At 66.6% G+C, this 57,296-nt stretch carries 53 protein-coding genes and 3 tRNA genes (2 of these 56 only partly in view); 29 read left to right on the forward strand and 27 right to left on the reverse strand.

All coding sequences use genetic code 11. The annotated features are described in order from the left end of the window. A protein-coding gene (locus HBE63_RS25590; RefSeq protein ID WP_166910205.1) for an LpqN/LpqT family lipoprotein crosses the window boundary here: on the forward strand, positions 1–829 show its 3' portion. Its footprint begins 83 nt before the window's first position; 829 of the gene's 912 nt are visible here — the last part of the coding sequence; the start codon falls outside the window, past its left edge; the stop codon is at positions 827–829. A 58-nt stretch (positions 830–887) separates the two neighbouring features. Then, a complete protein-coding gene (locus tag HBE63_RS25595) occupies positions 888–1,238 on the forward strand; it encodes a hypothetical protein (protein ID WP_166907370.1) in 351 nt (116 codons plus the stop codon). An 18-nt stretch (positions 1,239–1,256) separates the two neighbouring features. Here the strand turns inward: HBE63_RS25595 and HBE63_RS25600 are convergent, their stop codons facing one another. Further along, positions 1,257–1,862, reverse strand: coding sequence for a YqgE/AlgH family protein (locus HBE63_RS25600; RefSeq protein ID WP_166907372.1), 606 nt, complete (start codon positions 1,860–1,862; stop codon positions 1,257–1,259). A 136-nt stretch (positions 1,863–1,998) separates the two neighbouring features. On the opposite strand from HBE63_RS25600, the gene HBE63_RS25605 reads away from it, so the two are divergent. Next, on the forward strand, positions 1,999–3,234 hold the full coding sequence (locus tag HBE63_RS25605) for an MFS transporter (protein WP_371814817.1): 1,236 nt from the start codon (positions 1,999–2,001) through the stop codon (positions 3,232–3,234). Between the two features lie 22 nt (positions 3,235–3,256). Continuing rightward, a complete protein-coding gene (locus HBE63_RS25610; RefSeq protein ID WP_166907376.1) occupies positions 3,257–4,033 on the forward strand; it encodes a TIGR03084 family metal-binding protein in 777 nt (258 codons plus the stop codon). An 80-nt stretch (positions 4,034–4,113) separates the two neighbouring features. Here the strand turns inward: HBE63_RS25610 and HBE63_RS25615 are convergent, their stop codons facing one another. Together HBE63_RS25615 and HBE63_RS25620 are read right to left on the reverse strand one after the other, a co-directional pair. Next, positions 4,114–4,599 carry a pullulanase gene (locus HBE63_RS25615; RefSeq protein ID WP_166907378.1) on the reverse strand — a complete coding sequence of 162 codons (486 nt, stop codon included), beginning with the start codon at positions 4,597–4,599 and terminating at the stop codon, positions 4,114–4,116. 18 nt (positions 4,600–4,617) lie between these two features. Next, positions 4,618–6,087, reverse strand: coding sequence for a CCA tRNA nucleotidyltransferase (locus HBE63_RS25620; protein ID WP_166907380.1), 1,470 nt, complete (start codon positions 6,085–6,087; stop codon positions 4,618–4,620). Positions 6,088–6,171: 84 nt separating this feature from the next. Here HBE63_RS25620 and HBE63_RS25625 point away from each other — a divergent pair, with 84 nt between their 5' ends. The 8 genes from HBE63_RS25625 (at position 6,172) to HBE63_RS25660 (ending at position 17,327) form a co-directional block, all read left to right on the forward strand. Then, positions 6,172–6,987, forward strand: coding sequence for an NUDIX hydrolase (locus HBE63_RS25625; protein WP_166907382.1), 816 nt, complete (start codon positions 6,172–6,174; stop codon positions 6,985–6,987). After that, positions 6,984–9,473 carry a DUF6049 family protein gene (locus HBE63_RS25630; protein ID WP_166907384.1) on the forward strand — a complete coding sequence of 830 codons (2,490 nt, stop codon included), beginning with the start codon at positions 6,984–6,986 and terminating at the stop codon, positions 9,471–9,473. Before HBE63_RS25625 ends, HBE63_RS25630 begins: the two co-directional genes overlap by 4 nt. Beyond that, the gene (gene murJ / locus HBE63_RS25635) at positions 9,473–13,165 is read left to right on the forward strand and encodes a murein biosynthesis integral membrane protein MurJ (protein WP_166907386.1); all 3,693 of its coding nucleotides are present in this window, start codon (positions 9,473–9,475) and stop codon (positions 13,163–13,165) included. Before HBE63_RS25630 ends, murJ begins: the two co-directional genes overlap by 1 nt. Positions 13,166–13,300: 135 nt before the next feature. Further along, a complete protein-coding gene (sigM, locus tag HBE63_RS25640) occupies positions 13,301–13,927 on the forward strand; it encodes an RNA polymerase sigma factor SigM (RefSeq protein ID WP_166910207.1) in 627 nt (208 codons plus the stop codon). Continuing rightward, on the forward strand, positions 13,878–14,630 hold the full coding sequence (locus tag HBE63_RS25645) for a hypothetical protein (protein ID WP_166907388.1): 753 nt from the start codon (positions 13,878–13,880) through the stop codon (positions 14,628–14,630). Before sigM ends, HBE63_RS25645 begins: the two co-directional genes overlap by 50 nt. 80 nt (positions 14,631–14,710) lie before the next feature. Then, a complete protein-coding gene (trxB, locus tag HBE63_RS25650) occupies positions 14,711–15,646 on the forward strand; it encodes a thioredoxin-disulfide reductase (protein WP_166907389.1) in 936 nt (311 codons plus the stop codon). Positions 15,647–15,680: 34 nt separating this feature from the next. Beyond that, entirely contained in the window at positions 15,681–16,013 is a 333-nt protein-coding gene (trxA, locus tag HBE63_RS25655) for a thioredoxin (protein ID WP_003883337.1), read from the forward strand. Positions 16,014–16,133: 120 nt separating this feature from the next. Beyond that, entirely contained in the window at positions 16,134–17,327 is a 1,194-nt protein-coding gene (locus tag HBE63_RS25660; RefSeq protein ID WP_166907390.1) for an N-acetylmuramoyl-L-alanine amidase, read from the forward strand. A 422-nt stretch (positions 17,328–17,749) separates the two neighbouring features. Here HBE63_RS25660 and HBE63_RS25665 read toward each other — a convergent pair whose 3' ends face one another. The 9 genes from HBE63_RS25665 to rpmH form a co-directional block, all read right to left on the reverse strand. Next, positions 17,750–18,610, reverse strand: coding sequence for an acetyltransferase (locus tag HBE63_RS25665; protein WP_166907391.1), 861 nt, complete (start codon positions 18,608–18,610; stop codon positions 17,750–17,752). Between the two features lie 222 nt (positions 18,611–18,832). After that, positions 18,833–19,858, reverse strand: a complete 1,026-nt coding sequence (locus tag HBE63_RS25670; protein ID WP_166907392.1) for a ParB/RepB/Spo0J family partition protein — start codon at positions 19,856–19,858, stop codon at positions 18,833–18,835. 61 nt (positions 19,859–19,919) lie between these two features. Further along, the gene (locus HBE63_RS25675; RefSeq protein ID WP_243858284.1) at positions 19,920–20,786 is read right to left on the reverse strand and encodes a ParA family protein; all 867 of its coding nucleotides are present in this window, start codon (positions 20,784–20,786) and stop codon (positions 19,920–19,922) included. Between the two features lie 125 nt (positions 20,787–20,911). Next, the gene (gene rsmG / locus HBE63_RS25680; protein WP_166907395.1) at positions 20,912–21,628 is read right to left on the reverse strand and encodes a 16S rRNA (guanine(527)-N(7))-methyltransferase RsmG; all 717 of its coding nucleotides are present in this window, start codon (positions 21,626–21,628) and stop codon (positions 20,912–20,914) included. Between the two features lie 58 nt (positions 21,629–21,686). Continuing rightward, on the reverse strand, positions 21,687–22,229 hold the full coding sequence (locus HBE63_RS25685; RefSeq protein WP_166907396.1) for a R3H domain-containing nucleic acid-binding protein: 543 nt from the start codon (positions 22,227–22,229) through the stop codon (positions 21,687–21,689). 39 nt (positions 22,230–22,268) lie between these two features. Further along, positions 22,269–23,291, reverse strand: a complete 1,023-nt coding sequence (gene yidC / locus HBE63_RS25690; RefSeq protein ID WP_243858785.1) for a membrane protein insertase YidC — start codon at positions 23,289–23,291, stop codon at positions 22,269–22,271. 43 nt (positions 23,292–23,334) lie between these two features. Continuing rightward, positions 23,335–23,691, reverse strand: coding sequence for a membrane protein insertion efficiency factor YidD (gene yidD, locus HBE63_RS25695; protein ID WP_166907398.1), 357 nt, complete (start codon positions 23,689–23,691; stop codon positions 23,335–23,337). Next, positions 23,688–24,044: a ribonuclease P protein component gene (rnpA, locus tag HBE63_RS25700; protein WP_166907399.1), complete on the reverse strand. Its 357-nt coding sequence runs from the start codon at positions 24,042–24,044 to the stop codon at positions 23,688–23,690. Before rnpA ends, yidD begins: the two co-directional genes overlap by 4 nt. Before the next feature lie 21 nt (positions 24,045–24,065). After that, positions 24,066–24,209: a 50S ribosomal protein L34 gene (gene rpmH, locus HBE63_RS25705; protein WP_055119217.1), complete on the reverse strand. Its 144-nt coding sequence runs from the start codon at positions 24,207–24,209 to the stop codon at positions 24,066–24,068. A gap of 510 nt (positions 24,210–24,719) precedes the next feature. Here rpmH and dnaA point away from each other — a divergent pair. The 11 genes from dnaA to HBE63_RS25760 all read left to right on the forward strand — a co-directional run bounded on the left by dnaA (position 24,720) and on the right by HBE63_RS25760 (position 37,740). Beyond that, positions 24,720–26,246, forward strand: a complete 1,527-nt coding sequence (gene dnaA / locus HBE63_RS25710) for a chromosomal replication initiator protein DnaA (protein ID WP_166907401.1) — start codon at positions 24,720–24,722, stop codon at positions 26,244–26,246. Positions 26,247–26,868: 622 nt separating this feature from the next. Next, positions 26,869–28,062, forward strand: a complete 1,194-nt coding sequence (dnaN, locus tag HBE63_RS25715; RefSeq protein WP_166907402.1) for a DNA polymerase III subunit beta — start codon at positions 26,869–26,871, stop codon at positions 28,060–28,062. A gap of 25 nt (positions 28,063–28,087) precedes the next feature. Beyond that, positions 28,088–28,981 (forward strand): phosphogluconate dehydrogenase (NAD(+)-dependent, decarboxylating), encoded by an 894-nt coding sequence (gene gnd / locus HBE63_RS25720; RefSeq protein ID WP_166907403.1) that lies wholly within the window; start codon positions 28,088–28,090, stop codon positions 28,979–28,981. A gap of 11 nt (positions 28,982–28,992) precedes the next feature. Further along, on the forward strand, positions 28,993–30,147 hold the full coding sequence (gene recF / locus HBE63_RS25725; protein ID WP_166907405.1) for a DNA replication/repair protein RecF: 1,155 nt from the start codon (positions 28,993–28,995) through the stop codon (positions 30,145–30,147). 77 nt (positions 30,148–30,224) lie between these two features. Next, positions 30,225–30,737: a DUF721 family protein gene (locus HBE63_RS25730; protein ID WP_305848724.1), complete on the forward strand. Its 513-nt coding sequence runs from the start codon at positions 30,225–30,227 to the stop codon at positions 30,735–30,737. Positions 30,738–30,948: 211 nt separating this feature from the next. Then, positions 30,949–32,961, forward strand: coding sequence for a DNA topoisomerase (ATP-hydrolyzing) subunit B (gene gyrB / locus HBE63_RS25735; protein ID WP_166907409.1), 2,013 nt, complete (start codon positions 30,949–30,951; stop codon positions 32,959–32,961). A 34-nt stretch (positions 32,962–32,995) separates the two neighbouring features. After that, a complete protein-coding gene (gene gyrA, locus HBE63_RS25740) occupies positions 32,996–35,500 on the forward strand; it encodes a DNA gyrase subunit A (protein ID WP_166907411.1) in 2,505 nt (834 codons plus the stop codon). A gap of 52 nt (positions 35,501–35,552) precedes the next feature. Then, positions 35,553–36,455 carry a DUF3566 domain-containing protein gene (locus tag HBE63_RS25745; RefSeq protein WP_166907413.1) on the forward strand — a complete coding sequence of 301 codons (903 nt, stop codon included), beginning with the start codon at positions 35,553–35,555 and terminating at the stop codon, positions 36,453–36,455. A gap of 57 nt (positions 36,456–36,512) precedes the next feature. Continuing rightward, a tRNA-Ile gene (locus tag HBE63_RS25750) sits at positions 36,513–36,586 on the forward strand. 153 nt (positions 36,587–36,739) lie between these two features. Next, a tRNA-Ala gene (locus HBE63_RS25755) sits at positions 36,740–36,812 on the forward strand. A gap of 313 nt (positions 36,813–37,125) precedes the next feature. Continuing rightward, positions 37,126–37,740, forward strand: coding sequence for a hypothetical protein (locus HBE63_RS25760; RefSeq protein WP_166907415.1), 615 nt, complete (start codon positions 37,126–37,128; stop codon positions 37,738–37,740). Between the two features lie 10 nt (positions 37,741–37,750). On the opposite strand, the gene cwsA is transcribed toward HBE63_RS25760, so the two are convergent. Then, positions 37,751–38,149, reverse strand: a complete 399-nt coding sequence (cwsA, locus tag HBE63_RS25765; protein ID WP_166907417.1) for a cell wall synthesis protein CwsA — start codon at positions 38,147–38,149, stop codon at positions 37,751–37,753. A gap of 135 nt (positions 38,150–38,284) precedes the next feature. Here cwsA and HBE63_RS25770 point away from each other — a divergent pair, with 135 nt between their 5' ends. Further along, positions 38,285–38,830, forward strand: coding sequence for a peptidylprolyl isomerase (locus HBE63_RS25770; RefSeq protein ID WP_166907419.1), 546 nt, complete (start codon positions 38,285–38,287; stop codon positions 38,828–38,830). Between the two features lie 86 nt (positions 38,831–38,916). Here the strand turns inward: HBE63_RS25770 and HBE63_RS25775 are convergent, their stop codons facing one another. Together HBE63_RS25775 and crgA are read right to left on the reverse strand one after the other, a co-directional pair. Further along, positions 38,917–39,333, reverse strand: coding sequence for a PH domain-containing protein (locus tag HBE63_RS25775; protein ID WP_166907421.1), 417 nt, complete (start codon positions 39,331–39,333; stop codon positions 38,917–38,919). 155 nt (positions 39,334–39,488) lie between these two features. Further along, a complete protein-coding gene (gene crgA / locus HBE63_RS25780; protein WP_036443688.1) occupies positions 39,489–39,773 on the reverse strand; it encodes a cell division protein CrgA in 285 nt (94 codons plus the stop codon). Positions 39,774–39,867: 94 nt separating this feature from the next. On the opposite strand from crgA, the gene HBE63_RS25785 reads away from it, so the two are divergent. Together HBE63_RS25785 and HBE63_RS25790 are read left to right on the forward strand one after the other, a co-directional pair. After that, entirely contained in the window at positions 39,868–40,617 is a 750-nt protein-coding gene (locus tag HBE63_RS25785; RefSeq protein ID WP_166907423.1) for a DUF881 domain-containing protein, read from the forward strand. Between the two features lie 32 nt (positions 40,618–40,649). Next, complete coding sequence (locus HBE63_RS25790) at positions 40,650–41,324, forward strand: aminodeoxychorismate/anthranilate synthase component II (RefSeq protein ID WP_166907426.1); 675 nt, start codon at positions 40,650–40,652, stop codon at positions 41,322–41,324. Here the strand turns inward: HBE63_RS25790 and pknB are convergent. The 7 genes from pknB to HBE63_RS25825 all read right to left on the reverse strand — a co-directional run bounded on the left by pknB (position 41,302) and on the right by HBE63_RS25825 (position 50,963). Further along, positions 41,302–43,173 carry a Stk1 family PASTA domain-containing Ser/Thr kinase gene (gene pknB / locus HBE63_RS25795; RefSeq protein WP_166907428.1) on the reverse strand — a complete coding sequence of 624 codons (1,872 nt, stop codon included), beginning with the start codon at positions 43,171–43,173 and terminating at the stop codon, positions 41,302–41,304. The genes HBE63_RS25790 and pknB overlap by 23 nt on opposite strands. Then, a complete protein-coding gene (locus HBE63_RS25800) occupies positions 43,170–44,441 on the reverse strand; it encodes a protein kinase (RefSeq protein ID WP_166907430.1) in 1,272 nt (423 codons plus the stop codon). Before HBE63_RS25800 ends, pknB begins: the two co-directional genes overlap by 4 nt. Positions 44,442–44,463: 22 nt before the next feature. After that, positions 44,464–45,942 (reverse strand): D,D-transpeptidase PbpA, encoded by a 1,479-nt coding sequence (gene pbpA / locus HBE63_RS25805; RefSeq protein ID WP_166907432.1) that lies wholly within the window; start codon positions 45,940–45,942, stop codon positions 44,464–44,466. After that, a complete protein-coding gene (locus HBE63_RS25810; RefSeq protein ID WP_166907434.1) occupies positions 45,939–47,354 on the reverse strand; it encodes an FtsW/RodA/SpoVE family cell cycle protein in 1,416 nt (471 codons plus the stop codon). The genes pbpA and HBE63_RS25810 overlap by 4 nt, the downstream gene beginning before the upstream one ends. Beyond that, on the reverse strand, positions 47,351–48,874 hold the full coding sequence (locus HBE63_RS25815) for a protein phosphatase 2C domain-containing protein (protein WP_166907436.1): 1,524 nt from the start codon (positions 48,872–48,874) through the stop codon (positions 47,351–47,353). The genes HBE63_RS25810 and HBE63_RS25815 overlap by 4 nt, the downstream gene beginning before the upstream one ends. A gap of 31 nt (positions 48,875–48,905) precedes the next feature. After that, positions 48,906–49,373: an FHA domain-containing protein gene (locus HBE63_RS25820; protein WP_029110475.1), complete on the reverse strand. Its 468-nt coding sequence runs from the start codon at positions 49,371–49,373 to the stop codon at positions 48,906–48,908. 132 nt (positions 49,374–49,505) lie between these two features. After that, positions 49,506–50,963: a DUF3662 and FHA domain-containing protein gene (locus HBE63_RS25825; protein WP_166907439.1), complete on the reverse strand. Its 1,458-nt coding sequence runs from the start codon at positions 50,961–50,963 to the stop codon at positions 49,506–49,508. A 273-nt stretch (positions 50,964–51,236) separates the two neighbouring features. Here HBE63_RS25825 and HBE63_RS25830 point away from each other — a divergent pair. Beyond that, a tRNA-Leu gene (locus HBE63_RS25830) sits at positions 51,237–51,319 on the forward strand. Positions 51,320–51,361: 42 nt separating this feature from the next. On the opposite strand, the gene HBE63_RS25835 is transcribed toward HBE63_RS25830, so the two are convergent. The 5 genes from HBE63_RS25835 to ygiD all read right to left on the reverse strand — a co-directional run bounded on the left by HBE63_RS25835 (position 51,362) and on the right by ygiD (position 54,530). Next, entirely contained in the window at positions 51,362–51,526 is a 165-nt protein-coding gene (locus HBE63_RS25835; protein WP_166902207.1) for a hypothetical protein, read from the reverse strand. Further along, the gene (locus HBE63_RS25840) at positions 51,523–51,972 is read right to left on the reverse strand and encodes a hypothetical protein (protein WP_166902209.1); all 450 of its coding nucleotides are present in this window, start codon (positions 51,970–51,972) and stop codon (positions 51,523–51,525) included. The genes HBE63_RS25835 and HBE63_RS25840 overlap by 4 nt, the downstream gene beginning before the upstream one ends. Next, the gene (locus HBE63_RS25845) at positions 51,932–52,717 is read right to left on the reverse strand and encodes a maleylpyruvate isomerase family mycothiol-dependent enzyme (protein ID WP_166907441.1); all 786 of its coding nucleotides are present in this window, start codon (positions 52,715–52,717) and stop codon (positions 51,932–51,934) included. Before HBE63_RS25845 ends, HBE63_RS25840 begins: the two co-directional genes overlap by 41 nt. 73 nt (positions 52,718–52,790) lie before the next feature. Next, positions 52,791–53,657 (reverse strand): glucose-1-phosphate thymidylyltransferase RfbA, encoded by an 867-nt coding sequence (gene rfbA, locus HBE63_RS25850; RefSeq protein ID WP_166907443.1) that lies wholly within the window; start codon positions 53,655–53,657, stop codon positions 52,791–52,793. Between the two features lie 99 nt (positions 53,658–53,756). Further along, positions 53,757–54,530: a 4,5-DOPA dioxygenase extradiol gene (gene ygiD, locus HBE63_RS25855; protein WP_166910209.1), complete on the reverse strand. Its 774-nt coding sequence runs from the start codon at positions 54,528–54,530 to the stop codon at positions 53,757–53,759. Positions 54,531–54,793: 263 nt separating this feature from the next. On the opposite strand from ygiD, the gene HBE63_RS25860 reads away from it, so the two are divergent. Both HBE63_RS25860 and HBE63_RS31205 read left to right on the forward strand, forming a co-directional pair. After that, the gene (locus HBE63_RS25860; protein WP_166910211.1) at positions 54,794–56,719 is read left to right on the forward strand and encodes a hypothetical protein; all 1,926 of its coding nucleotides are present in this window, start codon (positions 54,794–54,796) and stop codon (positions 56,717–56,719) included. Beyond that, on the forward strand, positions 56,716–57,296 hold the 5' end (the start) of the coding sequence (locus HBE63_RS31205; RefSeq protein ID WP_208301212.1) for a hypothetical protein. It continues 1,885 nt past the right edge of the window; 581 of the gene's 2,466 nt are visible here — the first part of the coding sequence; its start codon is at positions 56,716–56,718; the stop codon falls past the right edge of the window. Before HBE63_RS25860 ends, HBE63_RS31205 begins: the two co-directional genes overlap by 4 nt.

Consider the following 57,296-nt stretch of genomic DNA (forward strand, 5'->3'; position numbering starts at 1 on the left):
AACCGCCTCGGCCGAACCCCTGCTTCCGGTTCCCAGCGTCCCCGGCCCGGTGACAGTGACCCAGACCGTCACGGCCGCCCCCGCCGCGGCACCGGCGGCTCCCCTGGCTCCGGCCGTGCCCGGCGCCCCCGCCGCCGCTGCCCCCGCCGCTCCGGTCAATGCGGTACCAGCGGTCGCCGCGACCGCCCCGCCGGCCCAGACCATCAACCCGGCCTCCTCGGGCACCCTTGCCGATTTCTTCAAGAGCAAGGGCGTGAAGATGGAGCCTCAGGTCAGCCACGACTTCAAGGCGCTCAGCATCGTCCTGCCACTGCCGTCGGGCTGGACCAAAGTGCCCGATCCCAACGTTCCCGACGCCTTCGCGGTGATCGCCGACCGCTCCAGCACCGACCTCTACACCCCCAACGCACAGGTCGTGGTCTACAAGCTCGTCGGCAATTTCGACCCGGTCGAAGCCGCCAGCCACGGCTACGTCGACACCCAGCAGCTGCAGAACTGGCGCCCCACCGACATGGCCATGGGTGACTTCAACGGCTTCCCGTCGGCATTCATCGAAGGTAGCTACCTGTCCGGTAGCCAGATGCTCAACACGTCACGCAGGCACATCCTTGCCACCGCGGGCCCCGACCATTACCTGGTGTCCTTGTCGGTGAACTCCTCGGCCGCCAACCAGGGTGTTTCCGCGGCTGCCGACGCCGCCGACGCGATCGTGTCCGGGTTCAAGGTCAGCGCGCCGGCCGCGGCGGCTCCCCCGCCGCCAGCTACCCCGGCCCCGGCCGCAGCCGCGCCGCAGCCGGGTTTGCCCCAGCTCCTGGGCCTGCAGGGCTGAAGTACCGGACCCCGCCCCGACCTCGCAATACCGACCGGCGCCTCGTATTGTGTGGCGCATGCTGATCGCCGCGCTGCTGTGCTTGAGCGCCGCCGTCATCGTCGGTGTGCTCGGGCTGTGGTTGTTGACCAGGCCTCGCACCGGTGATCCCGTGCGCTCGGTTCTGAGGGCTGTGGCCCCGACCCAACTGGCCGCCGCGGTGATGCTCGCCGCGGGTGGTGCCGCCGCCCTGGCCGCCGCGCCCCACACCGGCCTGATGGTCGTCATGGTGTGCATCATCGGCGCCGTCGCCACGGTCGCCGCCGGCTGCTGGCAGAGCGCCAAGGCGGTCGCCGCGGCCGAGGCAGGCACCGGCTCGGCAGCGGACTGCGCCGGCTCGTGCGCCAGCTGCACGTTGTCTTGTAAGTGACGGCCTGCAAGTACGGGGCTAGTTGCGGCTGACGTCGATCGGATGGGTGGCCAACAGCGACATCGGCAGCGGCTGACGACGCAGTACCCGACCCCAAAGATCGATGCGGGGCTCGATCAGCACGTCCGACGGCAGCGCCGACAGCACGATCCAATCGTCCCGCTCGATCTCACCGTCCAATTGGCCGATGGTCCAGCCGGAGTATCCGGCGAAGATCCGCACACCCTCGATGATCGGGGCCAGGTAGTCCGGGTCGGCGTCGAGATCGACCATCACCACGCGGCCCTGCACGTGCCGCAGTCCGGGCACACCGTCAGCCTGCATGCCGACCCGCAACGTCGCCAGGCACAGCGCCGAGTCCCGCTTGACCGGCCCGCCGATGAACATCGTCTTGGGTTTGGTGGTGAGCTTCGCCCACTGCGGCAGCACGTTGTAGACCGCCGTCTCGCTCGGCCGGTTCAACACCACGCCGAGGGTGCCGCCCGCGTTGTGCTCGACGATGTAGATGACGCTGCGCCGGAAGGTCGGCTCGAGCAGATCGGTATTGGCCAGCAGCAGCGTGCCCGGCCGTACCCGCTGCGCTGCAGGCGCGATGAAATCCTCCGGGTCTTCTGACTGCGCCACGCCTACATAATGGCACCGCGATTGCCGAGACGTGGCGAACAAGCCCGGGCGCGGTCGGATTTCGGCGCAGCTTTGTACTGTTGATCGGGTGGTTCATGTTCGCGCCCCCCGTGCCCTCTGGGACTCGTTGCGTGGCATGACCGAATTCCGCCGGCTGCTGGAACTGCGCGCAGTCAGCCAGTTCGCCGACGGCCTGTTCCAGGCGGGGCTGGCCGGGGCGATCCTGTTCAACCCGGAGCGGCAAGCCGAGCCATGGCAGATCGCCATGGCGTTCGCAGTGATGTTCCTGCCGTACTCGGTGCTCGGCCCGTTCGCCGGGGCGCTGCTGGACCGCTGGGACCGGCGCCTGGTGCTCATCGGCGCCAATGTGGGGCGGCTGCTCGTGGTGCTGGTGGTCGGTGCTCTGCTGTCCTTCGGTGTCGGCGACGTGCCGATCCTGTGCTGTGCCCTGATCGTCAACGGGTTCACCCGGTTCGTCTCGTCGGGTCTGTCGGCCTCGCTGCCCGATGTGGTGCCGCAAGACCGGATCGTCACGATGAACTCGGTCGCCACCGCGATCGGCTCGCTGGCGGCCTTCCTCGGCGCGGACTTCATGCTGCTGCCGCGCAAGCTGTTCGGTGCCGACGACACCGGCGCCTCGGTGGTCATGTTCATCGTGGCGCTCCCGGTGGCGCTCGCGTTGTGGCTGTCGGTGCGCTTCGGTCCGCACGTGCTGGGACCGCACGAGAGCAAACGCGCCATCCACGGCTCGGTCGCCTACGCGGTGTCCACCGGCTGGGTGCACGGCGCCCGCACGGTGTGGGCCGTGCGGCCCGTCGCGGGAACCCTGGCCGGGCTTGCCGCACACCGGATGGCGTTCGGGATCAACTCGCTGCTGGTGCTGGTGATCGTCCGGCACACCGACAACCCCGATGTGACCGGGCTGGGCCTGGGTAGCGCGGTGCTGTTCATGGCGTTCGGGGGTATCGGACAGTTCGCGGCGACGGTGGCGGCCCCGGCAGTGATCGCCCGGTTCGGACGCTATGCGACGGCCAACGGCGCCCTCAGCCTCGCCGTGGTGATTCAGCTGGTGGCCATCGGGCTGCATGTCCCGGTGATGCTGGCGTGTGGGCTCCTGCTCGGCGCGGCCGGACAGCTGGTGAAGCTCTGCGCGGACTCGGCGATGCAGATCGACGTCGACGACGCCTTGCGCGGTCACGTGTTCACCGTGCAGGACGCGCTGTTCTGGATCTCGTTCGTCGCGGCCATCGCGGCGGCGGCCGCGGTGATCCCCGCCGATGGATACTCACCCGGCCTGGTGGCCGCCGGGGCCGTGGCCTATCTGGTCGGGCTCGGACTGCACGCCGCGGTGGCATCTCCGAAGCGGGCCTGATCGCCGGTCTAGGCTGGCCGCCATGGTGAGCGCCGGGCCGATCGTGGCCGACCTGTCCGCCGAGAGCGACGAACTCGATGCCCTGGTGGCGGACCTGCCGCCCGAGCGCTGGGCCACCGCCACCCCGGCCGAGGGTTGGACCATCGCCCATCAGATCGCCCACCTCTTGTGGACCGACCGGGTGTCGGTCATCGCCATCACCGACCAGGCCGGCTTCGACGCCGTCCTCGCCGAGGCGATGCAGAACCCGACCGGGTTCGTCGACGCCGCGGCCGAAGAACTCGCACTCACGCCACCCGAGCAGTTGCTCGCTGATTGGCGCGAGACCCGCACGAGATTGCACACCGAACTCGTGAACGTCGCCGACGGCCGCAAGCTGCCCTGGTTCGGGCCGCCGATGAGCGCGACGTCGATGGCCACCGCCCGCATGATGGAGACCTGGGCACATGGTCTCGATGTCGCCGACGCGCTCGAGGTACATCGGCCCGCCACCGCACGGCTGCGTTCGATCGCCCACATCGGGGTGCGCACAAGGGATTTCGCGTTCACCGTGCACGGGCTGACACCGCCGGCCGCGCCGTTCCGGGTCGAGCTGCACGCGCCCGACGGCTCGCTGTGGGAATGGGGACCGGACGACGCGCCGCAGCGTGTGACGGGATTGGCCGAAGATTTCTGCATGCTGGTGACCCAGCGCCGGGCGCCCGCCGAACTCGACGTGACCGCGGTGGGCGACGACGCGGCCGCGTGGCTGACGATTGCGCAGGCTTTCGCCGGGCCGCCGGGCGCCGGACGGGGCTGAGCCGCCGACTAGCGAAATTCGATTCTGCGCTCAGGGCGCGGAAGTTCGAGAGACCCACGCCCTCACCGCAGAGTCGGCGCTCACGACACCGAGTCGGCGCGGCCATCCCCGTCGGTGTCGGCCAGCTTCATGTCCCAACGGCCGTCCCCGTCGGTGTCGACGTGCGCCAGCTCCCCGGTCAGTACCCGATCGGCCAGGCCGTCCCCGTCAACGTCGATCAGCCGGTCGTCGGCTGCGCCGTCACCGTCGAAATCCACCAGCGGCCCGCCGGCGGCCTGCTCGACCCCGTCGAGCCCGAACCAGCGCACCTGCCCGGACCGGTCCACACTCACCGCCCAGGTGCCCGAACCATCGTCGGAGAAGTAGGCCGGATCCTCGGGGTGGTCCCGGACCAGGTGATCGGCAACACCGTCACCGTCGAAATCAGCCATCACATCGTCGATCCGACCGTCCCCGTCGACATCCAGCCCGATGCCGTCGAGGCTGCCGTCACCGTCCACATCCACATCGGGCACACCGGTGAAGATCGTTGCGGTCCCGTCCGGGTCACCCAGGCAATAGTCCATGACTGATCAGACGCACGATCAGCTCCTGGCGTTCCACCATTTCAGCAATTCGTCGATCGCCTGCTCGCGGGACAACGGCCCGTGATCGAGCCGCAGCTCCTTGAGGTGCTTCCAGGCCTCGCCGACCTGGGGGCCCGCCGGGATCCCGAGGATCTCCATGATCTCGTTGCCGTCGAGATCCGGCCGCACCCGCTGCAGGTCCTCCTTGGTCGCCAGTTCGGCGATCCGGTTCTCCAGATCGTCGTAGTTGGCCTGCAGCCGTGCGGCGCGGCGCTTGTTCCGCGTCGTGCAGTCGGCCCGGACCAGCTTGTGCAGCCGGCTCAGCAGCGGACCCGCATCGGTGACATACCGCCGCACAGCCGAGTCGGTCCACTTCCCCGTGCCCTTGTCGTCGGCGTAGCCGTGGAACCGCAGATGCAGGTACACCAGCTGCGACACGTCGTCGATCATCTGCTTGGAGTACTTGAGCGCCCGCAACCGCTTGCGGGCCATCTTCGCGCCGACCACCTCGTGGTGGTGAAAGCTCACGCCGCCGTCGGATTCGTGCTTGCGCGTCCCCGGCTTGCCGATGTCGTGCAGCAATGCGGCCCAACGCAATACGAGATCCGGGCCCTCGTCTTCGAGATCCACTGCCTGCCGCAACACCGTCAGCGAATGCCAGTACACGTCCTTGTGCTGATGGTGTTCGTCGATGGCCATCCGCATCTCGCCGACCTCGGGTAGCACCACCTCACCGAGCCCGGTCTGCACCATCAGATCGACCCCGGCCACCGGATCGGCACCGAGCAGCAGCTTGTCGAGTTCAGCCGCCACCCGCTCGACAGTGATGCGCTGCAATTGCGGCGCCATCTCCAGCAGCGCCTCCAGCACCCGCGGTGCCACCCCGAACCCGAGCTGCGAAACAAACCGGGCCGCGCGCAACATCCGTAGCGGATCGTCCCCGAACGACACCTCCGGCGCCGACGGGGTGTCGAGCACCTTGGCCTGCACCGCCGCCAAACCGCCCAGGGGATCGTGGAATTCGGCCGGACCGTCGGCCGTGATGCGCACCGCCATGGCGTTCACGGTGAAGTCGCGGCGCACCAGGTCGTCAGCGAGGTTGTCGCCGAACTCCACCGTCGGATTCCGCGACACCTGGTCATAACTGTCAGCCCGGAACGTGGTGATCTCAAGGCGGTGCTCCACCCCGCCCACCCGCTTGCCCACACCGATCGTGCCGAACGCGATCCCCGTATCCCACAGCGCATCGGCCCACGGCCGCAGGAACGTCAGCATCTGCTCTGGACGGGCATCGGTGGTGAAATCGAGATCACTGTCATCGGTGAGCCGGCCCAGCAGCGCATCGCGCACACTCCCGCCGACCAGATACAGCTCGTGGCCCGCTGCAGCGAACGCCGCACCGAGCGCGCGCAGCACCTCGGCGCGGTGGTTCAGCGCGACCAGCGCGCCGGCCAGCAATTCGGCATCAGTAACAACAGCGTCGGACACGTTCGATGAGCCTAATGCTCGCGGTGTGGTCACAACCGGCGAGTGCGGCAGGAGGCCAACCCCATGGCAGCTACTATCGCTTGGGTGTCGGACGGCGAACAGGCCAAACCACGACGGCGCCGCAGCCGGCGTCGTGGCCGTCGTCGTGCACAAAGGGCGGCGGGGCCACCGACGGACGATCAGGGCAAGGATGCCGAAGCCCACGCCGACGGCACCGGCGACGCTCCCGTCGGCACGGCAAGTTCCGCCCCGTCCCCACGTGACCAGTCCAAGCAACGCAAGACGCGTCCCCGTCGACCACCGGAACGGCTGCGCACCGTTCACGAGACGTCGGCCGGCGGCCTGGTCATCGATGGAATCGACGGCCCCAAGGACACTCAGGTGGCGGCGTTGATCGGCCGGGTCGACCGGCGCGGCCGGATGCTGTGGTCCCTGCCCAAGGGGCATATCGAACTGGGCGAGACAGCCGAGCAGACCGCGATCCGCGAGGTTGCCGAAGAGACCGGCATCCGCGGCGATGTGCTGGCCGCGCTCGGCAGCATCGACTACTGGTTCGTCACCGAGGGACGCCGCGTCCACAAGACCGTGCACCACTATCTCTTGCGCTTCCAGGGCGGCGAACTGTCCGACGATGACGTCGAGGTGACCGAGGTCGCCTGGGTTCCGCTGCAGGATCTGGCGTCCCGCCTGGCCTACGCCGACGAGCGCAAGCTCGCCGAGGTGGCCGGAGAGCTCATCGACAAGCTGCACACCGACGGGCCCGGCGCCCTGCCGCCTCTGCCCCCCAGCGCGCCCCGGCGGCGTCCCCAGACCCACTCGCACGCCCGCAGTCACCGCCGCGACGAATCTGCACAGCCCCAGCCCCGCCGGCGCACGAACGGATGCGGACAGGGGCCGTGACCGCCGCCCCGGCGGTGCGCCGAGGATTTACCCTCCTGGCGCACACAGTGGTGCTTGTGGCGGTGGTGTTGTTGTTCTCGGTGTGGTCCACCGCCGCGCTGCCCGTCCTTCTGCCCCGCGCAGGCGCAAGTGAACCGGGGGCGATGCCGTTCCTCCAGATCCGTATCGACCGCGTCACCCCCAACGTCGTCACCACCACCAGTGAAACCGTGCTGACGGTCAGCGGGGCCGTGCTCAACGTCGGTGACCGGCCGGTGCGCGATGTGGACATCCGGATGGAGCACGCGCGGGCGGTCACCTCATCGAGTCAGTTGCGCACCGACCTCACCGGGGATGTCGACCGGTTCGAGCCCGTGGCCGACTTCGTCACCGTGGCACCCGAGATGCAGCGCGGCCAGTCCGTGGACTTCACGCTGTCCTATCCGCTGCGCGCCGAAGGCCCCGGGTCGCTGCACATCAGCGAACCCGGTGTCTACCCCGTGCTGCTCAACGTCAACGGGACGCCGGACTACGGTGATCCGGCCAAACTGGACGACGCCCGCTTCCTCCTGCCGGTCCTCGGGGTGCCGCCCGACCGGCCTGAAGGCAATCCGCCTGACTCGATGTCGGCAGCCGACACCCTCAACTCGGTGGTACCGCCGGACACCTCTCAGCCGGTGCGGATGACGATGCTCTGGCCCCTGGCCGACCGGCCGCGGCTGGCCCCGGGCGCCCCCGGTGGCACCACACCGGTGCGGTTGGTCGACGACAGCCTCGCCGCGTCGCTGGCCCCGGGCGGACGGCTCGACACCCTACTGTCGGCCGCCGACTTCGCCACCGGGCCGACTGTCGACTCCGGCGGCCAGATGCGTGCCACCTTGTGCCTCGCCGTCGACCCCGATCTGCTCGTCACGGTCAACGCGATGACCGGCGGCTACGTCGTCAACGACGGACCCGACACCGGTGCCGGCACCCCGACGCGGCCCGGCACCGGCCAGGAAGCGGCCGTCGGTTGGCTGAACCGCCTGCGCGCCCTGGCCGGGCGGCTCTGCGTCGCGCCGACCAACTACGCGCAGGCCGACCTGACCGCGCTTCAACGGGTCGGCGATGCGGGTTTGAGCGCGATCGCGACCAACGGTGCCGGCGACATCGTCGATCAGATCCTGGGTGCCACCTCGATCCGGGGTGCCAGCATCCTGGGCGACGGTCCGCTCACCCACCCCGCCCTGGACCTGCTGGCGGCCCAGGGCCAGACAGTCGCCATCTCGGCCACCCAGATCAGCGCCCAGGATTCGGTGACCGGCGCCCCCGAGACCGCCGATGTCACGCCGCTGCGGTACCGGCCCGAGGTCGTGGCGGCAGGATTCGACCCGGCGGTCGGTGCCGCCCTGGCCGGTGCGGGCACCGACCCGGTGGCGCCGTCGTACCTGGACCCGTCGCTGGAGATCCCGGTCCATCACGACTCGCAGACCGCGCGCCGCCAGGATGCACTGGGCGCGCTGCTGTGGCGGGGGCTCACGCCCACCGAGGAACCCCGGACCCAGATCCTGATGCCACCGTTGGTGTGGTCGCTGGACGCTGACGACGCGCAGGCCATCCTGACCTCGGTGGCCACCACGATCCACGCCGGGCTGGCCGTGCCGCGCCCGCTGCCCGCGTTGATCGCCGAGAGCAACGCCGTACCGCCCGAACCCCTGCAACCCCCGCCGCCGGATTCCCTCGGCAACCCGCACAGCAGCATCGACGAGAACATCAACGGCGGCATCGCCGCGGTGATCAGCCGGCTCTGGGGGCTGACGGCCGCGTTGACCACCGACGAGCGCACCGGGCTGACCGGCATGCAGTACACCGCGCCGCTACGGGAGGACATGCTGCGGGCGCTGAGCCAGTCGGTGCCGCCGGAAGCCCGCGAAGGGCTGGCCGAGCAGCGGTTGCAGACCGTCAGCCGCAGTGTGAACGACATGTTCGGCGCGGTGACGATCGTCAACCCGGGCGGGGCCTACACGCTGGCCACCGAGCGCAGCCCGCTGCCGCTGGCCCTGCGTAACGACCTGCCGGTGCCGGTCCGGGTCCGGCTGCACGTCGACGCACCACCCGGGATGACCGTCACCGACCTGGGCGAGATCGAGCTGCCGCCCGGCTATCTGCCGCTACGGGTGCCGATCGAGGTGCACTTCACCCAACGAGTGGCCGTCGACGTCAGCCTGCAGACCACCGACGGCCTGACGCTCGGTGAGCCCGTCCGGTTGTCGGTGCATTCCAACGCCTACGGCAAGGTGCTGTTCTTCATCACGCTGTCGGCCGGGGCCGTGTTGGTGGCGCTCGCCGGACGCCGGTTGTGGCACCGCTTCCGCGGCCAGCCCGACCGCGCGGACCTCATCCCGCCGGGTGAACACCCCGACCCGCTCGACGTCGCGATGGCATTCAACAACGACGGCGGCACCGACGATGCGTCTGCCACCCCGCCTTCCCCGCCGGCGCCTGCGACGAGTCCGGACCGACCCTGATGACCTCGCCCGACCAACCAGCGGCCCGCCCACCAGGCCCGCCGCGGATTCCGCATGCGACGGGTCCGATCCGCCCCGCCGGGCGCGCGGAGCTGTCCGACGCCGCAGTGGTGTCGCGGTCGTGGGGCATGGCCTTCGCCACGCTGATCTCCCGCATCACCGGGTTCTTCCGGTTCGTGCTGCTCATGGCCCTGCTCGGCGGAGCGTTGACCAGCTCGTTCTCGGTGGCCAACCAGCTCCCCAACATGGTGGCCGCGTTGGTATTGGAAGCCACCTTCACCGCGATCTTCGTGCCGGTACTCGCCCGCGCCGAACGCGACGACCCCGATGGCGGTACCGCGTTCGTGCGGCGGCTGGTGACCCTGGCCACCACGCTGCTGTTGGTCACCACGGTGCTCTCCGTGCTGTGCGCGCCACTGCTGGTGCGGCTGATGCTGGGCAGCGATCCGAAGGTCAACAATCCGCTGACCACCGCGTTCGCCTACCTGTTGTTGCCGCAGGTGCTGTTCTACGGCCTGTCGTCGGTCTTCATGGCGATCCTCAACACCCGCAATGTGTTCGGTCCGCCGGCCTGGGCTCCGGTGGTCAACAACGTGGTGGCGATCGTGACCTTGGGCGTCTTCGTCCTGGTCCCCGGTGAGTTCTCGATCGATCCGCCCCACATGGGCACGGCCAAGCTGTTGGTCCTCGGAATCGGCACCACCCTGGGCGTGGTCGCGCAGGCCGCAGTGCTGCTCGTGGCGATCCGCGCTGAGCGGGTCAGCCTGCGGCCGCTGTGGGGCATCGACGCGCGCCTCAAGAAATTCGGCACCATGGCCGCGGCCATGGTGCTCTACGTGCTGATCAGCCAGATCGGCCTGATCGTCGGTAATCAGATCGCCAGCGGGGCAGCTGACACCGGGCCCGCCATCTACAACTACACCTGGCTGGTGTTGATGCTGCCGTTCGGGATGATCGGCGTCACGGTGTTGACCGTGGTGATGCCGCGCCTGAGCCGCAACGCGGCCGCCGACAACATTCCGGCCGTGCTCGACGATTACTCCCTGGCCACCCGGCTCACGATGGTGACGCTGATCCCGGTGGTGGCGATGATGACGGTCGGCGGACCCGCGATCGGCAGCGCACTGTTCGCCTACGGCAACTTCAGCGCCACCGATGCCGGCTACCTCGGCATGGCGATCACGCTCTCGGCCTTCACGCTCATCCCCTACGCGCTGGTCCTGCTGCAGCTGCGGGTGTTCTACGCGCGGGAGAAGCCGTGGACACCGATCGCCATCGTCGTGGTGATCACCGCCGTCAAGATCGTCGGCTCGATCATCGCGCCCCACCTGACCGGCGATCCCAACATGGTGGCCGGCTACCTCGGACTGGCCAACGGGTTGGGGTTTGTCGCCGGGGCCGTGATGGGTTACGTGCTGCTGAAGTCCGACCTGCGTCCCCGCGGGGGCCGGCTGCTGCGCGACGCCGTGATCCGCACGATCCTGGTGACCGTCGCGGCGTCGTTGATCGCCGGCCTGGTGGCCCATGCCGCCGACCGACTGCTGGGGTTGGACTCGCTCACCGAGCATGCCGGCGCCGCGGGTTCGTTGCTGCGCCTCGTTGCGCTCGGCGTGATCATGGTCCCGATCATCGCCGGCGTGATGCTCGCCGCCCGGGTTCCGGAGGCGCAGTCGGCGCTGGCCATGGTCCGCCGCCGGCTCGGGCGGGGGCGACGCGCACCTCAGCCGGGAGCCGGACAGGTAGCCATACAAACAATTGCGCCGCCCGTCGCGCCTCATCCGCCCATGCCCGTCACGTACCCTGATCAGAGGAATTCTTCTCCCACTGAGTGGCCGTCAAGCCCGGCAGCCGCCGGGGACGGGACTTCGGCAGGCGTTGCCGGAGCGGGGATGTGGAAAGGATCACCGGTGACCGACGAATCTGCGGACGGCCCGGCACTGGACGACACCTCGAGTTCCGGGATGACAACCGATACGACGAAGTTGCCGCGCCCGGCCGCCGATGAGTTCCAACCCGACGTGCCACCCCCCGGTCCGGCCACCCCGTCGGACGAGGGCCCGGGATCCGGCGAACCCGCCGCGAACCGGGCGAACGGGGCGAACGGGGCGACCCGGTCGGCCACCGACTACGGTGGCGACCCGACTCGCGAGCCGATTTCGTTCGCTCCGCCGCACGAGGCCGCCCTGGAATCGGCCGACGACGATGTGCACCTCATCCCCGGGGCCACCATCGCCGAGGGCCGCTACCGCCTTCTGGTGTTCCACGGCGGTCCGCCACACCTGCAGTTCTGGCAGGCGCTCGACACCGCGCTGGACCGCCAGGTGGCGCTGACCTTCGTGGACCCGGATGCCACCATGCCCGACGCGCAGGTGCAGGAGATCCTCTCGCGCACCCTCAAACTCAGCCGCATAGACGTTCCCGGTATCGCGCGGGTGCTCGACGTCGCGCACAGCGGATCGGGCGGCCTGATCGTCGCGGAGTGGATTCGCGGCGGCTCGCTTGCCGAGGTCGCGGACACCTCTCCCTCCCCGATCGGCGGGGCCCGCGCCATCCAGTCGCTGGCCGCTGCCGCCGAGGCCGCCCACCGCGCCGGGGTGGCCCTGTCCATCGATCACCCCAGCCGGGTGCGGGTGAGCATCGAAGGCGATGTAGCACTGGCCTTCCCGGCCACCATGCCCGACGCCACGCCCGATGACGACATCCGCGGCATCGGCGCGGCGCTGTACGCGCTGTTGGTCAACCGCTGGCCACTGCCGGAGTCCGGATCACGCGGCGGGCTGGAGCCTGCCGCCCTGGATCCGGCCGGACAGCCGGTTGAACCGCGCGCTGTCGACCGCGATATCCCGTTCCAGATCTCGGCGGCGGCAGCCCGTGCCGTCCAGCCCGGTGGCGGAATTCGTAGCGCTCCAACCCTTTTGAACCTGCTACAACAGGCCACCGCAATCGCCGATCGGACCGAGCTGCTGGGTTCGGTCGAGGAGACACCCGCCCCGGCCGCTCCGGTCCGCGCGCACGAGACCCCCGAGGAACACGAAGCCGCCGAGGCCCGGCGTCGCAAGGGCGTCATCATCGGGGTGAGCGTCGGCGCCGCCATCATCCTGGTGGCGCTGCTGGTACTGGCGTCCGTCCTCAACAGCATCTTCGGCGACGTCGGCGGCGGTCTCAACCGCGACGAACTCGGCCTGAATGCGCCGTCGTCGAATAGCGAAGAGAATCAGGACAATTCGTCGGCCGCCACCGGAAGCACAGTCAAACCCGTTCGAGCGACGGTATTCTCACCTGAGGGTGAAGCCGATTCACCGGCTACCGCCGGGCAGGCCATCGACGGCAATACCGGCACCGCGTGGTCCACCGACACGTATTCCGATCCCGCCCCGTTCCCCGGGTTCAAGAACGGCGTCGGCCTGATGCTGCAACTGCCGCAGCCGACCACGATCGGCTCGGTCACCCTCAACGTGACCAGCACCGGCACCTCGGTCCAGATCCGCTCGGCCCAGTCGGCCACGCCGTCATCGCTGTCGGACACCACCGAACTGAGCCCCTCCACCGCGCTCAAGCCCGGCTCCAACACCATCTCGGTGAACAAGGCGTCGTCCACCTCCTACGTGCTGGTGTGGATCTCGACGCTGGGCACTGTGGACGGCAAGAGCCGCACCGACATCTCCGAGATCACCCTCAAAGCAGCGTCCTGAGCTGTCATCCCCAGCCCGGATACGTTCGTGACCTGGTGTTACGCCATGCCGGGCAAACAAGTGTCCGGGCCGCTCCCGCACAGCGTTTAAGTTCAGCGTGTGGGAAGGTTCGGGGGAGCCGGTAAGCCGGTCACGATGCAGCTGCGGGGGCACCGGGAAGATGGGGCCGCCACCCGTTCTGATGCCGAACTGCTGGCCGCCCACGTCGACGGGGACCGTTACGCGTTCGAGGAACTCGTCCACCGGCACCACGGCCAGCTACGCCGGTTGGCGTTTCTCACCAGCCATCACCACGAGGACGCCGACGACGCCGTCCAGGATGCCCTGTTGTCGGCTCATCGCACGGCAGCGTCGTTCCGCCACGACTCGGCCGTCAGCAGCTGGCTGTACCGCATCGTGGTGAACGCCTGTCTGGACCGGGTGCGCCGGTCACGCAACCAGCCCACCGCGTCCGCACACGAGCTCGACCATCTCGTTCACCTTCACGACCCGGCCGGCGACCCAGCGCCCCGGGTGGCGACCTCGATCGTGGTGGAGCGGGCACTCATGCAGCTTCCGCTGGAGCAGCGCGCCGCGGTGGTGGCCGTTGACATGCAGGGCTATTCGGTGGCCGAGACGGCGCTGCTCCTCGGGGTGGCGGAAGGCACCGTGAAGAGCCGCTGTTCCCGCGCCAGGCACAAGCTGGCCGGCCTGCTCCAGTATTTTGAAGCCGATGAACGGCAGCACACCCCGAGTGCCGTCGGACGGTCCGATTCCTGCTGAGCTGCTCGCCGACCTGCAGGCCGGGATCCTCGACGATGACACCGCCGCGCGTATCCGCCGACGTGTGCGCACCGACCCGCTGGCCGGACCGGACGCCAAGACCGCACTGGCCGCCCTGGATCGGGTGCGCCGCGATCTGGCCGAGTTAGGTCAGGACACCTCGTCGGCTCCCCCGGTGCCCGCCGAGGTGAGTGCCCGGCTGTCCGAGGCACTGCGGGCCGAGCCGGCCCCGCAGGCGCCGTCCGCCCGCCGCTGGAAATCGATTGCCGCCGTCGCGGGGGCAGGTGCAGCCGTGGTGGCCGCCATGGTCGGCGGGTTGGTCCTGGTGCGCGCCCCCGACCACGGCCCTTCGACGATGACCAGCCTCGGCCGGATCACAGTCTCACCACCGCGTGCCGCGATCGGCCTGTCCGACCCCCAGCTCCAGGGGCTGTTGTCGGTCCCGCCCGAGCTGGGCCCGCTGACCGACCCGCAACGCCGCACCGCCTGCCTTTCCGCACTGGGCTACCCCTCCGGCGTCCAGATTCTCGGCGCTCGCCCGATGGACGTGGCCGGTCGGCACGGTGTGCTGGTGTTGGTGCCCCCCAGGGCGCCAGGCACGACCGACACGATTGACGCCGTGGTCCTCGCCGCGGATTGCGACGCTGCTCATGCCGGGTCGTTGGCCGACACCGTGGTGAAACGCCCGCTGAAGCGCCCGTAGTCTGTCCTTGAACTCACCTGGGAACACATCGGGCCTAGGCTGACGTTGCAACCCGTGCCGAGTACGGCAGAAAGGCTTACATGTCCTCCTCAGCGACGGTTCACGACGTCATCATCATCGGTTCCGGCCCCGCCGGATACACCGCAGCCATCTATGCCGCCCGCGCCCAGCTCAAGCCGCTGGTGTTCGAGGGCACGCAGTTCGGCGGCGCGTTGATGACCACCACCGAGGTGGAGAACTACCCGGGGTTCCGTGAGGGCATCACCGGCCCCGAATTGATGGACGAGATGCGTGAGCAGGCGCTGCGCTTCGGTGCGGATCTGCGCATGGAGGACGTCGACGCCGTAGACCTCACCGGCCCGGTGAAATCGGTCACCGTCGGCGACGAGACCCACCAGGCCCGGTCGGTGATCCTGGCCATGGGTGCCGCGGCGCGGCACCTCGGTGTGCCCGGCGAGGAAGCCCTGACCGGCATGGGCGTGAGTACCTGCGCCACCTGCGACGGCTTCTTCTTCCGCGACGAGGACATCATCGTGGTCGGCGGCGGCGACTCGGCGATGGAAGAGGCGACGTTCCTCACCCGGTTCGCACGTTCTGTGACCCTGATCCACCGTCGCAACGAGTTCCGCGCCTCCAAGATCATGCTGGAGCGGGCCCGCGCCAACGAGAAGATCACCTTCCTGACCAACACCGAGATCACCCAGATCGAGGGCGATCCGAAGGTCACCGGTGTGCGGCTGCGTGACACCGTCACCGGCGAGGAGTCCAAGCTCGAGGTGACCGGGGTGTTCGTCGCGATCGGTCACGACCCCCGCTCGGAACTCGTGCGCGGTCAGATCGATCTCGACGACGAGGGCTACGTGAGCGTGATCGGCCGTACCACCGCGACCACGCTCGACGGTGTGTTCGCCGCGGGCGACCTCGTCGACCACACCTACCGCCAGGCCATCACCGCCGCGGGCAGCGGCTGTTCGGCGGCCATCGACACCGAGCGCTGGCTCGCCGACAACGACTGACCCCCAATAGATTTCGACCCGACAGGAGAGCTCCATGAGTGCGGACAGCGCAACAGTAACCGTCACCGACGATTCGTTCTCGGACGATGTCCTGACCAGCAGCACGCCGGTGCTGGTGGATTTCTGGGCCACCTGGTGCGGGCCGTGCAAGATGGTGGCCCCGGTGCTCGAGGAGATCGCCGGCGAGAAGGCCGGTGAGTTGCGGGTCGCCAAGATCGACGTCGACGCCAACCCGGCCACCGCGCGTGACTTCCAGGTGGTGTCGATCCCGACGCTGATCCTGTTCAAGGACGGCGCCCCGGTCAAGCGCATCGTCGGTGCCAAGGGCAAGGCCGCCCTGCTGCGGGAACTCGCCGACGCTCTCTGAGTTCACACACACCACACACACCCCGGGTACGCCTGGCGTTTTCCGGATTGTGGCCGAAATCTGAGACAATGCTGGCTAGCTAGACCGGCAGATGGCCGGAAACCAGCATGGAGGGGCCGAATGTCGAGTCTGCGTCGCGGTGACCGTGGCGGAGCAGTCACCGAGATCCGGGCAGCCTTGGCCGCGTTAGGTCTGATCGACAACCCTGACGCCGACCTGAGCACCGGCAGACACGTTGCGCTCGACGCATTCGATGACGAGCTCGACAGCGCCGTCCGGGCATTTCAGCAGCACCGGGGCCTGTTGGTGGACGGAATCGTCGGAGAGGCCACCTATCGCGCCCTGCGCGAGGCCTCCTACCGGCTCGGTGCCCGCACCCTGACCCATCAGTTCGGTGCGCCTATGTACGGCGACGATGTGGCGACCCTGCAGGCCCGCCTGCAGGACCTTGGTTTCTATACCGGCATGGTCGACGGGCATTTCGGTCTGCAGACCCACAACGCGTTGTCGTCCTACCAGCGTGAGTACGGGCTGTACCCCGACGGTATCTGTGGACCGGAAACCTTGCGCTCGTTGTATTTCCTGGGTTCGCGGGTGACCGGTGGTTCGCCGCACGCGATCCGAGAGGAAGAGCTGGTGCGACGCTCGGGTCCACAGCTCTCCGGCAAGCACGTCATCATCGATCCGGGCCGCGGCGGCTCCGATCACGGGATGATCATGAACGGGCCCGACGGGCCGATCAGCGAAGCAGACATCTTGTGGGACTTGGCAAGTCGGCTGGAAGGCCGGATGACCGCGATCGGCATGGAGACGTTCATCTCACGGCCGGCCAACCGCAGCCCACTGGACGCCGAACGTGCCGCCACTGCCAACCGGGTCGGTGCGGATCTGATGATCAGTCTGCGCTGTGAGAGTCAGCGCTCCCCCTCCGCAAATGGCGTGGCCTCGTTCCACTTCGGGAATTCCCATGGTTCGGTGTCGACCATCGGCCGCAACCTCGCCGACTTCATTCAGCGGGAAGTGGTGGCCCGCACCGGATTACGTGACTGCCGGTCCCACGGCCGGACCTGGGATCTGCTCCGGCTGACCCGGATGCCCACCGTCGAGGTGGACATCGGCTACATCACCAATCCGCATGATCGCGGGCTGCTGCTGTCCAACCACACTCGTGACGCGATCGCCGAGGGCATCCTGGCTGCGGTCAAGCGCCTGTATCTGTTGGGCAAGAACGACCGTCCGACAGGCACTTTCACCTTCGCCGAGCTGTTGGCTCACGAGTTGTCGGTGGAGCAGCAGGCGGGCCGCGGCGCGTGAGCGCCAGTTCTGCTTGATACGCCGCCTGCTGCCTGACGACAAGCCCGCTGACCTCGCAGTGCGCCAGGGGCAGTTTCACACCGTGATCATCGGCTCCGACCGTGCCGGCACCGATCATGCGGTACGCGCAGTTCTCCCTCAGAAATCGCAGGGCCGGTGGAGACGATTCTCGGCGAGCGCCTACGTGCCGGCCGTGAGCTCGCGGCTCTCGAGGGCGTTCCTCATCTGACCAGTGCGGTGGTGCATGGTGATCTCGGTGCCGCGAATGTGCCGTGGGAGACGGCCTTGCCGGCTACCGCTGACGCTCGCACGATGCCTCATCACAATTACTTGCAAGACAGTGCACTTGAACTCAGCCATGACGCGGTGGGCGGTACCGCGGCCACACCATCGGTTCGACGCGAGCGATGCCGCCTCGGTTTCTACTGTGGGCCAGAGCTTTTGACGCCGACGCCGGACATTCCGGCACCGATCGGCAGCTCGATCCGGGCATTCTCCAGGAGCCGCTCGAGCGCGGCTTCGACCTCGGCTTTCCAGCCCAGTCCCTTGTCGAGTTCCAGGCGCAGCCGCGGGAAGTACGGGTGCGGCGCCACAACCGTGAAGCCCACGTCTTCGAGAAAATCGGTTGTCAGCATGCACTCGTCGACCGAGCAGTCCCCCAGCACCGCCACGACCGGAGACAACTCGTCGGGAAGCGTGCTGCCGTCGTTCATTTCGGCCGCGGCCGAGGTGTAGCCGAACGCCTCCAATGCCCGAACGCCTCGCCGCACCAGGTCGTTGACCACGGCGGCCAGCAGACTCTGCGACAACAGCTCGCGGTCTTCGGCACACTCGACACCGATCGCGGTCAACAGAATCGCGTCAGCGCTGACCGGCGCGGTCGGAAACAGCCGGGCCCGCGGCACCGCCCCCGGGGGCGCATAGAACGCGAAGCCCAGACACGGATCGTCCACGACGGCCGGAGCTGTCCACCCCTCCCCTGCCGGCACCGTCAAGTCAGCTACGTCGGCTGGAACGACCAGATTGATCTCGACGTCGGCGCCTGGCCCAGCACTTGGCTCGTCGCCCGTTGCGTCGTCCGCACGAGCGGTGACCGCAAGCTGCCCGCAGGACCCCCACTCGAGCATCACCATCGAGAGCCAGGCTTCTTTCTCGAATTCGGGATCGGTCAGGTGGGCGTCACCGATGGTGGACGGATCGACTTCCCAGAACACACAGCGCCGCGCATGCTTGGGCAGCTGCTCGAAGCCCTCGAGCCGAAGCGGCGTTATTCGTGCTGTCACTGAGGTCCCTGGCTTTCACACTGTGTGCGTGGCTGCCCTTCAAGGATAGGAGAGTCCGCCGGGGTCAGCCCACTGCGCCCTGAAAATCTCATCGAGTTCCGCCTCCGAAGTGAAATGCTATGCCGCACAGATGCTTTGCGCTACACGGCGCTCGCGGCGGCAGGCTCTGATCACTGATGTGTCACAGTGACGGAACAACCTGGTGTCGTTGGTCGTGGGTCCTCAGTGCTCTTCGGCACTCATAATGTCGACAATTCGCTGTAGGTCGTCGACCGACCCGAACTCGACCACGATCTTCCCTTTTCGTTTGCCGAGACTCACAGTGACCCGGGTATCGAAGGCCGACGAGAGCCGTTCAGCAACGTCTTGAAGGCCCGGCATCTGGATCGGCTTACGCCGCGGTGCCGGCGGCGCGGTGTTGCCGTCACGGTTGGCCAGGGTCACGGCCTCCTCAGTGGCGCGCACCGACATACCCTCGGCGATGATGCGGGCAGCCAACTCCTCCTGCTTCTCCGCTCCCCCCTCCAGGGCGAGCAACGCGCGTGCATGGCCCGCGGACAGCACTCCGGCCGCGACGCGCCGCTGCACGGCGATCGGAAGTCGCAACAGCCGGATCATGTTGGAGATCAATGGCCGCGAGCGACCTATCCGGGCAGCGAGTTCATCGTGCGTGACGTCGAATTCGTCGAGCAGCTGTTGGTAGGCGGCGGCCTCTTCCAACGGGTTGAGCTGTACCCGGTGGATATTCTCCAGCAGCGCGTCGCGCAACATGTTGTCGTCACCGGTCTCCCGGACGATCGCCGGGATAACCTCCAAGCCGGCCTGCTGCGCTGCTCGCCAGCGCCGCTCCCCCATCACCAGCTGGTAGTGGGGTTCACCGTTCTCCTCGACGACACGGACGACGATCGGCTGCATCAATCCGAACTCGCGGATGGAGTGCACCAGCTCGCTCAGCGCCTCCTCGTCGAACACCTGGCGAGGCTGGCGCGGATTCGGCTGGATCAGGCTGGGGTCGATCTCGCGGTAGGTCGCGCCGACATCACTGGCGAGGAGCGGGTCGGACCCATCGGGTGCCGGGGGCGTCGTGGCCGTTGTCCCCGTGCTGGACGGCGGGCCGAGCAGGACGTCGGCTGCGGTTGCGCCGATCTTAGGGCTCAGGACGTCGGTACCGTCCTCAGCGGGACCGGTCGGAATGAGGGCTGCCAGTCCCCTGCCCAAGCCACTCCGCTTCCGTGCCGGCTGATTCATGGTCGTCTCCTGCTCATTGCTGCCGTCCGCTGTCTGTCTACTGGCTGTTGGTTACTGGCACCTACTGAGCGCGGGGCGGTGCCCCGCGCTCTGCGATCTCGCGGCTCGCGTCGAGATAGCTCAAGGCCCCGCGGGATCCCGGATCGTAATCGAGGATCGTCATCCCGTACCCGGGGGCTTCCGACACCTTCACGCTCCGCGGGATGACCGTGCGCAACACCTTGTCGCCGAAGTGCTCGCGCACATCTTCGGCGACCTGATCCGCCAGCTTGGTCCGCCCGTCGTACATCGTCAGTATCACGGTGGACACCGACAGCTCCGGGTTGAGATGCGCCTTCACCATCTCGATGTTGCGCAGCAGCTGCCCCACACCTTCCAGCGCGTAGTACTCGCACTGAATCGGGATCAACACCTCGGGCGCGGCCACCAGAGCGTTGATGGTCAACAACCCGAGGGACGGCGGGCAGTCGATGAAGACGTAGTCGAAGTTGTGGTTGGCCAGCGCCGCGAGGGCCGACCGCAGCCGCCCTTCGCGAGCCACCATGCTGACCAACTCAATCTCAGCGCCGGCCAAGTCGATGGTCGCGGGAATGCAGAACAACCGATCACTGTGCGGGCTCTGCTGAAGAGCTTCCTCCACCGGGATGTCTCCGATGAGCACCTCGTACGACGACGGGGTGCCGGGACGATGCTCGATGCCCAACGCGGTGCTGGCGTTGCCCTGCGGGTCGAGATCGATCACCAACGTCCGCAACCCCTGCAGCGCAAGCGCGGCGGCGACGTTCACCGCGGTGGTCGTCTTGCCGACGCCACCCTTTTGGTTCGCGATCGTGAACACCCGCTGATGGGACGGCCGAGGAAGCTGACCGTGTGAGGTGTGGAGCACGCGGGTCGCCTGCTCCGCCTCCGCGGCTATCGGGGTGTCCATGCTGGCGTCAGTGGACCACGCGGCGGCGGCGCCGCTGTTTGGCCATGTTTCACGTGAAACCGTTTCACGTGAAACGGCGGGCGTGCCTTTGGTCTCGGCCGCTACCTGCCGATTAGAACCCATCCTCATCTCCTGCCCGATCTCCCCCGCGACCCGGAGGTTTTGCCCGTTGACCGGTTGCCCGGTCTGACCGCTCCGCGTCGCGCGGCGACGACGGTTACGGGAGGGTTCAAATAGTTCACGCCACATTTCACCACCCTGGCATCGACTGCACCCAGGGAAGCCATCACACGCCGATGCTCCTCGATCTCAGCCTCGGCCCGCTCGCCTTTCAAGGCCAGCATCCTGCCGTCGACGCGAAGCAGCGGCATGCTCCAGCGCGTCAACTTGTCCAACGAGGCGACGGCACGAGAGGTCACCACATCCAATTCACCCACAGATTTGCGGACGTCGGGATCTTCGGCCCGGCCCCGGACCACCGTTACGTCCAGCCCCAGTTCCTCGACCGCCTCGCGCAAGAATTCACTGCGGCGTAGCAGCGGCTCGATCAGCATCACATGAACATCCGGCCGAACCATAGCCAACGGGATCCCCGGAAGGCCGGCTCCGCTGCCAATGTCGGCGACTCGCTCATCGGGCTCCAGAAGCTCCCCGAGAGCCGAGCTATTAAGAATGTGTCGCTCCCAGAGTCGGTCCACCTCCCGTGGACCGATCAGACCCCACTCGACACCGGCGCCGGCCAGAATCGCCGCGTACCGTTCGGCGGCCTCCAGACGATCTCCGAAGACCCCCGCCGCGGCGTCCGGTACCGCGGGGACCGGTCCATGTTTCACGTGAAACATCCTCCGAACTCCCTACGGCACCGTCGCCGCAAATGAACTACACCGTTGTAACTAGAACTCAGCCAAGCAGAACGACGACGCGGCGCGACGGCTCCACGCCCTCGCTCTCGCTGCGGACACCATCGACCGCGGCCACTGCATCGTGAACAATCTTCCGCTCGAACGGAGTCATAGGCGCCAGCTCCTCGCGCTCACCGGATTCCAGCACGCGATGGGCCACCTTGTCGCCCAGCGCAGCGAGCTCGTCGCGGCGACGGCGCCGCCACCGCGCGATGTCCAGCATCAGTCGACTGCGCTCGCCGGTCTTCTGGTGGACCGCCAGCCGGGTCAGCTCCTGGAGGGCATCCAGCACCTCGCCCTTGCGGCCCACCAGCTTGCTCAGATCGCCGCCGCCGTCGATGCTCACCACCGCCCGGTCACCTTCGACATCCAGATCGATATCGCCATCGAAGTCCAGCAGGTCGAGCAGATCCTCGAGATAGTCGCCGGCGATCTCGCCTTCCGCGACCAGTCGCTCCTCCAGGTCGGCCTGACTCTTGGGCGCGGACTGGGTGTCCTCCTCCAGCTCGGTGCCGGGTTCGGTCGTCTGTGCGTCCGTCATATCCGTCTTCTCCCTACTTGTAGCCAGTGTGAGAACTGGTCACCGTTTCCGCTTCTTGGGGCGTGCACCGGGCTTGGGCGTGCGGTTCACGCTCGGGGCTGCCGATTCACCTGCCGCGTCCGTTTCGTCTTTGGTCTGCGCCGGATCCGGATCCGCCTCGACATCCTCCGTAGCGGCCGCCGCACTCGCGGGTTCGCCCTTACGTGCGCGGTTGGGTTTCGCTCCGGGCGCCGGTGCGTTCGCCGAACGACGCTCGATCGCCTCGGCCTTCTTGGCTTCTTCTTCCTTCTCGATCATCCCGAAGACGTAATGCTGCTGACCGTAAGTCCAGATGTTGTTGGACAGCCAGTAGATGATCACGGCCAGGGGCAGGAACGGTCCACCGACCACCACACCGAGCGGGAACACGTAGAGCGCGAGCTTGTTCATCATCGCGGTCTGCGGGTTGGCCGCGGCCTCGACGCTCTGGCGGGCCACCGACGCCCGGCTGTTGAAGTGCGTGGCGATGCCCGCCAGGATCATGATCGGTACGCCGACCAGAACCACGGCGAACCGGTTGAATTCCGTGAATGCCTCCAGGCCGTGCTGCTGGACCATCGTCGCGCCCAGTGGTGCACCGAAAAGGTTGGCGTCGAGGAAGTGGCTCACGTCGGTCGCGCTGAAGACATAGTTCGCGAGGCTGCGGTTCTCCTCCACGGACAACCCCAACCGGCCGATGCCGGTCTGAGTCCGGTTGAAGGACATCAACACGTGGTACAGGCCGAGGAACACCGGCACCTGAGCCAGCATCGGCAGGCAGCCGAGGATCGGGTTGAATCCGTGCTCGCGTTGCAGCTTCTGCATCTCCAGCGCCATGCGCTGGCGGTCCTTGCCGTACTTCTTCTGCAGCGCCTTGATCTGTGGCTGCAGTTCCTGCATCTGCCGCGTGGTGCGGATCTGCTTGACAAAGGGCTTGTAGAGGATCGCGCGCAGCGTGAACACCAGGAACATCACCGACAGCGCCCAGGCGAAGAAGTTCTCAGGGCCGAGCAGGAAGGCGAATGCCTTGTACCAAACCCACATGATCGCCGACACCGGGTAATAGATGACATCCAGGCTGAACCAATTAAACACGCGACTTGCTCTCCCCTCGCTTCGCTGGGGTATCCCAGACAAGGTTTTCGGCGGCGGCGATCCCGCCAGAGACGGACTCGTCAGAACTGACGGACTCGTGATCGTGAGGGCACCGGTCGGGGATGGGATCCCATCCCCCCGGGTGCCACGGGCCGCATTTCAGCAGTCGGATCAATGTCAGCCACGCACCGCGGAACAAGCCGTACTCGGTGAGGGCATCGACCGCGTACTGACTGCAGGTCGGCATGAACCGGCACGACGGCAGTCGAAGCGGAGAGACGGTGTGGCGGTAGAGCTGAATCAGGAAGATCGCACCGCGGGCTGCACCGGCACCCGCCCTGCGGATCATGGTGAAGTCCTGCGCCGCGCCTCGAGGCGCTCGAGAGCGCGCTGTAATTGCTGCTCCAACCGTGGCGACGGCGCTTCACTGCTGCCGGCGCGAGCCCGGATCACCACGAGGTCCGTGGCATCCAGACGCGGTATGACGGTACGGGCGGCATGACGCAGCCGCCGAGACACCCGATGACGCTCCACGGCATTCCCGACGGCTTTGGACACGATCAGACCGACCCGCGGGCCGGTTGCATCCGTTCCCTCGTGTAGCGCGTGTACGACAACGTCAGGTTGAACCGCACGCACGCCACGACTGACGGTGGCACTGAACTCCGCGGACCGCCTCATCCGGTATCGAGCCGGAAGCACCGCGCTAGATCCTGCGTCGAATCACGCAGTAAGTGCGCGACGGCCCTTGCCACGACGGTTGGCGACGATGGCGCGGCCGGCGCGAGTGCGCATCCGCAGCCGGAACCCATGCACGCGCGCACGGCGGCGGTTGTTGGGCTGGTAGGTCCGCTTGCCCTTGGCCACGGCAATCTCTCCTTGTTCCGTTTGGCACCCGCCCCCGCCGACACCGAGGTGTCGCCGAAAACGGTTACCGTGCAAGCTCTGTTTAAGCTCGTCCGTCGTGCTTTACTAACCGGCGCGTTCTCCGGAACCTCCCGGGCGCAGCCGTATCGCCACGTGCGGGCGACTGCTCGAGGGTACTGATGAGATTTCCCTCGGTCAAACCTGCCCCGACCCGCACACATGGCAAGTATCCGATGTTGCAGAACTGTTGGCACATCGAGAGAAAACTGTTAGCTTCTGGCAATGCCGTTCCGAGCCTGGACCGGCCCCGGAAAATGAAACGAGAGATCGCGGCGCGGCGCACCCTCGCAGCATGTGACGAAGCCGGCCACGACGCTCTCAGAACAGACAACAGAGCGACGACGACTGTCCTTTCTCCACAAGCTGTGGATAAATATGTGGACAGTTCGTCATCGTTCTTTTTGGTCGTCACCGGGTCGACCGCGAAGCACCTCAAAGGGGGAACAGTCGTTGCCAGCTGACCCCGATCCACCGTTCGTCGCGATCTGGAACAGCGTCGTCGCCGAACTCAACGGCGATCGTGATGCAGATGGTGATCCGGCTCTCCCGCCACTGACTCCTCAGCAAAGGGCCTGGCTCAAGCTGGTGAAACCCCTCGTCATCGCCGAGGGGTTTGCTCTGCTCTCCGTTCCCACCCCGTTCGTTCAGAACGAGATCGAACGGCACCTTCGTGAGCCGATCATCAATGCACTCAGCCGCAAGCTGGGTGAGCGGGTCGAGCTGGGCGTCCGCATCGCCACTCCGCCCGAGGAACCCGAGGACTCCCCCGCCGCTGCGGCTGACAATGGGTCCACCGCCGACGCGCGGCCGAACGCGACCGCGTCAGCACCGCCTGCCGACACCGATGAGATCGACGACGACCGCGCCGCCAAGGCCAGCGCCGAAGAGACCTGGCCGACCTACTTCAGCAGTCCGCAGCGTGATTCCACGGTCAGTGACGACAACGCCGTCAATCTCAACCGGCGCTACACGTTCGACACGTTCGTCATCGGTGCGTCCAACCGCTTCGCCCATGCCGCGACCCTCGCCATCGCCGAGGCACCAGCGCGGGCTTACAACCCGTTGTTCATCTGGGGTGAATCCGGCCTCGGCAAGACGCATCTGCTGCACGCCGCCGGGAACTATGCGCAACGACTCTTTCCGGGCATGCGGGTGAAGTACGTCTCCACCGAAGAATTCACCAACGACTTCATCAACTCGCTGCGCGACGACCGCAAGGCCTCCTTCAAGCGCAGTTACCGCGACATCGACATCCTGTTGGTCGATGACATCCAGTTCATCGAGGGCAAGGAAGGTATCCAGGAAGAGTTCTTCCATACCTTCAACACCCTGCACAACGCCAACAAGCAGATCGTCATCTCCTCGGATCGCCCGCCCAAGCAGCTGGCCACGCTCGAGGACCGGCTGCGTACCCGCTTCGAATGGGGGCTGATCACCGATGTGCAGCCGCCCGAGCTCGAGACGCGCATCGCGATCCTTCGCAAGAAGGCGCAGATGGATCGCCTCGACGTCCCCGATGACGTGCTCGAGCTCATCGCGAGCAGTATCGAACGCAATATCCGCGAGCTCGAGGGTGCGCTGATCCGCGTCACCGCGTTCGCGTCGCTCAACAAGACCCGGATCGACAAGTCTCTGGCCGAAGTGGTGTTGCGCGATCTGATCGCCGACGCCACGACCATGCAGATCAGCACTGCCGCGATCATGGCGGCCACCGCCGAGTACTTCGAGACCACGGTCGAGGAGCTGCGCGGGCCAGGCAAGACCCGGGCGTTGGCGCAGTCCCGCCAGATCGCCATGTATCTGTGCCGCGAGCTCACCGACCTGTCCCTGCCCAAGATCGGCCAGGCATTCGGGCGTGATCACACCACGGTCATGTACGCGGAGAAGAAGATCCGCGGCGAGATGGCCGAGCGACGTGAGGTTTTCGACCACGTCAAGGAACTCACCACCCGGATTCGTCAGCGCGCCAAGCGCTGAATCACCCCCGCAGTCCCGTCCGGATCGGTGCTCGAGCACCGGGCGCCGGCGGTCGATCCTGCGCGCCTGGGCGCCTCCGCGTCTCACATCGTGGTCTCTTCAGGCCTGTCCGGCGAAAAATCTTGTAACAACTTTCGCCCCAGAACGCATCACTTGTCACAGCCGACCGCTGTGGATACTGCTGTGCACAACCTGCGGGCAAACCACGGGATGAATGACAAAATCATCCACACGATGTCATCTGTCCACACTCCGCGCCGGGTCCATGCACCGGTCTCCACAGCCGACTCACATTCCGACACACCTGGGGTACTGGGCAAACACCCGTTCATCCCCAGTTTTCACAGGACCTAATACTGTTACTCATATATCTTCTAAGAGTTCTTTCTAGAAGAAGGGGCTTGGGGACACCGAACGAAACTCCCGTCCGTCCGGGCTCGAGAAGCACATGCAAGTCCCCATGTCACCCCGGTCGATTAGCTTTCAAGTTGATGCGGAAAGCTCTACGGTGGTTCATCGACAGCGGTTTCAGCTTTGTCATTCAGTGCGATGCTGTGTGGCGGTGTTCTGGGAAGACGCTGGTAGAGCTCGTTATGGGGATCATCGAAGGGGCGCATAGCACGTGGCGACGACGACGGCTGGGCTGACCGACTTGAAGTTCCGCGTGGTGCGTGAGGACTTCGCGGACGCGGTGGCCTGGGTGGCCCGCAATCTGCCGACCCGACCCACCATCCCGGTCCTGGCCGGGGTGCTGTTGACCGGCACCGATGATGGTCTGACCATCTCCGGCTTCGACTACGAAGTTTCCGCCGAGGTGCGTGTCAGTGCCGAAATCGCTTCTCCTGGAAGCGTTTTGGTGTCCGGACGGCTGCTTTCCGACATCACCAAGGCATTGCCGGCCAAGCCGGTGGAGCTCAGCGTCGAAGGCACCCGGGTGGCCCTCACCTGTGGCAGCGCCCGGTTCTCGCTCCCGACCCTGGCGGTGGAGGACTACCCGGCATTGCCGACCCTGCCCGAGGAGACCGGGGTGGTGTCGTCCGATCTGTTCGCCGAGGCCATCGGCCAGGTGGCGGTCGCGGCCGGCCGTGATGACACCCTGCCGATGCTGACCGGCATCCGTGTCGAGATCTCCGGTGAATCAGTGGTTTTGGCGGCCACCGACCGGTTCCGGCTGGCGGTGCGTGAGCTGACCTGGGAAACCAATGCCACCGACGTCGAGGCGGCCGTCCTGGTCCCGGCGAAGACGCTGGCCGAGGCGGCCAAGGCCGGCACCGACGGCAACCAGGTGCACCTGTCGCTGGGCTCCGGCGAGTCGGTCGGGAAGGACGGTCTGCTCGGTATCCGCAGTAACGGCAAGCGCAGCACCACCCGGCTGCTGGATGCCGAGTTCCCGAAATTCCGTCAGTTGTTGCCGAGCGAGCACACCGCCGTCGCGACGATCGGAGTGGCCGAGCTCACCGAGGCGATCAAGCGTGTGGCGCTGGTGGCCGATCGGGGAGCCCAGATCCGAATGGAATTCGGCGAAGACGTGCTGCGTCTTTCGGCCGGCGCCGACGATGTGGGTCGCGCCGAAGAGGATCTGCCGGTCGAGTTCGCCGGTGACCCATTGACCATCGCGTTCAACCCGACCTACCTCACCGACGGGCTGAGCTCTCTGCATTCGGACCGGGTGACTTTCGGTTTCACCACGCCGAGTCGCCCTGCCGTGTTGCGTCCTACGGACGAGGATGGTGGTACCGGCGGTGGTTCGGGTCCGTTCCCGGCCGCCAAAACCGATTACGTCTATCTGTTGATGCCGGTTCGCCTTCCTGGCTGACCGGCGCGGTCGAGAAAGGGCGCACATGCAACTGGGGTTGGTCGGCCTGGGCAAGATGGGCTTCAACATGCGCGAGCGCCTGCGCGGGGGTGGCCACGAGGTCGTGGGCTACGACCCTCGTCCGGAAGTCAGCGACGTGGCCGGCCTGGCGGACCTGGCCGGCGCCCTCGAGACGCCGCGGGTGGTCTGGGTGATGGTGCCCTCGGGCACGGTGACGCACGAGACCATCGTCGCGCTCGCCGATGTGCTGGGTCCCGGTGATCTGGTGATCGACGGCGGGAACTCGAGATACACCGAAGATGAGCCGCACGCAAAGTTGTTGGGCGAGAAAGGGATCAACTTCATCGACGCCGGGGTGTCGGGTGGTGTCTGGGGTCTGAAGGAAGGATATGGGCTGATGGTCGGTGGCAGTGACACCGACGTGGCTCGAGCCATGCCGATCTTCGACACGTTGCGTCCCGAGGGCGAGGTGGCCGATGGTTTCGTCCACGCCGGTCCCGTAGGCGCCGGTCATTACGCCAAGATGGTGCACAACGGTATCGAATACGGTCTGATGCACGCCTACGCCGAGGGCTACGAGCTGTTGTCGGCCGAGGAGCTGATCACCGATCCCCAGGCAGTGATCCAGGCCTGGACCAACGGCACGGTGGTGCGGTCGTGGCTGCAGCAGCTGCTGGCCCAGGCGCTCAAGGAAGACCCCGGCTTCGCTGCGATCAGCGGGTACACCGAAGATTCCGGCGAAGGCCGCTGGACCGTGGAAGAGGCCATCAGCCACCGGGTTCCGATGCCGGTGATCGCCGCGTCGTTGTTTGCCCGGTTCGCCTCGAGGCAAGAGGACTCCCCCACCATGAAAGCAGTGTCGGCGCTGCGCAACCAGTTCGGTGGCCATGCTGTGCACCGGATCAGTGAGTCCGGTTAGGTGCGATTCCGATGTATGTCCGCCACCTGGGGCTGACCGACTACCGGTCCTGGGCACACGTCGAGCTCGAGCTGGAGCCCGGGCGGACCGTATTTGTCGGCCCAAACGGTTTCGGTAAGACGAATCTTGTTGAGGCACTGTGGTATTGCGCCACGCTGGGGTCACATCGGGTGGCTTCCGATGCGCCGCTGATCCGGGCCGGCGAGCAGCGTGCGATCGTCTCGAGCATCGTGGTCAACGAGGGCCGCGAACTGGCGGTCGATCTCGAGATCACGAATGGCCGGGCCAACAAGGCCCGGCTGAACCGGTCACAGGTGCGGTCCCCGCGCGAAATTCTGGGCGTCTTGCGCGCGGTGCTGTTCAGCCCGGAGGACCTCGCACTGGTGCGTGGTGATCCAGGTGAACGACGCCGCTATCTCGACGAGTTGGCCACCACCCGCCGCCCGACCATCGCCGGTATCCGGGCCGACTATGACAAGGTGGTCCGTCAACGCACCGCATTGCTGAAAACCGCTGCGGGAGCACGCTATCGGGGTGATTCCAGCGTGCTGGACACCCTCGATGTGTGGGATGGGCACCTGGCTGCCCACGGTGCGGCGCTGACCGCCGCGCGCATCGCGTTGGTCGAGCAGCTGCACCCGGAGGTGCAGAAGGCCTATCAATTGTTGGCTCCCTCGAGCCGGCCCGCGGCAATCCGGTACCGCTCCGGCGTGGAGGCCATCGCGAATGCTCCCGGTCCCGAGCCCGTCGAGTTCTATGAGGCAGCACTGCTGGACGCACTGAGTCGTCGTCGCGACGCGGAACTTGACCGCGGGGTCTGTCTGGTGGGCCCGCACCGCGACGATCTCGAGCTGTGGCTGGGTGACCAACCCGCGAAAGGCTTTGCCAGCCATGGTGAATCGTGGTCGATGGCGTTGGCACTGCGGTTGGGCGCCTACGGGTTGCTACGGTCGGACGGGGTCGATCCGGTGCTGCTGCTCGACGACGTCTTCGCGGAGTTGGACACCGCTCGTCGCCAGGCCTTGGCCGCGGTGGCCGGCGAGGCCGAACAGGTTCTGGTCACGGCGGCGGTCGGTGAGGACATCCCGCAGGACTGGGAGGTCAACCGCGTCGAGATCAGGATGACCGAAGGGGACCAGGGCCGGATATCGGTGGTGCAGGCATGACGGACAATCCCGCGGAATCCCCAGACCAGGTATCTCGGGACCTCACTCCCGCGGTGTCGCCCGATGATCTCGCCCGCATGCGGGGGATGGATCTGGTGCGGCGGACGCTCGAGGAGGCCCGGGGCGCAGCCCGGAGCCAGGGTAAGGACGTCGGCCGGGGGCGTAGTGCCCCGGTACGTCGGGTGGCCGGCAATCGCGGCCGACGACGCGCCTGGTCAGGGCCGGGTCCGGACGGCCGCGATCCACAATTGCTGGGCTCTGCGACCCAGGATCTGGCCAAGGTGCGGGGCTGGGGCTCGAGGGTCGCCGAGGGTTCGGTCTTCGGCCGGTGGCGGACCGTTGTGGGAGACCAGATCGCCGACCATGCCGATCCCACGGGCCTGAACGAGGGGGTGCTGACCGTCTCGGCGGAGTCGACCGCGTGGGCCACCCAGCTTCGAATGGTGCAGTCCCAGTTGCTGGCCAAGATCGCGGCCGCCGTCGGCGACGGGGTGGTGACCTCGTTGAAGATCGTGGGTCCAGTCGGCCCGTCGTGGCGGAAGGGTCGTTATCACGTGGCAGGCCGCGGTCCCCGCGACACCTACGGGTAGGACTGCGCTCAGGAACGCCGAGACGCGCGAAATGGATCGCCTCAAGCGTCCGGAGACACCGATGCCCGAGAAATTCCGCGCACGGCGCAGTTAGGTAGGTGAAAACGCCGCTACAGCGTCGGCCCTGTCCGTCTCGACCGGTAGACTATGGCGAGATCTGCAGGGCGGTGATGCAACCGCCTCCCGCGAACCCCAAGGAGACGCGTCCGACGTGGCTGCCCAGAATCAGTACGGTGCCGATTCGATCAAAGTGCTGGAAGGCCTCGAAGCCGTTCGTAAACGCCCTGGCATGTATATCGGTTCCACCGGTGAACGCGGCCTGCACCACCTGGTGTGGGAGGTCGTCGACAACGCGGTAGACGAGGCGATGGCCGGGTTCGCCAGCAAGGTTGACGTGCGAATCCTCGAGGACGGCGGCGTTCAGGTCACCGACGACGGTCGCGGCATCCCGGTGGCCATGCATGCCACCGGCATCCCGACCATCGACGTCGTGATGACGGTTCTGCACGCCGGCGGCAAGTTCGAAGAGGGCGCCTATCAGGTGTCGGGCGGCCTGCACGGTGTGGGTGTCTCGGTGGTGAACGCCCTGTCGTCGCGTTTGGAAGCGGACGTCCGCACCGACGGATACGAGTGGTTTCAGACCTACGACAACTCAGTCCCGGGGACCCTGAAAAAGGGTGAGAAGACCAAAGAGACCGGTACCACCATCCGGTTCTGGGCGGATCCGGATGTCTTCGAGACCACGGTTTATGACTTCGAGACCATCGCCCGGCGCCTGCAGGAGATGGCGTTCCTGAACAAGGGCCTGACCATCGAGCTCACTGACGAACGGGTCACGCAGGCCGAGGTCGTCGACGAGGTGGTCGCCGACACCGCCGCGGCCCCCAAGACTGCGGAGGAGGAGGCGGCCGAGGCCAAGGCGCCCCACAAGGTAAAGCACCGGACCTTCCATTACCCGGGCGGTCTGGTCGACTTCGTCAAGCACATCAACCGGACCAAGACCGCGATCCAGCCCAGCGTGATCGATTTCGACGGCAAGGGCACCGGCCACGAGGTCGAGATCGCGATGCAGTGGAATGCCGGTTACTCCGAGTCGGTCCACACGTTCGCCAACACCATCAACACCCACGAAGGCGGCACCCACGAGGAAGGTTTCCGCGCAGCGCTGACCACCGTGGTGAACAAGTACGCCAAGGACAAGAAGCTGCTGAAGGACAAGGATCCGAACCTCACCGGCGACGACATTCGTGAGGGGCTGGCGGCCGTCATCTCGGTGAAGGTGTCCCAACCGCAGTTCGAGGGCCAGACCAAGACCAAGCTCGGCAACACCGAGGTGAAGTCCTTCGTGCAGAAGATCTGTAATGAGCAACTGACCCACTGGTTCGAGGCGAACCCGGCCGAAGCGAAAACTGTGGTGAACAAAGCAGTTTCGTCGGCACAGGCACGTATCGCCGCGCGCAAGGCGCGAGAGCTGGTGCGGCGAAAGAGCGCCACTGATATCGGCGGGTTGCCCGGCAAGCTCGCCGACTGCCGCTCTACTGATCCGACGAAGTCCGAACTGTATGTGGTGGAGGGCGATTCGGCCGGCGGCTCGGCCAAGAGTGGCCGCGACTCGATGTTCCAGGCGATCCTGCCGTTGCGCGGCAAGATCATCAATGTTGAAAAGGCCCGTATCGACCGGGTTTTGAAGAACACCGAAGTCCAGGCCATCATCACCGCCCTGGGCACCGGTATTCACGACGAGTTCGATCTCAGCAAGCTGCGGTATCACAAGATCGTGTTGATGGCCGATGCCGACGTCGACGGTCAGCACATCTCCACCCTGCTGCTGACCCTGCTGTTCCGTTTCATGAAACCGCTGGTCGAGCACGGCCACATCTTCCTGGCGCAGCCGCCGCTGTACAAACTCAAGTGGCAGCGTCAGGAACCGGAATTCGCCTACTCCGACCGTGAGCGCGACGGGCTGCTCGAGGCCGGCAAGGCAGCCGGCAAGCGGATCAACATCGACGACGGTATTCAGCGTTACAAGGGTCTGGGCGAGATGGACGCCAAGGAACTGTGGGAAACCACCATGGATCCGTCAGTGCGGGTATTGCGTCAAGTGACGCTCGATGATGCTGCTGCGGCCGACGAGCTGTTCTCCATCCTGATGGGTGAAGACGTCGAAGCACGACGCAGCTTCATCACGCGCAATGCCAAAGACGTTCGCTTCCTGGACGTTTAAGACATTCACCGGCTAGATCAAAACCGAGGATCACATGACTGACACCACGTTGCCACCCGGCGACGGAACCTCTGACCGCATCGAACCGGTCGACATTCAACACGAGATGCAGCGCAGCTACATCGATTACGCCATGAGCGTCATCGTCGGGCGCGCCCTTCCCGAGGTGCGCGACGGGCTCAAGCCCGTGCACCGCCGCGTGCTCTACGCGATGTACGACTCAGGCTTCCGCCCGGACCGCAGCCATGCGAAATCGGCGCGCTCAGTGGCCGAGACGATGGGTAACTATCACCCGCACGGTGACTCCTCGATCTACGACACCCTGGTCCGGATGGCCCAGCCCTGGTCGTTGCGTTACCCGTTGGTCGACGGTCAAGGTAACTTCGGCTCGCCGGGTAACGACCCCGCGGCGGCAATGCGGTACACGGAAGCCCGACTGACTCCGCTGGCCATGGAGATGTTGCGGGAAATCGACGAGGAAACAGTCGAGTTCATCCCCAACTACGACGGCCGGGTGCAGGAACCCACGGTGCTGCCGAGCCGGTTCCCCAACCTGCTGGCCAATGGCTCGGGCGGTATCGCCGTCGGCATGGCCACCAACATCCCGCCGCACAACCTGCGGGAGTTGGCCGAGGCGGTGTACTGGTGCCTGGAGAACCATGAAGCCGACGAAGAGGCCACGCTGGCCGCGATGTGCGAGCGGGTCAAGGGTCCCGACTTCCCCACCCACGGCCTGATCGTCGGATCGCAGGGCATCCACGACGCCTACACCACCGGCCGCGGCTCCATCCGGATGCGCGGTGTGGTGGAGATCGAAGAGGACAGCCGAGGCCGCACCGGCATCGTCATCACCGAACTGCCGTACCAGGTCAACCACGACAACTTCATTACCTCGATCGCCGAGCAGGTGCGGGACGGCAAGCTGGCCGGCATCTCCAACATCGAGGACCAGTCCAGTGACCGCGTCGGTCTGCGAATTGTGGTGGAGCTCAAGCGCGATGCCGTCGCCAAGGTGGTGCTGAACAACCTCTACAAGCACACCCAGCTACAGACCAGCTTCGGCGCCAACATGCTGTCGATCGTCGACGGGGTGCCTCGCACACTGCGGCTGGACCAGATGATCCGGTACTACGTCGCACACCAACTCGATGTCATCGTGCGGCGTACCCGCTATCGGTTGCGCAAGGCCAACGAGCGGGCCCACATCCTGCGCGGACTGGTCAAGGCGCTCGACGCGCTCGACGAGGTGATCGCTCTGATCCGGGCGTCGCAGACCGTGGAGATCGCCCGGGCCGGCCTGATCGAGCTGCTCGACATAGACGAGATCCAGGCCCAGGCGATCCTCGACATGCAGCTGCGCCGGTTGGCTGCCCTGGAGCGGCAGAAGATCGTCGACGACCTGGCGAAGATCGAGGCCGAGATCGCCGACCTCGAGGACATTCTGGCCAAACCGGAACGGCAGCGGGCGATCGTGCACGATGAGCTCGCAGAGATAGTCGAGAAGCACGGCGATGATCGCCGGACCCGCATCATGCCGGCCGACGGTGAGGTCAGCGACGAGGATCTGATCGCGCGGGAGGACGTGGTCGTCACGATCACCGAGACCGGATATGCCAAGCGCACCAAGACCGACCTCTACCGCAGCCAGAAGCGCGGCGGCAAGGGTGTGCAGGGCGCGGGCCTCAAGGCCGACGACATCGTCAACCATTTCTTCGTCTGCTCCACCCACGACTGGATCCTGTTTTTCACCACGCAGGGCCGGGTGTACCGGGCCAAGGCCTACGAGCTGCCGGAAACCTCACGCACCGCGCGCGGTCAGCACGTGGCGAACCTGCTGGCCTTCCAGCCCGAGGAGCGCATCGCCCAGGTCATCCAGATCAAGAGCTACGAGGATGCGCCGTATCTGGTGCTGGCAACTCGCAAGGGTCTGGTGAAGAAATCCAAGCTGGTCGACTTCGACTCCAACCGGTCCGGAGGCATCGTGGCGGTCAATCTCCGCGACGGTGACGAGTTGGTCGGGGCCGTGCTGTGCTCGGCCGAAGACGACCTGCTGCTGGTGAGTGCCAAGGGCCAGTCGATCCGCTTCTCGGCCACCGATGAGGCGTTGCGGCCGATGGGTCGCGCTACCTCGGGTGTGCAGGGCATGCGCTTCAACGAAGAAGACCAGCTGTTGTCGTTGAATGTGGTTCAGCCGGATACATACCTGCTGGTCGCGACCGCGGGCGGTTACGCCAAGCGGACCGCGATCGAGGAGTACTCGCCGCAGGGCCGCGGCGGCAAGGGCATCCTGACGATTCAGTACGACCGCAAACGTGGCACTCTGGTCGGAGCGCTGATCGTCGACGACGAGACGGAGCTGTACGCCATCACCTCAGGGGGCGGCGTCATCCGGACCGCCGCACGTCAGGTTCGCAAGGCTGGGCGTCAGACCAAGGGTGTCCGCTTGATGAACCTGGGCGAGGGCGACACACTGATTGCGATTGCGCGCAACGCCGAGGAGGACTCGGAAGCGGATGAGGCCGAGTCCGACGAGGAGTGACGCTGTCGCCGAGGCCCGACCCGGACCTCGGCCTGAGCTAAGGAGCTGTTAGGTGAGTTCACCGAACGAGCCGGGGTACCCGCGAGCGGGCGACCGGCCCGGCAGCAGCTCCAACGGCTCAGGTACCGGGGCCGAGGCGAGCCCGACCCCGAGCAAAGCCGCCGGGACGCAGCCCCGCGCCGCCGCCGGCGGCGGCGGCCAGATCACCGAGACCGGTGAGGCGCCGCCGTGGCAGCGCGGTACCGCCCGCACCACGCCCCAACCGGCAGCCGAGACGCGTGAGGAGAACGCCCGCACTCCGGGGTCCCACTCCCCCGGTGTGGAAGCCCGGCTGCAGCGCTTCGTAGCAGGCACGGAGACCAACGACACCGAGCAGCAGGCCCGTCCGGCCCGTCCGGCAACTCCTGCTCCATCGGCCACGCGCAAGGAACCGGTGCGGCCGGAGGCCTATGCGAGCGAGATCCCGGACCTGTCCGGGCCCGCACCGCGTACCCCGCAACGCAAGACAGCCACCGAAGCGCCGGCGGCCAGAAGCTCGAGCAACAGCCCGACCACCCGGATCCAGGTCGCCAACCGCGGCTCGCATCAGGGTCCGGTCCGCGCCAGCATGCAGATCCGCCGCGTCGACCCGTGGACTGTGCTCAAGGTCTCGCTGGTGCTGTCGGTGGTGCTGTTCTTCGTGTGGATGATCGCGGTGGCATTCCTATACCTGGTGCTCGGCGCCATGGGTGTGTGGAGCAAGCTCAACAGCAATGTCGGCGACCTCCTGACCAGCGCGAGCGGCGCCTCGGGAGGCGAATTGGTCTCCAGCGGAACGATCTTCGGCGGGGCGGCGCTGGTCGGCCTGGTGAATATCGTCGTGCTGTGTGCGATGGCGACCATCGGGGCCTTCATCTACAACCTGACCACCGATCTGGTCGGCGGGGTCGAGGTCACGCTGGCCGACAGGGATTGATTTGGGACTCTGCGCCCCGGTGCGGTAATCTCTGCGCTCGGTCGATCCCAAATTTTCGGGCCTATAGCTCAGGCGGTTAGAGCGCTTCGCTGATAACGAAGAGGTCGGAGGTTCGAGTCCTCCTAGGCCCACGACACCCGGTGTAGCCGGTGATCACCGAGAGGTTGTGCCATGCGGTTGATGCTTCTGGCAGGCATCACGGCCGTGGCGGTGATCATATGGCGATCACGACACGGTGAAGAAGTTTGGCATGACTTGGCAGATGCGCCACCTCGGCCAAATGAGGGGCCTTAGCTCAGTTGGTAGAGCGCTGCCTTTGCAAGGCAGATGTCAGGAGTTCGAATCTCCTAGGCTCCACAAGTCAAGACAATCACGAGCGGTTCCGGTGTTGGCCATCGGAGCCGCATTCTCATTCTTCATCCGGCGCCCTACCGCACGGCCAATCCGCCACAACAATGCCGACGTGGTGAAGAAGGGTCAGGGCGATCGAAATCACCCAAACAAGAGGATGTTTCGTTCCCGCAGGGGCGAAGCCGAACCCCGGCCCGTCGTCGTATTCCCGCGGGTGCGGCGCTTCCGCAGTACGCTCATGCGGTCCGGGGGGCGGTACTTCCCGGCCCGGAATGTCCACATCCAAGTCTCGCGCCAATGCGCAAGAGGGAGAACGCTTGTGAAGCGACCAGTCCTTGTCGGCCTGTCTGTTCTGGTAGTAGGTCTGGCCGGTTGTAGTTCGGAGAACGCACCCGAGGCGACGTCCACTCCGGCCACCAGCTCGGTGGCGGCCGCAAGCGACGAACAACAGATCCGCGAGCTGGTCGCCAAGCAAGAAGCCGCGATTGCCGGCTACAACTTCGCCAAGATGGCGGAACTGACCTGTGCGCAGTACCGCGATGCCGTTTTGAGTCAGCCGGACACGATGTTCCCGCCGCTCAGCCAAGCCGGGACGCCGGAAGAATTGGCCGCCAAACCCGCCGATGTCCTGACCGAAGCGCTCAAACGGAAGTATCCGGCCGCATCGGACGCCGTCATCGGTCAACTGGTGGACGCGTTGATCCGGTACGACGAGCCGGCCTACAAGGCCGCCAACCTTGAGCTTCTTCGGCAGTCCAGCAAGCTGACGATCGACAAGGTGGAGAACATCACGGTCACCGGGGACAGCGCCACGGCCGACATCACCACCACGTGGGCGTTGACCGGCCAACCACCAGCGACCGACACCAAGCCCAACGCGTTCCGCAAAGAAGGCGGTCGATGGCTGGACTGTCAGGACCCGTCGTCGGAATAGCCCAGCGGCGTCAGGGCTTCGGGTTGACTTCGACGCTGGGCGGCAGCGGTGAGGGCTCGGGCCGGGTGGACCGCCGCACGATCGAGAATGCCACGGCCCCACCGGCCAGGACGGCTGCGGCGACGCCGGCGATCACCAGCCGCCGGTGACGCCGTTTGGGCTCCGGGGCTGCGGCCGCCTCTTGCAGTACCTCGGGCAGAGCGGCCACGGCCTGTGCGGCCGCGGCGAGTTGGCGGCGCAGCTTGCCCGATTCGTAGCCCTTGCGCAGACCGGCGGCAACGGCGGCCGCGGTGTTGGCGCTGAGGCCCACCACGCCGCGGGTCACGTCGACCGGACCGACCGTGCTGTATTTCAAGCCGCGGGCTAGGCGCTGACGGGGGGCCAACCGGGTATCGACGTTCGCGGTCATCTGGCACCTTTCTGGGCACTGGCGGGACGTGGGCGACGGACCTGAGTGGGCCGTTTGTCGGCTCAGATCCAGACTGCCATCTCTGCGCGAGTCTGGGGCGCTTGGTGGGGTATCTGACTGTTGCCGCGGGCCGGGATGGCAGACTGGGTAGCCGTGACGAGCCCCATTCAGACCGCGACGGCGACACTGCACACCAACCGCGGCGACATCAAGATCGCACTGTTCGGAAACCACGCTCCCAAGACCGTGGCCAACTTCGTCGGCTTGGCGCAGGGGACGAAGGACTACACCACCGAGAACGCCTCGGGCGGTACGTCCGGTCCGTTCTACGACGGCGTCGTCTTCCACCGGGTGATCGACGGCTTCATGATCCAGGGCGGCGATCCGACCGGCACCGGCCGTGGCGACGCCGGCTACAAGTTCGCCGACGAGTTCCACCCCGAGCTCCAGTTCGACAAGCCCTACCTGCTGGCCATGGCCAACGCCGGGCCGGGCACCAACGGCTCACAGTTCTTCATCACGGTCGGCAAGACGCCGCACCTCACTCGCAAGCACACCATCTTCGGTGAGGTTGTCGATCCCGAGTCGCAGAAGGTGGTCGACGCCATCGCGTCCACGCCCACCGATCGCTCTGACCGCCCGACCGATCCGGTCGTCGTCGAATCGATCACCGTGTCGTAACGGGTATCCCCCCGCACATACCAATGCGCGACGCCCCCGGGAGCCGGGGGCGTCGCGTGTTGTGTGGGGTGTTTCCTTTACCGGGCTTACCGGGCCGCGAAACCGGCCTGGGTGAGCGCGTCGAGGACATCGAGAGGGTCTGTTCCTAGATCCCACCGCGTGAGGACGACCAGACGGTCATCGACCGTGTCGATCTCCAGTAGCCGGACCTTGCGGGCGATGCGGCGGAACTCGGTGATGCGGATCTGTCGGATCTCATCACGGCTATATGTCCGGGCGTGCCACCAACCGGCGACCGTGAGACTGTCTTGGTTGATTGCCAGTTTCGGCCGGGCTCGCCACGACAATGTTGCGAACGTGAGCAATCCCACCCCAGCTATGCCGGCAAGAACACGTCCGGGCGGGTCTGTGATCACGGTCACAGCTGCGATAGCCATCGCTAGTCCGGCTATGGCGCAACCTGCGACTCCAGCGGCGGGTGCGCTCCAATGAGTTTGCTGCACGGGTTCTTTACACCCTCTTACCGCGACTAATGGAGTTATCCACAGGTGCTATCCCCAATGGGGATGAATCACAACGATGTGATTGAGCATCGTCGACGTTGCTGAGCTGGTAACGCTGAAAACGTAAGATGAATTCATTATCGCTGGGTTTCCGATCAGCGCCAGCGCATCGTGAGCAACAGCCCACTGATCATGAAGGCAAATGCGACCGCGTAATTCCACGGACCCATATCGGCCATCCACTGAAGGAAGGACGGGGTGTCCACGGGATTCGTCGCGGCCAGCTGGAAAACCAGCAGCCACAACAGGCCGAACAGCATGAGACCGATGAACAGCGCGACGAACCACACACTCGACGGTCCGGCTTTCACCTTGACCGGAGTCCGGCTCACCTGCTTGATGGTGAAATCGTTCTTCTTACGGACTTTGGACTTGGGCATGGGTACCTTCGCGGACAGTCGGCGTCACACGGTGCGACGATGAGGCAGGATGCCTCACGAGCCTAACGTAGCTGCACGTCCAGGAGAGACTGCGATGGACCAACCGGATCGATCCCCCTGGCGCTTCGGCGTCCCGGTGGTCTGCCTCGCCGCCGGCCTGCTGCTGGCTGCCACGCACGGGGTCTCCGGTGGTGACGAGATTCGCCGCAGCGACGCGCCCCGACTCGTCGACCTGGTGCGTGAGGCCCAGCAGTCCGTCGACCGGCTGATGGTCCAGCGCGATGCCCTGGCCACCGAGATCGACAGCCATCACGGCGGATCGCCCAGCTCACACGCGGCGCTCGAGGCCATCACCCGCCGTTCGGCACAGTTGGCCGCCGACGCAGGCACGGTGCCCATGCGCGGGCCGGGCCTGGTGGTCACACTGAACGACGCGCAGCGCGACGCCCAGGGCCGCTTCCCGCGCGATGCCGCCCCCGACGACCTCGTGGTGCACCAACAGGACATCCAGGCCGTCCTGAACGCACTCTGGAGTGCCGGTGCCGAAGGCATCCAGATGCAGGACCAACGCATCATCGCGACCTCGGCGCCCCGCTGCGTCGGCAACACCCTGCTGCTCAACGGCCGCACCTACAGCCCGCCCTACGTCATCACCGCGATCGGCGATGCCCCGGCCATGCAGGCGGCGCTGGCCGGCGCGCCGTACGTCACGCTCTACAAGCAGTACGTGGTCCGCTTCGGATTGGGCTATGTCGAGGAACCGCGCGCCGAGGTCGAGCTGACCGGGCACACGGAGCCGGTGCGGATGCGCTACGCGAAACCCGCGGGCCGAGTCGGCTATTAAGTCCCTTTTGTTCGGGCCGGTAGCCTAAGTCAATGCGGGTTCTGGTCGTCGACAACTATGACAGCTTCGTGTTCAACCTGGTCCAATACCTGGGCCAGCTCGGGGTGGACGCGCAGGTGTGGCGCAACGACGATCAGCGCCTGGCCACCGACGCCGACCTCGCCACGGTGGCAGCCGATTTCGACGGCGTACTGCTGAGCCCCGGTCCCGGCACCCCCGAACGAGCCGGTGCGACGATCCCTCTGGTCCACGCGTGCGCTGCGGCAGGCACTCCCCTACTGGGCGTCTGCCTCGGCCACCAGGCCATCGGGGTGGCGTTCGGCGGCACCGTCGACCGCGCACCCGAACTGCTGCACGGCAAGACCAGCGTCGTCCACCACTCCGGCGCCGGGGTGCTCAAAGGTCTCCCCGACCCGTTCACTGCCACCCGCTACCACTCGCTGACGATCCTGCCCGAGACGGTGCCGGATGAGCTCGAGGTGACCGGGCAGACTGACAGCGGGGTCATCATGGCCGTGCGCCACCGCGAGCTGCCGATTCACGGTGTGCAGTTCCACCCCGAGTCGATCCTGACCCAGGGCGGGCACCGCATGCTGGCCAACTGGCTGGGCGTGTGTGGTGCCGCTCCCGAAGAGCGCCTGGTAGCCGCCCTCGAAGACGAGGTGGCTCGCGCCGTGGCGGCCGCTACGACGCGAAGCTCAGCGTGACCTTCGCCCCGAAGTTCACCGCGCTGCCCGCAGGCGGACTCTGGGTGACGACGGCGTTGGTGCGCTGACCGCTGTCGCGGATGTCAGGCCCCTTGTCCAGTACCCCGGTCCAGCCGAGAGAGGTCAGTCGCGGATAGACGTCGTCCCAGACCTGGCCGACCAGGTTGGGCATGACGAACTGGTTGCCCTTGGACACGTGGATCTGGATCGGCGTGTCCTTGGGCACCGACGTGCCGGCGGCTGGTTCGGTACCCACCACCTGCCCTGGGGACGCGGTGTTGTCGACCTCGATGACAACCGTGTTGGCGAAGCCCGAGGCGGTCAGAATCTGCTTGCACACGTCGGCGCTCTGACCCTTGCAGTCGGGAACCGAGGTGTCCTCCGGGCCCGAACCCACCACGAGGGTGACCTCGTAGATGATCCCCGCCGTCTGGTTGGCCGGCGGGTTGGTGGCGAGCACGCGGCCCTTCTGGTCCGGTGTCGACGGGCTCGCCGACTCCTTGACCTTCTCGAACCCGGCGTCCTTCAGCTTCTGCCGAGCTTGCGACGGGGTCAGACCGGCGACGTCGGGGATCTGGGCCTGCTCGGGTCCGCGGGAGACGTTCACGGTGATCTCGTCACCGGCGGCCGCCATGCTGTTGGCCCCCGGATCGGTGCTGATGACATACCCCGGCCGAACCTGGTTGTCCGGCTTGTCCTCTGTGCGGGTCTTGAAGCCGCGGTTCTGCAGCGTGGCGACGGCGTCGGCCGAACGCTGACTGCTCACGTCGGGCACCTGCACATCGCGTGGCTTGCCGTCGAACATGTTGATCGCAACCGTCACGACCACGGTCAGCACTGCCAGTACCGCGACCGCGATCAGCCAGCGGGCCACCGAGGCATTGCGATCGGACGGGCGGGGCACCACCATGTTCTGGGTGGGCGCACCGCCGCCCTGGGTCAACATCGGCCCGGAGTTCATCATCGACGTCCGCTCGGACTCGGTGAACACCTTGGGGGCCTCGGGTGCCTCACCGCTGTGCACCCGGATCAGATCCGTACGCATATCGGCTGCGGTCTGATAGCGGTTGTCCGGATTCTTGGCCAGGGCTTTGAGCACCACGGCGTCGAGATCCGGTGAGATGCCGGTGTGCCGGGTCGACGGCGCCACCGGGTCCTCACGGACATGCTGATAAGCCACCGCGACCGGCGAGTCACCAATGAAAGGTGGTTCACCCGTGAGGATTTCGTAGAGCACACAGCCCAGCGAGTAGACGTCGGAGCGGGCGTCGACGGTTTCACCGCGGGCCTGTTCGGGCGAGAGGTACTGGGCGGTGCCGATCACCGCAGCGGTCTGCGTGACGCTGTTACCGGTATCGGCCAGGGCGCGCGCGATGCCGAAGTCCATCACCTTCACAGCGTTCGCCTTGCTGATCATGATGTTGGCCGGCTTGACGTCGCGGTGCACGATGCCGTGCTGGTGGCTGAAGTTCAGCGCCTGGCAGGCATCGGCGATGATCTCGATCGCACGCTTCGGCGGGATCGGACCCTCGGTGTGCACGATGTCGCGCAGCGTCACACCGTCGACGTACTCCATGACTATGTAGGGCAGCGGCCCGTTGGGCGTCTCGGCCTCGCCGGTGTCGTACACCGCCACGATGGCGGGATGGTTCAGCGCGGCCGCGTTCTGCGCCTCACGGCGGAAACGCAGGTAGAAGCTGGGGTCGCGGGCCAGATCGGCGCGCAGGACCTTGACCGCGACATCGCGGTGCAACCGGGTATCGCGTGCAATGTGAACTTCGGACATGCCGCCGAAGCCGAGGATTTCGCCGAGTTCATATCGGTCGGAGAGGTGCTGAGGCGTCGTCATCGCAGTATCTGTTCCGGTGCTTTCGGGACTGCCTGAGCGTCGGCTCCCGTAGGCACGATCACGTGGAATGCCAGATCCGGCAACGCTGCCGGCGTCTGGTAGGGCGTCGTCTGGGTCACCGTGTCGGTGACCGTGGGCGGTGGTGACTGCTGCTGATCCTTGCGGTCCTGAGCATTGAGGACGATCAGGATGGCGATCACGATAGCCAGCGCACCGAGTACCCCGGCGGCCCACAGCAGTGCCCGTTGACCCGACGAGAACGTGCGCCGCGGAGCCGGTGCAGGCCGATGGGCGGCCGTGGTCGGCCTGGCCCGGGTGGCGGTCACCGGGGTGCGGCCGGTGAGGTCGGCTGCGGCGCGGGCCTGCGCCGCTGACGGAACCGCGGCCGGAGCGGCCCGACCGAGCGTCGGGGCCTGGTTCGGACGCGGGGGACGACGGCCGGAACGCACCGCGGCAACGGCGTCGGCGAACGGACCACCCGACTTGTAGCGCATCCCCGGGTTCTTCACCAGGGTGATCTCGATCAGCTCGCGCACGTTGGGTGGCAGATCGGCCGGTAGTGGCGGTGGGGTCTCTTTGATGTGTTTCATCGCGACCGTCAGGGCACCGTCACCGGTAAACGGGCGCTTGCCCGAAACTGATTCGTAGCCAACGACTCCCAGCGCATAGACGTCGCTGGCGGCGGTGGCATCGTGGCCCAGGGCCTGCTCCGGGGCGATGTACTGGGCGGTGCCCATCACCATGCCGGTCTGGGTGACCGGGGCGGCGTCGACGGCCTTGGCGATGCCGAAGTCGGTCAGCTTCACCTGGCCGGTCGGGGTGATCAGGATGTTGCCGGGCTTGACGTCGCGGTGGACGAGCCCGGCGGTGTGGGCCACCTGTAGCGCGCGGCCGGTCTGCTCGAGCATGTCCAGGGCATGCCGCAGTGACAGCCGCCCGGTGCGCTTGATCACCGAGTTCAGCGGCTCACCGTTGACGAGCTCCATCACCAGGTAGGCGGTGCGGCCCTCGCCGTCGATATCGGTCTCGCCGTAGTCGTACACGCTGGCGATGCCCGGGTGGTTGAGCATGGCCACCGTGCGGGCCTCGGCCCGGAACCGCTCGACGAACTCGGCATCGGTGGAGAACTCAGCCTTGAGTACCTTGACCGCGACACGTCGGCCGAGCCGGGAGTCGACAGCCTCCCAGACCTGACCCATGCCGCCCGTGGCGATCAGCCGCTGCAGCCGGTACCGACCGGACAGCGTGACTCCCACGCGCGGGCTCATTTCTCGCCTCCGGCGAGGTGACTCATGACGCCTCCCGCAGCGCCGCCGCAATGGTGGCGCGTCCGATCGGGGCGGCGAGTGCGCCGCCGGTGGCCGACAACCGGTCCCCGCCGTCCTCGATCAACACCGAGACCGCGACCTTGGGGTCGCTGGCCGGTGCGAATGCGATGTACCAGGCATGCGGCGGAGTGTTACGGGGATCCGTCCCGTGCTCTGCCGTACCGGTCTTAGAAGCGATCTGCACGCCGGCGATGGCTCCCTTCTGCTGAGTCACCTGCTCGGCGGCGACCATCAAGTCCGTAAGTGTAGCTGCGACCTGGGGTGACACCGCCCGGCGCTCTTGAGCGGGCGCAGTGGTGGCGATCGTGGCCAGGTCGGGTCCTTTCAGGCTATCCACAAGATACGGGCGCATGGCGATGCCGTCATTCGCAATGGTGGCGGCCACCTGCGCGTTCTGCAGGGGCGTCAACGCGACATCACGCTGCCCGATGCTGGACATACCCAGTGCCGCCGCATCCGCAATGGGTCCGGTGGTCGATTCGGCCACCTGCAGCGGAATGGCCGGCGGTGTTTCGTCGAGTCCGAACGCCTGGGCGGTGGATTTGAGTTTGTCGGCGCCGGTGTTGAGGCCGAGTTGAACGAAGGCGGTGTTGCACGATTTGGCGAACGCCTCCCGCAGCGATGCGGTGGGACCGGGACCGCAGGAAGACCCGCCGAAATTCTCCAGCGTCGCGGTGCTGTCGGGCAGCGGGATCCGCGGCGCCGCGGTGAGCTGGGTATCCGGGGTGGCGCCGGACTGAAGGGCCGCCGCCGTGGTGATCACCTTGAACGTCGAGCCCGGCGGGTAGGTCTCCGAGATGGCGCGGTTCAGCAGCGGGGACTGCTCGTTGTCGCGCAACTGCTGCCAGGCCTGGCTCTGGGCGCCCAGATCGTGTGTGGCCAACTGGTTGGGGTCGTACGAGGGAGACGACGCCATGGCAAGGATCTTGCCTGTCGACGGCTCCAGGGCCACCACAGAGCCCTTGCAGGGGCCGTCGCTGCAGCCGTGCTGCAACGCATCCCAGGCCGCCTGCTGTACCTGTGGGTTGATCGTGGTGTCGACATTGCCGCCGCGCGGGTCGCGACCGGTGAAGAAATCTGCCAGCCGACGGCCGAACAGCCGCTCATCGGAGCCGTTGAGGATGGTGTCCTCGGCCCGCTCCAGCCCGGTGCTGGAATAACCCAGCGAGTAGAACCCGGTGATCGGGGCGTAGACCTCGGGGTTGGGGTAGGTGCGCAGGAAGCGGAACCGGCCGTCGGTGGCCTCCGAGTAGGCCAGCAGCTGGCCACCGGCGGTGATCTGGCCCCGCTGCCGCGAATACTCGTCGAGCAGCACCCGCTGATTGCGCGGGTCGGCGCGTAGGCCGTCGGCCGTGAAGACCTGGGTGATCGTGGCATTGGCCAACAGCAGCACGATCAGCACCATGATCGTGACTGCCACCCGGCGCAGGGAGGTGTTCATACCTTCTCGATCACCTCGGTGCCGGCCGCGGCGATGGGGGTGGGGTTCGGCGCCGGTGTCGTCGTGATCGGCCGGCGTGCGGCGTGAGAGATGCGCACCAGGATGGCCAGCAGGATGTAGTTGGCCAGCAGTGAGGACCCGCCGTAGGACATCCACGGCGTGGTCAGACCGGTCAAGGGGATCAGCTTGGTGACACCGCCCACCACGATGAACAATTGGATCGCCAGGGTCGCGGCCAGCCCGGCGGCCAGCAGCTTGCCGAAGCTGTCGCGAACGGCGATCGCGGTCCGCATACCGCGGATGATGAAGATCGTGTAGAGCATGAGAACGCCTGCGAGCCCGACTAATCCGAGCTCCTCGCCGACCGCGGCGATGATGAAGTCAGTGGCTGCGGCGGGCACCGTTCCGGGTTGTCCGTTGCCCAGACCGGTGCCGAAGATGCCGCCGGTGGCGAAGCTGAACAGGGACTGCACGATCTGGTAACCGGCGCCGTCAGGATCGGCGAACGGGTCGAGCCACGTCTCCACCCGCACCCGGACATGACCGAAAACCTGGTACGCCACAACGCTTCCCACGGCGAACAGGGCCAGACCGATCACCACCCAGCTCAGCCGCTCGGTAGCCACGTAGACCAGCACCAGAAACGATGCGTACAGCAGAAGTGAGGTGCCCAAATCCTTTTCGAAAACCATCACGCCCACCGAGGCGGCCCAGGCCAGCAACAGGGGAGCCAGGTCGCGGGGCCGCGGCAGATCGAGTCCGAAGAAATGTTGTCCCGCACTGGTGAAGAGATCGCGCTTGGCCACCAGCACCGCGGCGAAGAAGATCAGCAGCAGAATCTTGGAGAACTCGGCAGGCTGAATCGAGAAGCCGGGGAACTGGATCCAGATCTTGGCGCCGTACTGTTCGGAGTACCTCGCCGGCAGCAACGCCGGAATGACAAGCAGCACAAGGCCGGTCAGCGCACAGATGTATCCGTACCGGGCCAGCATGCGGTGATCGGTCAGCAACGCGACCACGACGGAGAAGCCGATCACGCCGACCAGCAGCCACATCATCTGCTGGTTGGCGGTGCCGCCGAGCCCATCGGTTGCGGTTTCACCCTTGGCCAGATCGAGCCGGTGGATCATCACCAGGCCCAGCCCGTTGAGCAGCGCCACGACCGGCAACAGCAGCGGATCGGCGTAGGGCGCGAACCGTCGGATTGCCAGGTGGGCGATGCCCATCAGGGCAATGAAGGTGACCACGTAGCCGACCAGGTCCCAGCTCAGACCCTGCTCCTGGTTGGCCTCGACGATCAGCAGCGCGATGGTGGTGATGAAGGCTGCAAACCCCAGAAGCAGAAGTTCCGCGTTGCGCCGATTGGGTAGCGGCGGCATGACGGTGACCGGCGACTGGGGTTGAGTCGTCATGACACGGCTCGGCAGTTTTTCCCCGGTTCTTGTGGTGGGGGCGGCAATGCAGTGACGGTCGGCGACGGTGTCGGTAGAACCGGGGCCGGGACAACGGCGGTCCCGGGCGCCCCAGGCACCGGGGATTCAGGCGCGGGTGTCTCGGGTGCCGGCGTCTCCGCGCCGGGTGCCGGAGTCGGTGCGGGTGCAGCGCCGGGTGACGGTGACGGGCTCGGCGGCGGCGAGGTCTTGGATGTCGTCGGCGCGGTACGCGGTGCGCACACCGGGAGGACGGAGCCGTGGGCCATGTCGTTGATCTGCTTGATGGCCTCGTCCTGCGTGCCGCCGGGCAGGCCCGCGGTCACCGAGGTGCGCTCGGACGGACGCAGGTCGTCGACCGCCATCAACCGGCAGTCGAGACGGCTCTGGTCCTGATCGACGCTGATCAGCGACAGTTCATTGCGGGCGTTGAGACAGCCCAGGCGGTACGGCTCCTGCAAGGAGATGCCCAGAAACGAGCCCTGTACCCCGCGCATGATCGACACCGTGCCGTCATGTTCGGCGACGTAGTAGTTGTTGCGGATGATCTCCCGGCCGATCGCCAGCCCGCCGATGAGCACCAGCACGAGCAGCACCGCGGCGAGGACGAACCGGCGTCGTGACCGTGGCTTGCGGTCGGGCTCGGCCGGCTGGGGAACCACCCGCTTGGGCTCGTTGCGGCGCGGGTTGAACGCCGAAGCCCGGCCGGCAGCCGTGTCCGGTGGCACGCTCTGGTCGTCGTCCCCGGACACCGCGCCCGCCAGGATGGGTTGGGTCTGTCCGTAGTCGTAGTCGACGACGTCGGCGACCACCACGGTCACGTTGTCCGGTCCGCCGCCGCGCAGCGCCAACTCGATCAACCGGTCGGCGCTCTCGGCGACGTCCTCGATCTGGAGCGCCTCGTGGATCGTCTCGTGGCTGACCGGATCGGACAGACCGTCCGAGCAGAGCATGTAGCGATCGCCGGCCTTGGCCTCGCGCACGATCAGGGTCGGCTCAACCTCGTGGCCGGTCAGCGCCCGCATGATCAGCGAGCGCTGTGGATGGCTGTGAGCCTCCTCGGCAGTGATCCGACCCTCGTCGACCAGAGTCTGGACAAAGGTGTCGTCCTTGGTGATCTGGGTGAGCTCACCATCGCGGAGCAGGTAGCCCCGGGAATCGCCGATGTGGAGCAGGCCGAGCCGGTTGCCTGCGAACAGGATCGCGGTAAGCGTGGTGCCCATGCCCTCGAGTTCCGGATCAGCCTCTACGTGGGCCGCGATCGCGGAGTTACCCTGGGCGACTGCCGTGTTGAGCTTGCCCAGCAGGTCGCCGCCGGGCTCGTCGTCGTCGAGGTGCGCCAGCGCCGCGATGACCAACTGTGAGGCCACCTCACCTGCGGCGTGGCCGCCCATGCCGTCGGCCAGCGCCAGCAACCGCGCCCCGGCGTACACCGAGTCCTCATTGTTGGCACGAACCAGCCCGCGATCACTGCGCGCGGCATATCGGAGTACGAGGGTCATGTTGTTTCTCGTGCTCCTCGCATGCGCGCGGTCACGGGCGCAACTCGATTACCGTTTTACCGATTCGGACCGGCGTCCCGATCGAAACCCTTACCGCTGTTGTCACCTTCGCCCTGTCAAGGTATGTGCCGTTGGTCGATCCTAGGTCCTCGACGTACCACTCCGAACCTCGTGGCGAGAGCCGGGCGTGGCGCGTCGAAGCGTAATCATCGGTGAGCACCAGAGTGGAGTCGTCGGCGCGGCCGATCAGCACCGGCTGGGCACCCAACGTGATGCGGGTACCGGCCAGCGCGCCCTCGGTGACCACCAATTGCCGCGCGATATGACGACGGTCACGACTCGGTAGCAGAGAGCCCCGGAGAGCCAACCCCCGGCGCACCATCACCGCGCCCGTGGGCGCATAGATATCGGTCCGCAGGATGCGCAGCACCGACCAGATGAACAGCCACAACAGGAGGAGGAATCCGACGCGCGTCAGTTGCAGCACTAACCCCTGCATCTGACGTCCTCTCCGTATCCGCCCCACTGGTACCGCTCAGCTACCGTCGGCAACGTCACGATACTTGGACGGCGTTCGCCGTGAGGGCGAAGCGGGGTGCTTGCCACTCAGGTGTGTCCGGTCTCGCCAGGCTCAGTGCACGCGCACGATGATCTCGGAATGGCCCAGCCGGATCACGTCACCGTCGGCCAACTGCCACTCCTGCACCGGCGCGTTGTTCACCGTGGTGCCGTTGGTGGAGTTGAGGTCTGACAGCAACGCGACCTGACCGTCCCACCGGATCTCGAGATGCCGGCGTGACACCCCGGTGTCGGGCAGACGGAACTGGGCGTCCTGACCGCGGCCGATCACGTTGGCGCCTTCGCGGAGCTGGTAGGTGCGGCCACTGCCGTCGTCGAGCTGGAGGGTGACCGCAGCGCCACCTGCGGCATAGTCACCGCCGCCGTAGCCGCCCTGCTGGGCGCCGTAACCGGGCTGGCCGCCCTGGGGTGCGCCGTAGTCGCCACCGCCGTAGCCACCCGGCTCGGCATAACCTTGCTCGGGGTAGCCCGGCTCCGCGTAACCGCCGCCCTGCGGAGGCTCGGCGTAACCGCGGCCGTAATCCTGCGGCTGGCCGTAGTCCTGGCGCCCGTAGGGCTGGCCCCCGCCGTAGCCGCCCTGCTCGGGATAGCCGCCGCCTTGGCGGGGGTCCTGACGTCCGTAGTCGGGTTCGCCGCCGTAACCGGGCTGACCACCCTGCGGGGGTTGAGGGGGCTGGGCGTAGCCGCCACCCTGCGGGCCGCCGTAGCCACGGTCATAACCGCCGCCCTGCGGGCCGCCGTAGCCGGCGGGCGGGCGCGGCTGCTCGTAGGACTGCGGGGGATAGCCACCCTGGTCCGGGTAGCCGCCTTGATCGGGATACCCAGCTTGATCGGGATAGCCGCCCTGGTCCGGGTAACCACCCTGGTCGGGGTAGCCACCGCGCTCGCCGCCGTATCCACCGCGCTGCGGGGGGTAGCCGCCCTGATCCTGCGGGGGGTAGCCGCCTTGATCCGGCGGGTGCTGCCCGCCGCGGGGGTCATCCTGCGGGTGGCCATAACGGTCGTCGTAATAGTCGTCGCCGGGCCGCCCTTGTCCCTGGCCGCCGCGGTAATTCGGGTTATCGGTCATAGGTGGTTCTCCTGATTCTGCGGTGAACGCATGGTCGCCCCGGGCTCGCGCGGATTCGCCAGCGTTCGAATCGGGGTTAACCGCGCCATGTGCGCGGAACTGTCCGGTGTGCAAGTTCGGTGATTGCTCGAATCTAACGACCACATCACCATACGTTTGCCACCCCTGGTCACGAATGAATCCCCCCAGATGTTTGGCGAACGCCGACGAGGTCAGGTCAGTATCGGCGCTCACCTTCTGATAGTCAGTGCCACTGAGCGTAATTACGTAGTCGTTCGGTGCCAAAACTTGTCCACCGGCCACGGTACGGGCCCGGGACTCGGCTTCCCGGCACAACGCCGTCTCTACTTCCTGGGGCACTATCGAGCCGCCGAAGACCCGGGCGAACGCATCGCCGACGGTCGACTCGAGTTTGCGTTCGATGCGGTCGACCAGACCCATGTCACCGCCCGCCTTTTCTCGTTGTCGTACGTCGCCTCGGCACGGCCACCCGTGCTCCCGCGTGTCGCTCTGGCCACACTGCTCACAAGCATGGTATCGGCCTGGTGCCGTAATGCGGGACCAACAGAACTCTGAGAATCCGATTGATGCAGGTCAGTGACCTGATCTAGATGAGGTTAAGGATTGCCTGACAGTCTGAGGCCGCCCGATCGGCCCGCTGATCGGGCGGTTTGGGAACGGCGCGCTCACAGTGTTACGCTCCCTCGGTCATTCGGGCGAGTGGCGGAATGGCAGACGCGCTGGCTTCAGGTGCCAGTGTCCTTCGGGACGTGGGGGTTCAAGTCCCCCTTCGCCCACAGAGAGCGGTTCGACGAACTGCGACACCAAAGGCCGTGAACTCAGTTGAGTTCACGGCCTTTGTGTTTGGCCCGGCGCGGCACCCGTAGCTGGTACTGAGGCCTCAGGACGACCGAGATCACCTCGGCGACGAATAGTGCGCCCAGGATGATGGCCAGCATCTCGGTGCGACTGGTCAGGTATGGCGGATCCGCTGTGGGTCTCACGCCACCGTCGTGTAAAGCCACTTGGACGTTCGATGATCGAAGGCCATACGCAGGGCGGTCCCAGTTGAGTGGTGGGCCGCAGTCTGAGCCATGGCGCTGATTAGGTCTTCCGCCAAAATTTCGAGTTCGGCCGAATTCTCGACAACGGCGGCCCACTGACTGGAATCGAGATGCGACCGGCATGCCGCGATCAGGACGCCTGGAGAGGAATCCACCTCGCGTACCTCAACTTCGGTTGAGTAGCCGTGCGAGATGACGCCTTGATGCACTCGATCGCAGTGACAGCCGCGGTCCCGGCACACGAGCGGTGCCACGACGATCTCTCCTTGTATGGCTGACCAAGTGTCATCGGTTTGGCGCGGCGGCGTCGGCCTCTTGGCGACAAGAACTTTCATCTGCATTGGATCATTCGATGAGGTCGTCGGTTGGCGGTCGTAGTCCGTCATTGCTGAAGGCGGGCAGCAGGTGGGTGAAGGCGGGGAACAGGTGTGTCGGATCTCCATCCCAGGGTAGTTGGGACAACTGTCGGAGACTGCGTCGTCCGCCGAAGGATCGGAGGGCTTCGAAATCAGAGATATCGAGGGCGATCTGACCATGCGCGGTGTGCGGTTGGCCGAGTTGGACGGTACCAACGGCCGGGGTGGTCAATAGGAGCGCTGGCAGCTTCCCTTGTCGGATGAATTGGTCGCCCATGGCCGTGACGAATGCGAGTGCAGCGTTGAACGCGAGATCGCCTGTGCGCGAACCCGGCTCGCCCAGAGCACCGCGGATGTCGTGCTCATGGGTCAGGGTATCGAAAACCAGCTGGCACGCGGACGCTTCGGGGGCCATGGTGAGGGTCGATGTCACCGAGTCGATGGCCTGCTGCCATTGGTCGAGTAGTTCGTCGATGCTGTGTCCATCGAGACGGTCGACCTGCGCTTGCGTCCAGGAGTCGGCGGCCTTGTTTTCCAAGTTGAGTGACACGATGTCGTGGGCGACGCCGGTCAGATGTGCGACGGTCTGGCGGACGGTCCAGGCGGGACATGCCGGCACCGGCAGTGGAGCGACGTCGGCGCGGCCGCGGAGCAGTGCATCGATACGTTTGTAGACGAGGCGGTAGGCCGATGCGGCGGCGGGGATCGGCAGCAGCTGGGGCGTGCGGCCGCGTTGTGCCCTGCCGTCGTCGCGTATCCCATTGTTCGGGTCCACAGGTAGCGACCCTACACATAACTTAAGAAAAATAAGAGAAATTTAAGGTAACTCTAAGGTTCATGCTTCGCAGCTACTTGCGCGCCAACAGCTCCAACAGATAGTTGCCGTATCCGGATTTGGGCAGTTCTTTGGCGCGCGCGGCCAGTTGGGCGTCGTCGATGTAGCCCTCCCGCCACGCGATCTCCTCGGGGACACCGATTTTGAGCCCCTGGCGGCGTTCGATGGTGCGGACGTAGTCACTGGCGTCCAACAACGAGTCGAAGGTGCCGGTGTCCAGCCACGCGGTGCCGCGGGCCAATACCTCGACGGAGAGCCGGCCCTGGCTCAGGTAGGTCTGATTGATCCCGGTGATCTCGTATTCGCCGCGGGCTGATTTATGGAGCGATCGCGCTATTTCTATGACGTCGTTGTCGTAGAAGTACAGCCCGGGCACCGCGTATTGGGATTTGGGGACGACCGGCTTCTCCTCAAGCGACAGCGCGGACCCGTCCGAGTCGAATTCGACGACGCCGTAGGCCGTCGGGTTCGCCACCCAGTACGCGAATATCGCTCCACCGCTGACGTTTTGGAACCGCCGCAGGCTCGTTCCCAGACCAGGGCCGTAGAAGACGTTGTCGCCCAACACAAGTGCCACTGAATCGGTGCCGATGTGCTCGGCACCGATGATGAATGCCTGAGCCAGGCCCTCGGGCTGTTGTTGGACTGCGTAGGTCAGGTTCACCCCGAAGGCCGAGCCGTCACCCAGAAGCCGTTGGAACGCTGGGGCATCGACCGGTGTGGTGATCACCAGGATGTCGCGAATGCCGGCCATGATCAGGGTGGACAGCGGGTAATAGATGAGCGGCTTGTCGTACACCGGCAGCAGCTGCTTGCTGACGCCCGTCGTGATCGGATGAAGTCGTGTGCCGGAACCGCCGGCGAGGATGATTCCGCGCACGTTCGCCTACACCCCGACGGGGTTCACTCGCTTGTCATGGCCCAACACGCCCGTCACCATAGCGTGCGCGTCCGCGTGGGTTCGACGAATTGAGCTGCCTCAGCGCAGTACATGGGACGTCATCGACAACGACCCGTAGGTGTAGCCGGTGACCAGGGTGTCTACCGACCCACCGGAATCTGCTGCGGCACCGGCAAGCCCGGCGAAGTACAGCATCGGGATGAAGTGGTCCGGGGTGGGAACGGCGGCCGCGTAGTCCGGATGTGCCTCGAGATTGAGGACACCGGCGGGGGAGTGGGTGAGTTGTTCTCGTGCGGCGTCGTCGAACCGCTCGGCCCAGGCGAAGCCGTCCGAGGGACGGGCGGGGTCCATGCCGGCGAGGTTGTGCACGATGTTGCCGCTGCCCACGATCAGCACGCCGCGCGCACGTAGCGGCGCCAGCTTGGCGCCGAGTTGCAGGTGGTATTCGGCCGGCTCGTTGGCGTTGATCGCCAGTTGCACAACAGGTATGGACGCGTCGGGAAAGGCGTGCACCAGCACCGACCAGGTGCCGTGGTCGATGCCCCAGCTGTCCACATCGGCACCCACCCAGGTCGGCTTCACCACGTCGCTGACCTCCTCGGCCAGCTCCGGCAACCCCGGGGCCGGGTACTGGACCTCGAACAGCTCACGCGGGAATCCGTAGAAGTCGTGGATGGTGCGCGGACGCGCCATCGCCGTGACCGCGGTCGCATTGATGTACCAGTGCGCACTGATCACCAGGATTGCCCGGGGCCGCGGCGCGGTCTGTCCGAATCGGCGCCAGGCCGCGGTGAAGCGGTTGGACTCGATCGCATTCATCGGGCTGCCATGACCGATGAACGCCGCGGGCATCACTTCCCACACGTCGTCGCCGGCCGACGAGCTGGCAGAAGGCATGTACCGAACTTATGCCGTGGCGCAAGAAACTTATGCCGTGGCGCAGAAACCATCGCATCGGCCCGGCCCACCATGTGGCGGTGACCAGGCCGCCGCTGCGGTAGCGTTTCTGGGGTGTGCAGGCCAGTGTGGGCCTGACACCTCAGGAGTTCGCGCTGTTCGAGCTGCCGGAGCAGGTGACGCGTAGCGCTCATGTCCGGCGGGGATTTGGTGTTCTGATGCCCGATCTGTATCCCGTCGAGGATCCCGACGACGCGGATCCCCGGCTGGCGCCGTTGCTGGCCTGGCGTCAGCAACTGGTCGATTCCGGCGCGGTCGCGGCTCGCAGTTTCAAGGAAGCCCACCTGCGGCTCGTGCTGCGGTCCGGGCGCACCGAAGTTGAGCAGATTCGCGAGATGTTGCCGGGTTCGGTCGCCGAGCACGCCGAAGAGATGGCCCGATTGCTCGCCGAGCTGGAAAACCGGGCCCCGGACAGCCCGCCGCAGCAGGCGCCGTCCGCAGCCGGTGTGCACCCGATCGCGTTCCGCCACGGCGAGTCCCGCCCCGGGGTCGTCGAATTGAGTTGGCCGGACTATCAGGCCAACGGGGGAGTGGTGCTGTACCGGGTCGTCAGCGCCGAGGACCGGGCGCCCAGATCATCGGAGAACGCCGACCTCGTCGCCGCGACACCGTTGTCGGCAGCCAGTGACGACCGGCCGTTGACCGGGCCGGTGCGCTACTACCAGGTCTGGGTCATCACCGGAACGTCGCGCGCGGATGCCCTGAGCACCCGGCCGGTGCTGCATGCAGGCGGGGTGCTGGTCGCCCAGCCGGGTGATGTCTCCATCCGGGAGGACGGCGGCCTGGTGATCGGGAAGTGGACGGCACCGCCCGCGGCGAGCTCCGTACACGTGTACCGCATCCCGCGCGATGAGGCCGACGGATCCGTGATCGACGAGGCGCGCTACCGGATCCTGGCCGAAGGCGAGCACCGGACCGGGTTCGTCGACTCGGGGGCGGCCCGGGGTATGCGTTATCGCTACCGGGTGCGGTGCGTGGTCGAGGTCGACGGTGGCGTGCAGCAGTCCGAGCCGGTTGACGCCGACATCGAGGTGTCGGCGGTGCTCGCCGCGGTCACCGACATCTCGGTGGACACCGCGTTCGACGGCGAGTCGTTCGACGTGTCCTGGGAGTCACCCGGGGCGGAGGTGTCCATCTATCTGAGCCAGACCGGTCCGAGCGCCGGCGGTGTCTCCACCGAACTTCCCGAGAACGCCCTCGAGCAGGTGGGGCTGGCCCCGGACCTGCGGCTGCGGCAGCCGGTGGCCACTCAGGCACAACCCGACGGCAGCAACCGCACGCTGATGACCGGGGTGCCCTGGCCCCAGGGCTGGAGCCGGGCCTACGTCACGCCGGTGACAATCCTGGCCGGACGGGCTGTGCTGGGCCGCACCGTGTCGGCGGTCCACACCGGAACCATCCGCGATGTCGAACTCGTCGAGTACTGCAACAAGCAGGTGTTGACGTTCGAATGGCCGGCCGGTGCGGCGGGCGTGGTGGCGACTCTCGCGTCCAAGGGGCATGACCCCCGGGCCGGCTTGACCGGCCGGTCCTTCGAGATCTCGCTGGAGGACTACGAAAAGTACGGCGGCATGCACCTGACCGGTGCGCTTCCGGTGAGCGGATGTTCACTGCACCTGGCGCCGGTGGCGTTCTCCGGCGGGCGACGGGTCACCGGACCGGTGGCCAGCATCGAGTACGCGGGCATGTTGAGGCTGCAGTACGCGGTGCGGATCGGGCGCGACGCCGGTGGCTACCCCACCACGGCCACCGTCGCGGTGCGTTCGGAATACGAAGTGCCGGGCTCGCCGGCGTTCGTTCTGGTCAACAATCCGCAGCGGATGCCGTTGAGCGTGCATGACGGGCAGCCCGTCGACGTCGCTCCGCTGGACGCACAGGGACAGCTGGCGGATCACCCGTCCAAGCACCTGCGCTGGACGGCGGCGACGGCGTCGGGCGCCGGCGAACTGTGGGCCGCCAACGTCAGTGGCTTGCACGGCTGGATCCGGCTGTTCCTGAACATCACCGACCCGCTCCAGCTGCGCACGGTCGCGCTGCTGGACCCGCCGGCGCAGACCTTGCAGCTCACCACGACGGTGTTATGACGTCGCGCTACGGCCAGCTCGCCTACACGTCGTTCGATGCCGTCGGGACTGTCGGTGGCTGGCAGCTCAAGGAAACCAGCGGTGGGCTCACGCCCGCGGAGACGCAGGTGTTGATGGCTGGGGTACACACGGTCTTCCGACCGGTGGGGCAGCCGCCTGATTTCCCCACCCCGGAGCAGCTCGAGCAGGGGCCGCGTCGCCTGGCGTACCGCGACGGCCCTGACGGCGCAGGCTACTGGCACACCTTCCCGGCCGGGTCGGACAGCACGGGCCGGCCGGGCAACGTGTTCGCCCACGTATTGTTGGATCGCGCACCCGACACCCACCCGCGCTGCCGGGCCATCCAGCGATGGCGGTCACCGCACTGGCTCCATCCATACGGCGCCGCCGCGGTGGCCCGTGCCGAACTCCCCGGGGACCTGCCGGAGCTGGGCGAGGCGGTGACCAAGGACAGTGTGGTCGCGTTCGCGCTGGACACCACCACCTGGCGGCTGGCAACGCTGTTCGCGCTCCTGGATGCGGTGGCTGCGGCGCTGGGAGGTGGGCCGCCGGTGGTGCTGGGCGTGCAGTCCCCGGA

Source organism: Mycobacterium sp. DL440 (genome assembly GCF_011745145.1).
Lineage (GTDB): Bacteria > Actinomycetota > Actinomycetes > Mycobacteriales > Mycobacteriaceae > Mycobacterium.

What these genes read in the sequence shown, in the direction of transcription:
- HBE63_RS25605 (WP_371814817.1), top strand. Translation starts at nt 1,999, where the DNA reads ATGACCGAATTCCGCCGGCTGCTGGAACTGCGCGCAGTCAGCCAGTTC.
- yidC (WP_243858785.1), bottom strand. Translation starts at nt 23,291, where the DNA reads ATGTGGGTTTGGTACAAGGCATTCGCCTTCCTGCTCGGCCCTGAGAAC.
- HBE63_RS25610 (WP_166907376.1), top strand. Translation starts at nt 3,257, where the DNA reads ATGGTGAGCGCCGGGCCGATCGTGGCCGACCTGTCCGCCGAGAGCGAC.
- recF (WP_166907405.1), top strand. Translation starts at nt 28,993, where the DNA reads ATGTATGTCCGCCACCTGGGGCTGACCGACTACCGGTCCTGGGCACAC.
- yidD (WP_166907398.1), bottom strand. Translation starts at nt 23,691, where the DNA reads ATGATCCGCAGGGCGGGTGCCGGTGCAGCCCGCGGTGCGATCTTCCTG.
- trxA (WP_003883337.1), top strand. Translation starts at nt 15,681, where the DNA reads ATGAGTGCGGACAGCGCAACAGTAACCGTCACCGACGATTCGTTCTCG.
- HBE63_RS25730 (WP_305848724.1), top strand. Translation starts at nt 30,225, where the DNA reads ATGCGGGGGATGGATCTGGTGCGGCGGACGCTCGAGGAGGCCCGGGGC.
- pbpA (WP_166907432.1), bottom strand. Translation starts at nt 45,942, where the DNA reads ATGAACACCTCCCTGCGCCGGGTGGCAGTCACGATCATGGTGCTGATC.
- HBE63_RS25615 (WP_166907378.1), bottom strand. Translation starts at nt 4,599, where the DNA reads ATGGACTATTGCCTGGGTGACCCGGACGGGACCGCAACGATCTTCACC.
- HBE63_RS25770 (WP_166907419.1), top strand. Translation starts at nt 38,285, where the DNA reads ATGGCAGACTGGGTAGCCGTGACGAGCCCCATTCAGACCGCGACGGCG.
- gnd (WP_166907403.1), top strand. Translation starts at nt 28,088, where the DNA reads ATGCAACTGGGGTTGGTCGGCCTGGGCAAGATGGGCTTCAACATGCGC.
- HBE63_RS25660 (WP_166907390.1), top strand. Translation starts at nt 16,134, where the DNA reads ATGTCGAGTCTGCGTCGCGGTGACCGTGGCGGAGCAGTCACCGAGATC.
- HBE63_RS25810 (WP_166907434.1), bottom strand. Translation starts at nt 47,354, where the DNA reads ATGACGACTCAACCCCAGTCGCCGGTCACCGTCATGCCGCCGCTACCC.
- HBE63_RS25670 (WP_166907392.1), bottom strand. Translation starts at nt 19,858, where the DNA reads ATGAATCAGCCGGCACGGAAGCGGAGTGGCTTGGGCAGGGGACTGGCA.
- HBE63_RS25860 (WP_166910211.1), top strand. Translation starts at nt 54,794, where the DNA reads ATGCCCGATCTGTATCCCGTCGAGGATCCCGACGACGCGGATCCCCGG.
- murJ (WP_166907386.1), top strand. Translation starts at nt 9,473, where the DNA reads ATGACCTCGCCCGACCAACCAGCGGCCCGCCCACCAGGCCCGCCGCGG.
- sigM (WP_166910207.1), top strand. Translation starts at nt 13,301, where the DNA reads ATGCAGCTGCGGGGGCACCGGGAAGATGGGGCCGCCACCCGTTCTGAT.
- HBE63_RS25840 (WP_166902209.1), bottom strand. Translation starts at nt 51,972, where the DNA reads ATGACGGACTACGACCGCCAACCGACGACCTCATCGAATGATCCAATG.
- HBE63_RS25645 (WP_166907388.1), top strand. Translation starts at nt 13,878, where the DNA reads ATGAACGGCAGCACACCCCGAGTGCCGTCGGACGGTCCGATTCCTGCT.
- ygiD (WP_166910209.1), bottom strand. Translation starts at nt 54,530, where the DNA reads ATGCCCGCGGCGTTCATCGGTCATGGCAGCCCGATGAATGCGATCGAG.
- HBE63_RS25790 (WP_166907426.1), top strand. Translation starts at nt 40,650, where the DNA reads ATGCGGGTTCTGGTCGTCGACAACTATGACAGCTTCGTGTTCAACCTG.
- trxB (WP_166907389.1), top strand. Translation starts at nt 14,711, where the DNA reads ATGTCCTCCTCAGCGACGGTTCACGACGTCATCATCATCGGTTCCGGC.
- pknB (WP_166907428.1), bottom strand. Translation starts at nt 43,173, where the DNA reads ATGACGACGCCTCAGCACCTCTCCGACCGATATGAACTCGGCGAAATC.
- rsmG (WP_166907395.1), bottom strand. Translation starts at nt 21,628, where the DNA reads ATGTTTCACGTGAAACATGGACCGGTCCCCGCGGTACCGGACGCCGCG.
- gyrA (WP_166907411.1), top strand. Translation starts at nt 32,996, where the DNA reads ATGACTGACACCACGTTGCCACCCGGCGACGGAACCTCTGACCGCATC.
- HBE63_RS25800 (WP_166907430.1), bottom strand. Translation starts at nt 44,441, where the DNA reads ATGAGCCCGCGCGTGGGAGTCACGCTGTCCGGTCGGTACCGGCTGCAG.
- HBE63_RS25815 (WP_166907436.1), bottom strand. Translation starts at nt 48,874, where the DNA reads ATGACCCTCGTACTCCGATATGCCGCGCGCAGTGATCGCGGGCTGGTT.
- HBE63_RS25685 (WP_166907396.1), bottom strand. Translation starts at nt 22,229, where the DNA reads ATGACGGACGCACAGACGACCGAACCCGGCACCGAGCTGGAGGAGGAC.
- HBE63_RS25825 (WP_166907439.1), bottom strand. Translation starts at nt 50,963, where the DNA reads ATGGGTCTGGTCGACCGCATCGAACGCAAACTCGAGTCGACCGTCGGC.
- HBE63_RS25595 (WP_166907370.1), top strand. Translation starts at nt 888, where the DNA reads ATGCTGATCGCCGCGCTGCTGTGCTTGAGCGCCGCCGTCATCGTCGGT.
- HBE63_RS25785 (WP_166907423.1), top strand. Translation starts at nt 39,868, where the DNA reads ATGGACCAACCGGATCGATCCCCCTGGCGCTTCGGCGTCCCGGTGGTC.
- HBE63_RS25820 (WP_029110475.1), bottom strand. Translation starts at nt 49,373, where the DNA reads ATGCAGGGGTTAGTGCTGCAACTGACGCGCGTCGGATTCCTCCTCCTG.
- cwsA (WP_166907417.1), bottom strand. Translation starts at nt 38,149, where the DNA reads ATGACCGCGAACGTCGATACCCGGTTGGCCCCCCGTCAGCGCCTAGCC.
- crgA (WP_036443688.1), bottom strand. Translation starts at nt 39,773, where the DNA reads ATGCCCAAGTCCAAAGTCCGTAAGAAGAACGATTTCACCATCAAGCAG.
- HBE63_RS25675 (WP_243858284.1), bottom strand. Translation starts at nt 20,786, where the DNA reads ATGGACACCCCGATAGCCGCGGAGGCGGAGCAGGCGACCCGCGTGCTC.